The following is a 56,140-nucleotide window of genomic DNA, read 5'->3' as shown; positions in this document are numbered from 1 at the left end:
AAACCGCCAATGGGGGATTTTTTATCTTTATCATGTGAATCATAGATATTCTCAACATTTAAATAGTCTCGACCGCGTCTTACATTAGGCAATCTTAGATAATATTTAGTCATCAATTTCCACCTTCTCAAAAGCTTCAAATGGCAAGCCAGTGCCTTCTAGTAGTTTTTTGAACTCTGATTCTGTCATGATGTTATCTGCAAATGGCCGCTTGAAGAAAGTGATTTTTGCATATCTGCTGCTAATATATCGCGCGTAAATTTTTTTACTTTTAAATCGCCAGTTATATTTAGTTGCGATCCAATCGATTTCATCGGCACTATGGATTCGCTCAATAACCTTAATGCCGTCGCGGCGTGCCAATCTCCCAAACCATTCTTGAGCTAATCCAGTTACTAAAATGGGGAACGCCTTTATAAAAGCATCGTGATAAGGGTTATCTTCTTCCCGAATCTCATCCACAAGTTTTTTATATTTCTCATCTAAAGTTAGCTTAATTGTCATCTTGCCCACCGTCCTTATAAATTAATAAAGCTGTATTAAAAGCCCTACAATCTGTGATTGCCGTTTGGAATTTAATGTCAATGACTTCGACGTTGTTAGCATCTAAAAAATCATTAACCTCATGGATATTGAGTACTGAAACCTGACAACCACACACACATAAATTTAGGTAACTTCACTTTTTCACTCATCACTTAACCTCCCCGATATAATCAACGATCGCTGGGTGTTCACCGAATTTTGGAACTATCTTATTCCGCGCGTCCTCAATTGATTTATTAATTTTCGCGCTATTCTTTTCGAGCAACGGGATAATCGTGTCGTTAATAATGGCACTGACCAATCTTAAGTAGTCCTGTTCAGTCGATGCGTTCACAACTTCATCAGGTCTGAGGATGCTGCATTTGATTCCTGATCCAGACGATAATTCAGTGAAAAAAATTACAGGATAACCTTTACGCATCGCCGGGTGTACTCCAATTTCAATGTTTTTAACATTAGCAACGTTACCAACCGCCGATAACCATCCTTTTTCTTCATCTGCTAACCAGAATCTTTTTAACTGCCTGTCAATTGTTATGATTTCCATCACTTAATCCTCCTAATAATCATTGGTTCAGGCGTAAACTTCGCCCTCCGTAATCGCTACTAATTCTGACTCGTAGCAGAAATAGCACTGACCGATTGCATCTCTGACGCATACGCCATCAGGCAGCACCTCTGAAATGCGGCCGCACACGTTGTAGTTTTTTAATCTCACATACATCCCTTTAGTCATTGTTGTTATCCTTTCCGCGCTAGATAAAGTAAGTCTTGTCCTCTACGCGCCATTCCCAAAACTTGGGATTAATTGACTTAATCTGTTTCTCGGTTAGCGACAACGAATGGGAGTTATCCATTTTGACCCATGTATAGCCGTCGTTAAAACCTAAATACCGACCGCTCTTTGGATGGCGAACCCACCACCTACGTTTAGTCATTTACTCGTACACCTACTTTTATCAACTCTAGGAGCTTGCCCTTCAAAGTCACTCCATCATGATTAATATTGTTTTCATCAAGATATTCTTTAATTTCCTCGATTGTGCTATATGCATCTGGCACACTGGGATCATCACTTTTCTTAAACATTTCAGAATACCCATCCGTTTGCACATTTCTCGATTTGTATGCTCGGTTGGCTCGATAGTAAAAACCATGATCATCTGGCGTACCATAAGTCTTATTAGCGGGAGAGCAGAATAATTTTTCATTACAATCTGGGCATTTCACATAACTATTTCCCCAGTAAGTTATCGTTGTCTGGGCGTAGCCACAGAACGGACATTGCATGTCAACTTTTACTTTTTGCGGGCGATCATAACTCGTCCGCTTACTTTCAGGTTTAGCGGCCTTAATATCTGGCACGCCTTGTTTCTCCGGCTCATCAACGCCTGTGCCCACTTCCAAGGTATCATCTCGACCAGTCGCTAATTGATAAGCCATGAACAACTGTTTAAACTCCAATTCGGCGTCTGTTGTTAGTTTTAATTCAAGTCCGTTATTCTCAATCTGTAATTGCATAATTACCCTCCGCTATGTTTAATTTAAGCCAATTCAACAAATCTATCTACCGGTGTTTTAACTGGTTTATTAACTTCAATCATTTAACTGGTTCCTCTCTACCTTCTTGAATTCTTGCCAGCAACTCGTTAATCTTGGCCTGTTGATCATCCACGACCGCTTTTGACTCAGTGGGCGCCACATAATCCGGCTTAGCCCACTTAGGCTCAACTTCTTGTTTACTAGTAGCGTTCTTATTCGAACGTCTTGAATAGTTTTGCTGTTGCTTCTCGGCCATAAAGTGACGAGTTTCTTCGCGGGCCTGCTCAATAGTCGTTACGTTCTTAGTTTTCCAATCTTCAAGAATCGAAGTAACGTAGCCAAGCGCACCGCTCTTACTTACTCCGTTTTGACCTGCGCGTTTGATTGCCGCATCCGTTAACTCATCCCCGTATGTGTCAATTAGCTCAAACAAAGACTCTCGTTGAACTACGTTTGGGAAGTTCCAAAGTGATTCCCAAGTCGTTAAAGAATTTTCAGGTTTAGAATTTGAACCTACGCTCGGTTCATTAACAGCGGGTACGCTCCCCGTTGCATCTTCATCATCATAATTCTTTAGTTCTTCAGTTCTTAAGTTCTTGTTAGTTGTTAGCTGACTGTTAGGTGATTGTTGGTTGTCTGTTAACTGACTGTTAGTATCATTGTTAGCTTTAACGGACGAACCTTGGTAAAGGCCCCAATTAACAATAGTTATCAACCTATTAACCTTTGTTGATTCGTTTGTTAGAAAATGATACTTTTCTTCAAAACGTTTCAACGCAGTGCGAACGTTCTGCACGGTTATTCCTTTACCGCATGCTTCACATATTGATTTAATTGAAGTGATAAACTGCCCTGGTTTAGTTCTATAAGGCTCCCCCTGCCACTCCCATTCAGATTCTTTGTTATTGGCCATTAATAAGAGAGTGATTAGGATAACCTTTTGTTCAGCAGATGATTGGTTCCAGATTGGTTTATCCAATAACTGCCGATATATTTTTACCCAGCCATTATTCACTGCTGAACCTCCTTATTAATTTAGAATGGTAAATCATCATCAGAAATATCAATCGCCTGTCCAGTATTTGCAAACGGGTCAGATTGATTATTTTGTTGCGGTTTGTTTTGCGTATGGTTTGCTGATTGCTTACCAGACGCCTCACCAGACGCTTTTGAATCAAGCAGGCTAAAGTTATCAACGACAACCTCAGTCACATAGACGCGTTGGCCCTCTTTATTCTCGTAGTTTCTAGTTTGGAGTCGGCCATCAATCCCGATTAACGAACCTTTATGAGTAAAGTTCGATAAATTCTCAGCTGATTTACGCCAGATAATACAATTAAGAAAGTCAGCCTCGCGATCACCGTTTGCGTTCGTAAAATTGCGATTAACTGCTATGTTGAATTGACCAACCGCATTGCCTGATTGCGTGTAACGTAAATCGACGTCTCGCGTGAGACGGCCGACAAGTACGACTCTATTTATCATTTGTGTAATCCCCTTGTATGTTTAAGTTTTTTAGTGTTTCTAAATCCAGCTTCACACCGTCAACCGGCACATGATACTTGTTAGCGAATGCTGGTCGCCCTATCTGTTCAATTTCAACGTGATGTACGCGACACAGCGCCATGAAGTGATGTTTTAAATGTTTTGACTTAGTTCTATTGCTTCCCATGCCTAAAGCGTCTACGTGATGAATATCGGCCTTACAACCACACTCCATACACTTACGATTCTTACAACAGTAGTAACCCCAGTAAGCTTCATCTTTAGGCAATAGATAGAAAGCATCATTTATCGGCACATCATTTCGTAGAATGAACTCGACAACAATTTGAAGCATTACAGTAGCTTCACTCATTGTTGTTGTCGAATTATTATTAAAGCTGATCAATCCACCATTCGTTTTAGTCCTATATTCCTCATAAAAATAATTTTTTAACACCTCAGTGCTATTACCTGACCATTTAAAAATGTCTTCAAGGATTGCAAAGAATAACTTACGTTGTTTGGATGAAAATCGACGTGGATCAATAAACTCAATATCAGCGACAACCTTCGATAGGTTGCCGCCGTATAATACCTTTAATCGCTCCAAATTTGGTAATTCATCAAACTTAAAAGTTACTTCATCACCTTGAATCCTTACCATTCTTGGTAGCACTTAATCACCCCTGTGCAAATACATTGCCTTCCTCATCTTGGATAGTCTCTTTTGCAGAATCGCTATCAGGTAACTTTTCGAGTTCTGAAACCATCGTTACTAAATAGCTATATGGCCATTCATTAAGTGGCGACTTATGGAGTGCTCCGTATACGCCCTTGAATTTAGCGGTTCGAAGCTCAGTCGTCTTTGTTAATTCTTCAATGCGTAAAATTAATTCATTTCGTTTTTTGTTCATATCAATTCCTTGGCTAGACCATTCATAAATTCGATGACCAGTTTCCTCATTAATTAATCCAGAGTCATTAAACATATTCGTGTTGTCCTTAATCGCTTCGGCCGAATGGTCTTGATTAATATTGAAGTTAATAGCAAATTCATATTCCCAACCATCTCGAATCTCTGGTTTTAAACCAACTTTCACCGGGAAGACCTTACCAGCTTCATTTTTTTCCATATCATAGCCGGCCTTACTACGCGCCGTGCAAATCATAAAAACTGAACTATCAGTAATTAATTTGAATAACTTTTCAATCTCTGGTTTAACCTTGCCCCATGCAAGCATGCTATTTTTAGAACTGTGTTTATTAAGGTTATCAACCTGATTCTGTATCCCACCATCGCCGGACCACATATGTGTTAACGAGTCTAGGATAATCACCTCGACTCCTTTTTCTTTTAGTTGACCAATACCAATAGATAACTCATTGGCGTTGTATGGCGGCTTAAAGTCAGCGTGCAAGAACTCACCAACCTGACTTCCGCCAATCTCTGAATCAGCATAGTACTTAGCGCGATTATGTTCAGTGTCAATAACCGCAATTTTCAACCATTGATCATCTACAGGTAAGTCGGGATACATTTTCTCAACAATCCCTTTAGCGATAAGCAGTGAACTAACAGTTTTACCTGACCCACTTGCGCCTGTTACAAGAATCGGAATTTTCATTTTTTCACGTTTAGCAATCGTTACTTCCATGACTAGGCCTCCTTAACTTCATAATCAATGTTGTTATCTTCAAGAAAGTCTTTTAACATCCTAGTTTGTGGCCCCGTGATATTATTTAGCTTTAACAGCACATTGTATGTTTGTGGCGTTGTTACATAAGTCCGCAATTTTACTGGATTCTTTTGTGTTTCAGATTTAATAATCTCGCCAGTATCTGGATCAACATCACGACCTGCAACTTCAACAGTATTTTCTTTTGCCTTATCTTCGGCTAGTTTTGCCATCGCAGCATCATATTCAGCTTGTTTCTTTTGTCGTTCGATTTCAGCAGCAGCTTCACGCTTGGCTTGTTCTCTCGATTGATCCATAAGCTTGATGATTTCAGCAGCGGACTTTCCGTCATCAGCCATCGTTAGCCAGCCTTGCGCGTCCATAGAAACGGCCTTAGCGTAGTTACGAACTAACTCCCGGTTTTCATCTCGACGCTTGATATCATCAAGCATCTTGCTGATTTGGGCATTAACTTCGTCGGTGACATCTTTATCAGTCGCTGTCTTATTGAGCCACTTATCATTGAATTGAATTGAATCAATAAATATTTTATTTTGATTAGCCAAATCGGTTATTAATTCATTTACATGCTGCCTTTTTTTGTCTTTAACAGCTTGGTCATAGAACTTGATTCCTTTATCAATTGGATCAATTACGTTATCAAGGATTGTTGTTAATTCTTTGACTTTATTTTCAAACTCATCAAGCGGTTTATTAACTTCGTGCTTAATAGAAATTCGTCGTTCATCAATTTTCTTCTTTAAGGCACGCATTTGAGCTCGCACTTTCTTGTCATCTTTAAAGGTTTGCTCAGTGATAACAACGTCTTTGTAAGTTGCAGCGTAGTCGATCAGTTGTTTTTTCATCCCGTCAAAATTATCAATGGTTATTTCAGCTGGCTTTAAGTTAACAGGAAACTCAAGGTCCTGTGTTTGAAGTTCGGTACTAGTTATTGTTGTCATTTTTTTTGCCTCCTAACACCCGATCAGATAATTTCATTAAAAAGGCGAATTTCTCAATCGGATTCATCTTACTTAAAACTTCCTCGCAGATATGAGTTAGTAGATGCACTACTTCTGGACCGCTACCCTTAACGTAGATTGTTGTATTCCTTTCCTCATCACTACCATCAACCGGTGCAATACTACTAATAATTGTGCCGCTATTTTCTAAATCGTCCGCGTTCAATACGCTATTCAAAACTTTTTTTAATTGCACTTGCATGATATTTCTCCGTTTCATTTTTTATGATATAATTACCGTATTAATATTTTATCGAACTACTTTATTCGCCGTTGATGTGCCAGCATCAGCGGCTTTTTTGTTGCGCTCATTGCGCCTTTCTATCAGGTCGTACGTACCGGCGACCATCAAACTTAATAACGTTACTATTAGACTTGTCATCATCGAACCCCCATAGATTTTTAAATCCGATTTTGCCAGCTCCATAACAAAGACCGCCAACTGTGATGAATGCTAGTAATAAGATAAAACCGTCAATCTTAATCATTTACTTATCCCCTAACCGACTTCTTGCATTTTTTTAGTTTTTTTATCTAATCGTAATTGCTCTAACTTTGCCTCAATATCAATGCCAGCTGCTGCAGTCTCAACAGCAAACCTTTTTAGTTCATAAATTGATATCTTAGGACGTTTAAATCTCAATGGTTTAATCAGTCCTGCTTCTACTAACAACGGAATAGAGTCTGCTGATATCCTCATACTTTTTGCTGCTTGGGAATAAGTTAGCGTGATGCGTTCAAACTGTTGATTGTCCATTTAATCGGCTCCTTTCACAATTCCCTTCATAATCCACCGTTTAACTCTCTGCTTTAGCATGTCCTGCATCGAAAATCCAAATGACTTACATACATAGGCGATGAGGTTCATTAGATATAAAACAGCATCAAAACATTCATTAACAAGTTTCTCGGGGTCTTTGAAATTCTCTTCTTTACGTTGATCACTTGGAATTGTCATTTCATCCATTGATTCTTGGATACTTGCCATCGCCTGTGACAACTCTGGCATAGTCTTGACTGCCATAGCTAAAGGCTCTTTCATTATCTTGTCGCCATCAATAACCGGCGTTGTGATACCGACCATTTGATTAGCAACTTGCATTGCTAGAAATTGATTTTGCTTTCCAGTTGCCTTCATCAACGCTTCAATATTTTCAAATTGAAGTGGCATATCCCCCTTTTTCAAATGAGCAATTGCACTTGGTGTAACATGCATCCGTTTAGCAATTTCTTTTTGAACTAACTTTCCTTCTTTAATCGTTGTCCCTAAGACACGACTAACGTCAATCTTTCGATTAAACTTGGCCTGATTCATAATTATCAATTTCCCTTCTTAATAGTGAATGATGATTGTCATATGATTTAGACATAAATAACTATGCTAATTCAAAACAAGCTTCATTCAACTCACGCGCAATCATCATTTGGTTAATAAAAATCATTTGATCAAGAGCAACGTCGGATAACGTATTTAGCAACTCTTCACTGCGATCGGGTTCAGCGTTAAGAATTGCTTTAATTTTTTCCTTACGTGACATGTAATCACCTCCTTGTCGAAATACTACATTTTGTAGCTAAAAAGATTAAAAAAAATCTCTTCTTTTGCTACTCCGAATACATCTTCCAATTTCTGCAACTCTCTTGGCTTAGGATTTCTCCGACCGACTTCCCATGCGCTCACTGTTTTCTGTGATACACCAATGATTGAAGCTAGTTGACTTTGAGATATTTCTCTATTCTCTCGTAATTTTTTTAATTTATTCAAACTATCACCTCCGACTACGTTATGTAGCTTACATAAATTATAATATACTACAATACGTAGCATGTCAACATTATTTTCTACTTTTTGTAGTTTAATCCCTAAATAACTACTTTTTGTAGTATTATCACATTAAGATATAGAAATGAGGTTACGTTATGTTTCCAAATAGATTAAAGACTTTGCGAAATGAACACAGTTGGACGCAAGCCGACCTTGCCCAAAGAATCAACGTTTCGCCTAAAACAATAGGTACGTGGGAACGAGGAACTCGCGAACCCCCTATTGAAACAATTACTAAATTATCCGATATCTTTGAAGTTTCATCTGATTATTTACTAGGAAAAACTGAAAATAAAAGTATATCAAAAACCAAAGAAGCAGAAATAACTGATGAACATACAATCATGACTTTTGAAGGTAAACCGATTCAACCTGAGGATTTGGACTTAATAAAACGTCTACTTCGGGGGAAAGAATAATGGAACATATAATTACAAACCTAATCAACTATGCACTCGATAATAATATAGGCGTAACTGCTTTACGTGTGTTATCTCCATATACAGCTTCAGCGGTCGATACAGAAACTAGACACATAGTCTTCAATTTAAATTGGCATAATCAGAATCAGTTAGCTTTTAGCTTGGCGCATGAAATAAGTCACGTATTAAATGGCGATGAATCATTAACGCCGCTTTATTTCACACCAAGTAAATCGAAGTTTGAATTGGAAGCTAATATCGGCGCTGTCAAAATGCTACTGCCCTACTATGTGGCAGACAAAGAAGTTGACCAGCTTAATAGTTACGACTTTATGAAGTGTTTCGGAATACCTTCTCATTTGGAAGATATTATCATAGAAGAAATTAAGAATTATTAAACTACTGTCCAAATGCTGACGACTTTAAAAGCTGTACATATTTTGGAGGAGTAATTTAATGTATAAATTATTTGCTTACTTATTTTATATTTCACTAATAGCGGTTGTGGGGACTGCTATTACAACTTTTATTTTAAAAAAAAGTACAAAAAAGTACCTATGGATTTCACTAGGAGTTTTAGTTTTTAGTTTCTTTATCTCTCAATTTTTTGATGAACCGGCAGACTCCATCAAAGATATTATCAAAATTACTTCAAAAAAATCAGATACTGGCGGTTTTGATACCGACGAAAAAGGCAATTATGTATTGAAAGGTAAAGCACTTCGCAACACAACGGTAACCATTAAAGATGACTTAGACGATAACTACCCTGTGAAAACTAAGAAATTACGTAAAAATCAAAACTTTAAATATAAATTTCACGTTACCCCTAAAGAAGGTAGCCTCGATATCAATTTACACGCTACGGATGGGAAACGAAGTTTTAAACGTGATCTAGATTTCTATAACAATACAGACACGGATGACGGTGAGACAGTGAATGCTCCCTATTACAACACAACAGAGGGACACGTACTTCTATCATCTGACGTTGACAAATTAAACGACGACCAAGAAAATAATTTCTATGAATTTGCCCGTGCCATCGTACAAAAAGAAAATCCTAAGATAAAAATGTCTAATCTTAAAAATTCAACTTTGTATGTCGAAAAATTAAAAAAGAAAAAATCTTATAAACTTATCTATGAATGCATAGATAAAAAAACAAAAAAATCATTTAAATCGTCAATGACCCTGATACCAGATGACAAAGAGATCTCTGGAGACGCCACATTTGAATACAAAGACTATTCATCTGATCTGTCCGAATACAAGCAAACAAACGGTGGGTTAGTGCTGAAAACTGCTGAGTCTTCAAGTGTTACTTCACAGACTGAAAACTCTAGCTCAGCAACAGAACAAAAAGCCCCTGCTGATAACACGACTAAATTGCGTAAGATTAGTAAAAATATTAAAAGCGATACATTCAGTGGGGCAAATATTCAAAATAGTGTATTAACATTTATTATTAAAGATGATGAAGCATACACCGGTATCGGTGGTTTTAAATTAGAACAAAAGCAACTATTAAGAGAAATTGAACAGACAATTCAAAAATATAGAGATAATCCGTTAGCATCAAACGGAATGATTTTTACTGGTGCAAGATATGAACTAGACGACGGTGCTAAATCACCAGCCATTACTTTTTATTTTGATAGTGCTGCTCTTTCATCAATGCCAGACTTTGGAATGAAATCCGCTGATTATTCTAAAGAATATGATGATCCAACCAGATTATTAGACTATGCAACTAACCATTATATTGATGGTATGTTCCTAAAAAATGTTATAAAAAGTAAGGGTATCTACGAAGGAAAGGGATTAATCAAAAACGGTGATGAAACTCCGGACTGGTTAATTGATGTTGAAACTGGAGATACTCTTCCAAAACCATTAAAATAACTTCTCCCCCACTCTGGTGAGACAGCCGCGTTCGATTCGTGGCTGGGGTGTTTTGGACCTTTAGCTCAGTTGGTCAGAGCAGACGGCTCATAACCGCCCGGTCGTAGGTTCGAGTCCTACAAGGTCCATAAATTCAATTTAAAAGGTAGGTGAGCGTTATGTTATATTTTATCGGTACTGTCGCCATCATAATAGCGGAAGTTGTCTACACTATCGAACGCGATAATGACGACGTTCCCTCGCCACTGTCTTTTGTAATTTAACAAAAAAGCACATCCCCTCCCGCCAAGAAGTTGGATGTGCTGTCTCATATAGCACGCTAGTCGATCGACAACAAAGAGGAGGCATTTTATGCAAATAATAATGTTCATTGGAATTATTTTATCATCTATAGGACTAATCTTATTAGCCGCTACTACCCGCTGGGTCAACGGTTGGCTAACAAACTATAAAACTACAAATAGACCCGTATCTTTATTTGGTTGGTTTTTGCTAATCGTTGGTCTTGCAATTATAATTGCTGCTGCTTACGCTAACGGTCAGTTAGGTTAATCCCACTCTGGAGAGTTCAGCTGCGTTCGATTCGTGGCTGGGGATTTAATTAAATAAAGGAGTGTTCACATGAATAAGCAAGAACTGTTAGACTATCTAGAACAAAACTCAAGTGCAATTGACACTTTCCGTGAAAAAGGACTTGAATACCAAAATATGAAAAATCAAAAACGCCAGCCGGCCAAACGTTGGAATGAAACTAAAGTTGATCGTGCCGTCGATAAGATGGTTCAAGAATTTATTGAAAGTATCCACCAAAAAATGATTTTCAATATTAAAAGCGACTCCTACGAATCTTGGCAACAATTCATTGAACAAAATGAAGTTGTTGAAGGTTTAGAAGAATCAGTAAATGAAATGGAATTTGAATAATAGCCTATCAAGTAATATAGATAGGCTATTATTTAACACATCAAAAGAACGTACGTTTGCACACACTGTATTCAATTTCAATAATTAAAAATGATAGGAGTAGATAATTATGGCTGAAGGTAACGTCAGAAAACGCGGTGATAAATGGTACTATTCATTTGAGGCCGCTCAAGTTGATGGGAAACGAAAACGCATTGAACGTGTCGGCGGATATAGCGAGAAAGAAGCTAGAAAAGCTCTTCGAAAAGCTATTGATGAATATGAGAATGGCAACGTCCAAATTAAACTGGATAAAATGAGCGTTGCCGATTACTTTAATTACTGGTTGGTTAACTATGTAGAACGTAATTTAAAATACAATACCGTTAAAAATTACAGGAATATTCTAAAAAAATATATTATTCCAAAGCTAGGCAAGTATAGAGTACGGACTTTATCGCCTGAAATGCTACAAGAATTCATAGATGATATCGCTGATAACGCAACAACGAAACAAGGAAATCCGCTTGCACAGCACACTGTAGCAATTATCTTTACTGTCACAAAAGAAGCACTGAGAAAAGCTGTATTCCCCTATCGAATCATAAAAGATAACCCTATGGCTTATGTAGACATGCCAAAATACGAACCACAGCCAAAGAAAACAAAGCAAGATTTAAAAATTATTACACTTGATCAATACCGAGAACTTCTAAATTACTTCCCGGTAGCAGACTCATTTCATATGCCGCTTGTAATAGCATTTAACACTGGCATGCGTCGTGGTGAAATCTGCGCCCTGACTTGGGACAAAATAGACTTAGTTAATAATACTATTACCGTTGATAGTAACATGATTCAGCACGGCAAAGGCACTTATGAGTTAGCAAGTCCTAAAACAAAAGCCAGTTACCGTACTATTGATATCGGTCAGACTCTAGTTAATGAATTAAAAGGAAAACGTAAATCTCAAATGGAAAATCAAATGAGGTATGGCCACCTTTACGATAAAAGTAATTTTGTTTGCACCGAAGAAAATGGATCACCAGTGCTTCCTAACACGATTAAATATAAAGCACGACTAGTTCAAGATAAATTGCATATGAATTTTAATTTCCATTCACTACGTCACACTCACGCTACTATGCTGCTAGAAGCCGGAGAAAAAATGAAAGTCGTTAGTGAACGACTTGGCCACTCTCGAATCAGTACAACAATGGACACATACTCACACGTTACTCATAAAATGCGCAAAAATACAGTTAGTCTGATCGAACAAATTCAAAATGAATAATGTTGGCAAGCGCACTATCTTGAATAGTTTGAAACACATAAAAAATAGCAGTTTTGCCAACCAACGAAAATTGACGTTGGCAAAATGTTGGCAAAACTGCTATTTTATCACTATTAAATTTCCAAAAATCCTTATTTACCGGCTTTGTCTTCATCGTTCATCTTAAGAATGGACATGAAGGCTTCCTGCGGTACTTCCACCGACCCCACGGATTTCATTCTTTTCTTCCCAGCCTTTTGCTTTTCTAACAGTTTCCGTTTCCGGGTGATGTCGCCACCGTAACACTTGGCAAGCACGTTTTTCCGGAAAGCTTTAACAGTTGAACGGGCAATAATCTTATTCCCGATAGCGGCTTGGATTGGCACTTCGAATTGTTGACGCGGAATCGTTTCTTTCAACTTACCAACAATCACACGGCTCCGTTCAAAGGCAAAGTCGCGATGCACGATGAAACTCAAGGCATCAACCGCTTCGCCGTTCAAGAGGATATCAATCTTAACCAGGTCGCTGGCCCGATAGCCCGTCACTTCGTAATCAAACGATGCGTAACCCTTGGTGTTTGATTTCAAATCATCAAAGAAATCAAAAATGATTTCAGAAAGTGGCATATTGTAGATCACATTTACCCGGTACGTGTCTAAATAATCCATCGTCACGAATTCGCCCCGTTTACGTTGGGCTAATTCCATAACGGCCCCAACATAATCGTTAGGGACCATGATTGACGCTTTGACGTATGGTTCTTTAACTTCTGAAATATTCGATGTTTCTGGCATTTCTGATGGGTTATCAATCACTTCTTCAGTCCCATCAGTCAAGGCAACGTGGTAATCAACCGATGGTGCCGTCATAATCAAGTCTAAATTAAATTCACGTTCCAATCGTTCTTGAACAACATCCATGTGTAACAGACCCAAGAAACCACACCGGAACCCAAAGCCTAAAGCTTGCGATGATTCTGGTTCGAACTCTAAAGCTGCATCGTTTAATTGTAATTTCTCAAGTGCTTCACGTAAATCATTAAACTTCGCATTATCAACGGGATACATCCCTGAATAAACCATTGGTTGGATATGACGATAACCATCAAGTGGTGCATCAGCTGGATTATCAGCTAAAGTGACCGTATCCCCAACGCGTGTATCTTGAATTGTTTTGATGCTAGCTGTGATATAACCAACATCACCGACCATTAAGAAATCACGTTTAACCGCTTTGGGTGACATCACACCAACTTCTGTGACTTCAAATTCTTTACCGCTGTTCATTAAACGAATCTTGTCGCCGACTTTAACCGTTCCATCGACCACTCGAATATTTAAAACAACCCCGCGGTAACTATCGTAATTTGAATCAAAAATTAAGGCTTTAAGTGGAGCTTCTAAATCACCAGTTGGGGCTGGTACATCCGTCACTAGTTTTTCAAGAATTTCTTCAATCCCAATCCCACTTTTGGCACTGGCAAGAACGGCTTCTGACGCATCTAACCCAATCATTTCTTCAATTTCAGCCTTAACAACATCGGGTTGCGCTGATGGGAGGTCAATTTTATTAATAACCGGTACGATTTCAAGATCATCGTCGACTGCTAAATAAACGTTGGCCAATGTTTGGGCTTCAACGCCTTGCGCTGCATCAACAACTAATAAGGCCCCTTCGCAGGCTGCCAAACTTCGTGACACTTCATATGAAAAATCGACGTGCCCTGGCGTATCGATTAAATGGAAAATATAAGTTTCGCCATCTTTAGCATGGTAGTGCAATTCCACCGCATTCAACTTGATGGTAATCCCACGTTCACGTTCTAATTCCATGTCATCTAAGACTTGCGCTTGCATATCGCGCTTGGCAATAGTATCCGTCATCTCAAGAATTCGATCAGCTAATGTTGATTTACCATGATCAATATGCGCGATGATCGAAAAGTTACGAATGTGTTTTTGCCGGTCTAACATTTCTGCGTAATCCATTTATTGTACCTACTTCCTCTGACTATCCCTTAAATTATACCAAGCATGCCACTTAAAAGCGAACAGTATTCATTAAAATGACATCACTAAAAAAGACGACCACTTAAAATTAATTTAGTGAGCGTCTTTAGCAACTATTTTTCCGGATTCGTTTTAGCTTTTTGTTTATCTTTTTTGGCTTCTTCTTGCGATTTATCGTGGGTCACTTCTTCGACGACCTTCTTAACTGTGCCTTCAATCTGATTTTTAAGACTATCTAAACGTTCTTCATTTGCCATCGTTTCTTTCCCCTTTCACTATTCTAACTTTATTTTACGAGTCTTCAGTAGATAATGTCAAAAAGAAGGCCTTTTTTCGTAATCATGGTATACTTAGATTGGATTCATTTTGATTTTTAATTTAAGAATTGGAGTGTGGTACCATGACATTTTTAATGACTTTTTCAAATAACGAGACCGTTACTTTACCGGAAACAGCACGTTTCCACGCTTGGAAAAACGATACAAGTTATCTAAGCGTTGATGAAGACCAAGCCTTCTATTTAGAAGCAATTTTCTCAGGAAGCTATCAAGAAGCTTTGGAATCTGCTAAAGCCAATCAACAAACTGATAGCCAACCCGTTAATGTCCTCGCCGGATTATTAGCCAGCGCTGACTGGTTAACGCTCGACGAACATCCAGATAAATACTACCGTACTAGCACAATTGTTTCATTAGAAGTGCAATCAAATTAAAACACAAGCCTTAGTCTGATGACTGAGGCTTTTTTAGTGGTTGATTGCGTTCAAATCAAGCCCGTAATACAATTAACTAAATCATTTGCTTTGGAGGCTAATTAATGACAATCTTATTGACGATTCTTTTAATCATCAGTATCATCACCAGCGTTTATTATTTCACGAAACACCCTTATCATCGTCGCTTCTGGTTGAGCCTGGTATTTTTGCTTGTGGCAATCATTGGCCTAGGCACCACTAATACACTTATTAACTCGGCGAGTGCTTCAAAAACAAAGGTTCAGCACGTTTCGAAAAAAGAAGGACAACGTGCCAAAAAAGAAGCACTCGCCAACTCAACCTCACTTAAAAAACAACTAGCGGCCAAAAAATCAGAGGCTAGTAGTCTATCAATTGCGGTTTCTGAACAAGAAGCGGCTACTGAAAGTAATGTGCAATCGACCGCCACAGTCGATACAACCCAAACAACCGCTAATCAAGCTGAAGAAATGGTGACAGTGGCACCCAACGCCGGTAAAAAATACCATCTCGATGCAAACTGTCGCGGCCTAAAACGCGCCACGAGTACAACAACGATGACTCTGGCCGAAGCACAAGCGCAAGGCTATACGCTTTGTGGCTGGGAGGATTAATATGTCAAAATTAAAAGCAACCACCACTCTCATTATCGGGTTACTCCTTGCAAGCAGCCCCCTCATCACGCCGAAGCCGATCCAAGCAGCTTCAGGGACTGCGGATTATCAACAAGCGCAAAAAATTAACCAAAAGAATAAAAAGACTAGCAAGAAAATCAGCAAATTGCAACGACAGATCAACAAGCTCAATAAGCAACTCGCTAAACTGGCAACTGAAACCAATACCCCCATCGCTAATACAACAAATCACGCCGCTTCTGAGCTGGCAACATTAGATTATCAAGGCGATAACGAAATTATCGTCAACAACAACCAGCCTACCTTTACCGCAGCTGATCTGGCCACTACAAAGGGCCCTTGGCAGACTTTTAGTAACCTCGATCAATTAAATCGGGCTGGTACCGCCAATGCGCTCTTAAACAAAAGCATGATGCCAACCGCTAAACGAGAAGGACTTACTTGGAACCCGACTGGTTGGCGTAATAAGCGGGTAAAATCCGGTTGGCTCTATAATCGTAGCCATTTAATCGGTTATCAACTGACCGGTGAAAACAACAACCCTAAAAACCTCATCACCGGTACCCGCCAATTGAATGCGCCCGAAATGTTGGCTCATGAATCAGATATTGCGACCTACCTCAAAAAACACCCCTCAAGCTACGTGCGTTACCGTGTGACACCCATTTTTAGAGGGAATGAATTATTAGCGCGTGGCGTCCAAATGGAAGGTCAATCAATTGGCGACAATAGCATTCAATTCAACACTTACATCTTTAACGTTGCAGATGGTGTTACCTTAAATTACGCAGATGGTTCGAGTAAAACTGCCAAATAAACACATTAAGCAAAGTCTTTTAGGACTTTGTTTTTTTGTTATCTAACAGAATTGTCACTCAGGATTTAATACTTATCATCAAACTTAAAACATGAGATAATATAGCCATTAAATCTTTTAGGGGAGTTACTTTATGCAAGTCAAATCACATCAGATTATGAACAATTTCGATATTAAGATTTTAGGGATCTTGCTCATGTTCGTTGACCATATCCATCAAATGTTCGCCGGCGCGGGAGTCCCTGACTGGGTCGATTGGTTCGGTAGACCAGTTGCTACGATTTTCTTCTTCATGGCAGTTGAAGGTTTTACGCACACTCGCAATCAAAAGCGCTACCTACTCCAACTACTTATCGGCTTTTGGGTAATGAGTTTTGGGGATCGTCTCATTCAACAATTCTTCACGGTCGGTGATATCGCCCTATCGAACAATATTTTCACGGACTTATTCATCGCCGTACTAGCGATGTACGGTATTCAGGAAATTACAGCAGGTATACGCGCTCATCGTGCCAAGCAAATCACAATCGGGATTTTAGCAATCATCGTCCCCATTCTCATGTCACTACTAGTGATTTTACTAATTGTTAATCCTAAAACAGCAATGTTAGCGGCTAATATTGGGATGGTTATCCCAACCATCACACTTGCCGAAAATTCTATTTTTCTTTATATCGGTGTCTTCTTTTACCTTTTCCGCAATAATCGGTTACTGCAATGCCTGACAATTATTGTTTTTGCCGTTATTAACGCAGGTGCCAACTCAGGTTTTGCTTTCACTGGACTATTGACGACCAATACCCAATGGATGATGATTTTTGCAATCATTCCAATCGTGTTATACAACGGCCAAAAAGGGCGTAGTATGAAGTCATTTTTCTACTTCTTCTACCCAATACACATTTGGTTATTGTACATTCTCGCTTCATTTATCATTTAGTGCCATTTAACAAGCTAAAAACTGTCAATCAGTAAACGCAATATGCCATAATATTATTAACAGCAAAGCGTTTTTCTTATCGTTTAAAAATGCTAAGAGCTGATTAATGGAAAGGGGTTTTTATCATGGTAAAATCATATCAAAGATATTGGGCACGCATTCTTGATTTCACGGGGACCTCAAATCGTCCCGATTTTTGGTGGCCAATTATTATTAACTATATTTTAGGTGGCATTATTATTGGGATTATTCAGGCAATGACCGGGCATCCAATCTCAGAAATTTATAACATTGGTGATTTAGGCATTTCGATGGGCCGTAATATCGTAGTTTTCATTGTATGGATCGCAACTTTATCCGTTAAAATCCGTCGTCTTCACGATACAGACCGCTCAGGCTGGTGGGTCCTTATTGAGTTCGTACCACTTATCGGGACAATCTGGTTCTACATCTTAATGCTCTTACCAACAAAATCAAATCGTTGGGCATAAGCAATTTATGTAACAGTCACGCTTGTGGCTGTTATTTTTTTACAACAAAAAAGGCATTTAACACCGTTACGGTAGTGTTAAATGCCTTTTATTAAGCTAATTAATTAGCTTAACCCTTGTTTTATCCAATGGAGCCGGCGGGGGTTGAACCCGCGTCCATGCGCATTGCCACGTCAATCTCTACACTCATAGTCGAACTATTTAGAAATTCGCTAGCCCAAAACGCCGTTCAACAGAGGCTCGGATGGACTAACTAGTTTGCAAATCTCTTTTAAACACTTCAAACGGCGGCATTTAACGTAACCCAATTAATTTGAGACCCGGATCTAACCCTTGGGTGAAGTCAGGCGGATCACGCTATGCTGGTGTTTAGGCAGCTACAGCGTAAGAATTGTTATTGTTTGCAGTTATAATTAACTGTAACGTTGTTAACGCAGACGTAACCTACGAAGTGCAATTCACGCTCACCTACACATGTCGAATCCGTAACGGCCCCGATATGCATAGCATATTCTATCATAAATCCGCGTAATATAAAAGGATTACGCCGATTTAACCACCAATCGTTTCTCAGGAAACCGTTCTTTGAGAAAATTCGCTAGTGTTTGACTCTCTAATTTAAATTTTAACGTCGTAATTTGAATTTGACCACTAAACACTTGAACGACTGTTTCAGCTTCTTTGGTACTTAACTCAATCTTAGAAATTGCGGCAAATTGACGAACCGTATTTAAATTAGCAATCAGCATGGTCTTGGTGAAACCTTTGGGCCAAAACGCGAACACTAATAAAATGATGACCGATGCAATACCGGTCAGTTTATCATCTACCGATCCCGTGACAACAACACTAGCAATCAGTAACCCAATTGCAATTACCGTTAAAATGGTCCGCATCACGCGACTACTCTTAGCGCGATATACCATATGAAACTGCACGACTAGCCAAATGACTAATAAAGCTATTGCTAGAATGCTATAAAAAATTGTAAAACTCGACATTGCCTTGAACCTCCAATAAAAAAGGACCAGCAATACGCTGATCACTTTTTAAACTTATTTAATTTGACCAACTGACATAACGTCTCTGGCAATCATGACTTCTTCATTTGTAGGTACTAAGAGCACCTTAACTTTTGAATCATCAGTACTAATAATCCGTTCTTGTGCCATCACATTATTCCGTTCTGGATCAACTTCGACACCGAAATAGCTAAGACGATCGCCAATTCGTTGACGCATTAAAATATCGCCTTCACCCATCCCAGCTGTAATCACTAAGACATCTAAGCCACCCATAATCGCAACGTATGAACCAACATACTTGATTAAACGGTTAACAAAAATATCGATTGCTAATTGTGATTCTGGGCGTTCTTCTCTTGTCTTTTCAAGATCACGCATATCAGGTGATAAACCTGAAATACCATAAATCCCTGATTTCTTATTCAAGATATCAATCATCTCTTCTGGATCCTTGATATCTAATTTCTTCATTAAGAAAGCGACTAATGACGCATCGATATCGCCAGAACGAGTACTCATTGTAACACCAGCAAGCGGTGTGAAGCCCATTGAAGTATCTAATGATTTACCATCTTTGATAGCAGTCATTGAAACGCCACTACCAAGATGCATAGTAATCATTTTCAAATCTTCTAATGGTTTTCCTAACATTTCAGCAGCACGATGTGAGACATAACGGTGACTAGTCCCATGAGCACCGTATTTACGAGCCCCATATTTACGATAATAATCTAATGGTAGACTGTAAAGATAGTTTTCTTCGGGCATTGTCGTGTGGAAAGAGGTATCAAAGACTGCCACTTGTGGCACATTAGGCAAAATATTACGGAAAGCACGAATCACACCAGCTTCAGCAGGATTATGCAATGGTGCATATTCGGCTAATTCTTCGATGCGTTTTAATGATGCTTCAGTAATCAAGGCTGATGTTTTAAAATCTTCGCCCCCGGCAACAACCCGGTGGCCAATCCCACTAATTTCAGAATATTCAGCAATAATCTTAAATTCGATTAACTTCTTAAGTAATAAATCAACCGCAACATCTTGAGTTTCAATATCTTGCGTGATTTCATATTTTTGACCATCACCATATTTAACAGTGAAGACAGAATCGGATAAGCCGAGACGATCAACCATCCCTTTGGCAATCACCTTTTCTTCAGGCATTACAAATAATTTCCATTTTAAAGTTGAACTGCCGGCATTAATTGCTAAAATTTTTGACATCTAATCACCTTTTCTATTCGATTAATTAATATTTTCTTTATGCCAAGTCCGAATCTGTTGTAAATACGCAGCGAACGCTTTTTGATCGTTTGAATTTGGAAATTCACCTAATAGAATTTGCTTAGCTTGTTGGGCACCAGCACCTTGTTTTTGTAAAACTAAGATGGCTTTTTGACCCTCTTTAGTCTTAAACAAGTTAACTGGTAAGCTCAATAAACCTTGCAGGTAGACATGTTTAGTAATCCATTTTACCAGTTGTTTAGCTTCATCTGTTTCCAAAATAACGTTGGGCACAAGGAAGAAACCAAAACCGCCGTCTTTGACATAGTGCATCGTTTGTTCAATGAGTAAATGATGCGCATACGAATGACCGCTGGCAGCATGTGTTTCAAAATCCGCTGCCCGTTCATCAATTGGATAAAAGCCAATTGGTAAATCAGCAACCGCGATATCAACTGGCTTAATCATTAACGGTTCAATCGCATCTTGATGGAATAAAGTGGTGTCTAACCCTTGTAACTCGCTACTGATACCGGCTAATTCTAGCAAACTATCATCATTATCAACCCCAAAACCTTGGAGATTGTTACCCGTTAGATTTTGAATATGATTCATAACAGTTGCTAATAAATTGCCTGTACCAATCACTGGGTCTAACACTGTCTTAATTTGATCAGCGCCACCAAATACTTCCGCCAAATAGGCGACTAAATAACCGATTGCGTCTGGTGTCATTTGTTTATTAGGCTCCACTTTAACTTGTCGAAGTCCTTTTAAGGTTGCCAGTTGTAAGGCTTGACGAATAGTCTCCGCATCAAACTGGTTCAGTTTAACTGTTGCGTAAATTGGTTCAAGTTGTGCGACCGTTTGCGCATCTGGTAAATTATCTTCAACCTTCACACGACCACCATCAGCAATATTGGCAATTGATTCAGTCAATGCATCTAAATAGGTTGTTTCTAAATTCTGTTCAATCAACGTTGTTGTTTGATCAATTAAGTCAAACAACGTTTCTACAGCACTCTTAGGCAAAATAGCCACCTCTATTCATTGGATTCTGTTATATTCTAGCGGTAATCCAACATCAACGCAAGTAATACAGATGGTTACATTACAAATTATAAGCCATAGTAAGCGCTTTATCAAATGGAATTTTTATTTTTTGCCTGTTATATTTTTTATTTCAAACTGTTTCTGATAGCCATTCTTAAGAATAACCTTGATTTGATGCTGTTTCATTAGAATTTGGCTCTCACCTGTCGTCGCTTTGATTCCCTTTAACCCGGCCTTAGACTGACTGGCTAAGGTCAATTCATACAGCGTTTTAGCCTGATAGTAATTCAATAAATACCGGTAACTCTGTTGCTGCTGTTGATAGCTATGTGTCACGCCAACTAATACGACACTGATTAACGTCAGCATTAATATCGCGTTAAGTAACGCAACCGCCGTATGTTTAATTGGTGTCGACCTTCTTTTTCTTAGCTTGTTCATCTTGTTCCTCCAAGAAAACGTCGTGTTGGTAGCGCCTCTGATCCGTAAAAGTCGCATCGATTTGAACAAACGGTCGCTGATAATCAAGTTGGAGTTGCTTGAGGTTGCCTAATAATGGCATGTACCCATCTAATTGGCTGACAACGATCATTTCATTTTTCATCCTTTTTAAATAGTAAACGGTCTCGGCAGCTTCCCCCGACTGATTAGTATCAGGTTTTCGAAAAATAATTTTAGGCGCATCTTGAGACTGGTAATTTGTAAAATACGCATCTGCTAAAAATTCATCTAGTTGAATGGTGCTGATATGCCAATCGATTGTATTTTGCTGTTGTTGGGTCACTTTAATTGCCTTTTGTAAAACACCCACCGTTGCCACCAGTAACTGACTCGTCAGGATTAGAATCGCCATTGAAATCACCATTTCAATTAACGTGAATGCTGCGTGTTTAATCGGTCTTCCAATTAATCGCAATCGACTCACCTGCCTTTGTGGTCACTTTTAGTCTCTGATGATTAGCCGCCACTGTATAAATCGTGTCACCCATTTGCCACCGTTTTTTCACTGTCTGGTGTGCTCTCAACTGCTCAGCGGCCATCGCCAGAACCGCCTGTTGTGCAACTTGCTGTTGTTTAAGCATTTGTTGTTGCTTAAAGTGTAGTAGACTTACCGTTAATAGCCAGCAAGCCCCTAGTACTAAGGTTAAGGCAATGATATTTTCAACAAGCAAAAAGGCCGGTCTACTTCTGAACATGTAATACCCCCCACATCATCTGGATTTTATACTGATATTCACGATTATTAAGCGTTGATTTTAACTTTAAGGTGCGCGGTTTGATACCCTTATTATGAGTAATATTAATTAAATGCCATTCGGCTGGATTACTCACTGTTAAAGTTTCTGGTAATACGAGTTGATGATTTCTAAACGACTCACCAGCACCTTTAAATGTGATTGCATGTGTTGGTGCATCCCACATCACCCGGACAGCACGCGGTTCAATTGCCACATATTGACGAGCTGCATCCCAACTCGTTTCAAATTGATGTAGAAACAACTGCTCAGCCTGTTGCGCACGATATTGCTTAATCTGATAAATCGGCAACCAACTTAATAAGCTCACAATCGCTAAGACCACGCACATTTCAATCAACGTAAAACCTTCATTTTTGCTTAACCGTGCCGCCTTCAATTGTAATCCCCTTCTCCTTTGCGTGCTTTAATTGGTCTTTTGAAATATACTTATCCGTTAATTCATCTAGACTCTTAATTTGATGACCTTGTTCATCGGCAGCCAATTCAACTTGCGTTTGTAAAGTCGTCACTAAAGCTTGATCGGTTTTCTTCTCCGCGCGCTGTTTTTGAGCCACCAAATTTGGTGAGATTAATAAAATTAATAACGCCACAATTGCTAGAACAATTACCATTTCGATTAGTGTAAAAGCATTTCTTTTTTTCTTCATGAAATTCCCTCCATTGTTTGATACAGCGGTAATAAAATACTGAGATACGTACAAATAATAATGAGCCCAATTAAGATAAATAAAATAGGTTGTAACCAGCTCACTTTCCGCTGTAATTGCTTCTGTAGTTCCGTATACTGCAGGTTAGCTAGCATGGTGATTTCAGCGGTTGTCTGTTGCGTGAGGTTATGCTTAGCTAATACCAATCGTAATGACTGTGGAAAAAATGCAGAGCGACTAAGATAAGCATCCAATGATTGCCCTGAAGCGAGTACGACTTCCAATTGTGCTACCAAGGTCACCAGCCATGTATTTTGTTGCAGTTGCTTCTGTAAAGCACAAATTTCTGTTAACTTGAGCCCGTTTTGCAGACAAGTGCTCAAATCAAATAATAAACAATAATGATAATACTGCTGAATATCACGCCCAATGATTGGCCACTTGAACGCTTTTTGTAATCGAACTAAAACCGGTAACCGGCGGTAAACCATAAAAAGACCGCTTCCCATTATCAAAAGGACTAGTACTAATAAAAAGCCCCACAATATAATTCGATTAAGCGGCGAGCCTGTCTGGTTTGACTCGGGCGTCATCTGGGCAATCTCCGGTAATAAATAATGGCGCAATAAACCGATTAAGCCTCCTAAAAAGACTAAAAGAAATAACGGATAAGCTAGCACACCCCGTATTTCTCGGTGGCGTTTTTGGCGGATACTTTGAATCTGTCCTAAATGCCACAAACACTGACCAAGATTACCTTGTAATTCAGTTAATTCGATTTGACCAACATAATCAGCCGGAAAATGAACATGCGCTAAACTGACTGCCAGACTGTCACCTTTTTCAAGGGCTTGATTCACCTGATTTAACCACTGTCGTTGTTTTGGAAAGACAATCGGTAAGAAAGCAAAAGCTTGTTGTAATGAAAAGCCGTTCTCTAATAGTCGCCCCAATAACTGCAAGAAATCGGCATAAAATTGCGCTTGTTGTCGTGACTTATACATCGCATCCACCTTCTTTTGCCGAGAAATAATCTGAACCAGTTAATAACTCATAATGGGCTTGCACAATGTCGTCTTTTGTCACCAATGATTGATAGGCAATCCCCGTTAGACAGGCTCGTAATTGCAGATTAGAAATACCAAGATCCAATAAACGCGCGACCACGCCCCGTGTACTTCGAGCATGGATTGTGCTCAATACCAGGTGGCCACTTAAAGCCGCGGAAACGGCATATTGGGCCGTCTCTAAATCGCGAATCTCACCGATAATCAGCGTATCTGGACGCAATCGCAAACTAATTTTTAATAGCTCGGCATAGCTCAATCCTGCATTATCATTGACTTGCAATTGCAAAAACTCAGGCGCAACAATTTCAATCGGATCTTCAATCGCGACCACCATCTTGGCACTCATCGATTGTTGTGCGAGCTGATAAAGGCTGGTCGTTTTGCCAGAACCGGTCGGTCCGGCGAAAAGAATCAGCCCTGCCTGTTGACTCATCTGCGTTAATTGCGCCAAAATCTGTTGATCATCACAATGATGGATGGCGCCAATTGGGTAGATAAAACGAATCACCAAACTTTCGCGGTTTAAAAAATCTCCGACTGTCGCTAGGCGTAAATAAATGGTCTGGTCAGCTAGCTGTAATGCCGAGCGACCAGTTTGCGCACGCCGAGTCTCACTGATGTCCATCCCAGCCATATATTTCAGCCGATTTAAATAACGCGTTCCGGTCGACTTATCCAACTCTCGATTGGTGACCAAATCGTTCTGACGGCGTTCCGTCAAGCGCCAGCCATCGATTATCGGTGTAAAATAGAGATCTTGAACACGTTGTTTAGCACAATGCTTTAATAATGTTGTTAGCGTTTCTTCAGTTGACATGCCATCACCTTTCTTTTAAGTCGTTACTTAAGATTACGCTAGGCACGGCCCTATTTTTTTGCAAAAAAATAACCTTAAACCAACAATATTGGTTTAAGGTTATTTAGTATTATATTATTCTTCTGGTAGTTCGCCTGCTGTATAAACATCTTGAACGTCATCGTTGTCTTCTAAGGCATCGATTAAACGTTGGAATTGTTCAACTTTTTCAGGATCAACTGGTGTTGTGTTTTGTGGAATCATTGTTAATTCAGCATTTGCCAATGTGTATTTCTTTTCAAGAATATCACGGACATTAGCCAATTCCTTAGGATCTGTGTAAATTTCAAACACATCTTCTTCGGTTTGTAAATCATCCGCACCTGCTTCAAGAATGTCTTCAAACATTTGGTCTTCATCAACATCTAAGCCTTCACGGGCAATTGCGATGTAACCGCGACGATCAAACATGTAAGCCACTGAACCAGCAGCGCCCATTGTCCCACCGTTACGTGTGAAGGCAACACGAACATCTGAACTTGTCCGGTTTTTGTTATCTGTTAAAGCATGTACTAAAACAGCCACACCACCTGGTGCATAACCTTCATAAGTAATTTCATCATAATTAGCACCGTCGCTACCTTCGGCTTTATCAAGCGCACGCTTAATGTTGTCCTTAGGCATATTTGCTGAACGAGCCTTATCCATAATTAAACGTAATGCAGCGTTAGAACTTGGGTCAGGACCGCCACTTCTCGCAGCCATGAAAAGCTCACGGGATAGTTTTTGGAAAATCTTGCCGCGTTTTGCATCTTGTGCATTTTTACGACCCTGAATATTATGCCATTTTGAATGTCCTGACATATCTAACTCCTCTTTTCGATTATAGAATTCTGGTACTAAGTCGTTATCTATGATAGCAAATTATCAACTCAAAAGCAATGGTAGTCAGGTTTATCGTCGTTTTTTACGACCTGTAAAGTATAAAATAACACTCATAATGACAATCCCCGATAAAGCGCCCACACTATCGAGCATGACATCTTGAAAAAGCGGTGTCCGATCACCCGTTAACATTTGGTGAAATTCGTCGGTTGCCGCATACCCAGTCGCTGCCAACCAACTGAAGATCCCCGCTAAGAAAGCACCTTCGATTCGGGGGCGTAATCCTAAATAACTAAATAACGCTAATAAGAAATATGTGCCGAAGTGGGCACCCTTACGCACGAAGAATTCGACAAACTTAAAATAACCACTTGCCTTAACACTTTGTTCGCTGCCTGCATAATGGAAGGAAAATTGACTCAACCACTGCTTTAGTGGTTCATTTTTCAAGACGCGTTCCAAAAGTGGGACGGATGTTTGCTCATGATACGTCATTGATGAGCTATAAAACAAAATTGCCATCATGACAAGTGCTAATACCAAAAACCAATCGCTCTTTTTCTTAAACATGCTTAATCCTCCGCTAATTAATCTCAGATTACAGTATACCAAAGTTGTTCCAAGCATTAAAATCAGATATACTACCATTTGAAAGAAGGTTTTAAAATGCCCGAGCAAGATCGTTTTTACCAACCTCAAAACGCCAAAGACGCCATGCGTTTTGTTCAAAAACTATTCAACCAATACAACCAAGCACCACTAACAGAAGAATTAGTCGCATACCACCAAAAATTACTCGCTTACCTCACTAACGATGTCACCGCGGAAGTCCAAAAACAAGGCAACTCGGAACAGGCTGCCAAATTAAAGGGCATGATTGTCACCATGCAAGACTGGCTAAAAATCCGTGTCAGCGGAAAACCTTATGCCGGTAAAATGCAACATTTCAAATTTATGCCTGATCAACAACAAACGACATTTAAGCAACGGACAATTAAAGGCAGCAAACCCAACAACCTCCGGACATCGCCTCGTCGTTAAAGACGCTTGCTATTTTAGCTAAAAGTGCTAAAATATTTTTTGTAAGCGTTTGGGCCCGTAGCTCAGTTGGGAGAGCGCCTGCTTCGCATGTAGGAGGTCGCCAGTTCGAATCTGGTCGGGTCCATAAACAGTCTATAAACGTTGATATAACAGTATTATCAAAAGACATCAAAACGATTTTGATGTCTTTTTTGGTACAATTGACATCAAAATCTAACATCTTTTCTAACTTGGACATCACTTCTCTCTCTCGTTCATCCAGTCTCATAATCTTGTTCTCATCTTCATCTACCCCCATCAACATCAACTTCCATCAAGTGGACATCTTCGACATCAAAACACAACATCATCCTTACTATATCAGCTATCCCAAGCCTTTATACGTAAGTTAAAAGCGTGTATCTAGTCATTTTAGATACACGCTTTTCTACTATATTAAGATAATTTGCAACTAACTTTTATCTTCCTTTGGTTCCGCCTCATCAATTACCTCAATTGATGTTTGTGTTTCAGCGAATAGCGGTAATTCATAAATTCTTGTATTCAACTGGTTAATGATTTGCTTAATTTCAGTTAGGTTATTACCATCATCTTCAGTCAATTTAAGTCGCAAAATCGGCTTCAATAATCGGTTCATTTCCGTATTGTACTGTTTTGTTAACTTCTTTATTAAGGCTAAATCAGACGTACTATAGTATATCCGCTTATCACTAGCGTTGTAATACAGGTTAGGCAATTTATGCATCTTTATACGATTGATGAGTCCCTGTAGTAAACCAACGCGGGGCTTGTTCTCTTCGTTGTACATAACCTTTTTTAGACCACTGTCGGACTCTTCCAGTAAAGTCCATAGTTCGCTGAACGTGTATCCTTTTTTACTTTTACGCATAATTTCGTTTGCTTTTTCCAACATTAGCGATGTATCTGACATAATAAAAACCACCCTTTATTTATTTGGTGGTCTGATGATAACTCTATAGCTATTGATACTCAATAAGATAAATTGTATAATGACGCTACATAACATCGAGCTGTATTAGCGTGAATTATTATAATTAGCTATTATAAGTGCGCAATCACCAGCTCTAAAATGGCGTTATCATCTACTTGATGCTTTCTCCAGAGGGACATTAGATTTTTAAATCTAGTGTCCCTTATTTTTATTAGTAAGATAATTTAAATTGTGATACTAGCTCGTTAGCATTACCAAAAACTGTTCGGTCTCGAGTGTAATAATAAAATTTCTTATTGTAATCCTCTTGCGAAAATCCCCACTCAATAAACCCTCTATCTTTGCCTGATTCTTTATCTTTTTCAAGTAAATACCTCAATACTAATTCTTTTACTTTACCACTAGTTTTAATCTTTACTTCGCCATTAGATTTGTGGTTAGGTTTAGGCTCATTCTTTTTAGAAAAGTAGTTTTTAGAATCGGTTAATTTTTTTGTAATTGCTTTTTTTATTTTATCATCTAAAAAGTTACAATTTACAAACAGAATCACCCACCAGGCACTATCACTTTTAAATATATCTTTATCTTCATTAGACACCTTGGCTATATTCTTTTTTACATTTTTTTTATAAATCTCTTTCTCTTCCACATAACCCATCTTATTTACATATATTATCCATCCAGCATATAAATATGCGTTTTCTTCATCTTCAATACGTTTCTTAATATCTTCGTATAATTCAACATCTAATTCAATTCCTAAATTTCCCGTTAACAGCAATAGTTCAATCCAGTCAGTAGGGTATTCTTTAAATAAATCATTTTGAAAGCGTTCAAGTAAAGAACTTATAACCTTCTTTAACTTTTGAGAATCAATCTTTTCAAAAATATTTAATATTCTAATCAATTTTCTGCACTGTACAAAAGATGGATACTCGGAATATAAGTGAAAAGCTATATATACTGTATTTTCAAGAATTTCTACTTTTGCTTCCCTTTCTGTCAGTGTCACAAGTGTGCTTAATAAATATGAGAGTTCCCGAAATACATCACTTCTTTCAGAAGAATCAAATAGTTCATCAACTTTCATCCTATAGTCTTTATACCCCCAACGCCCTCCATCTTTACACAGTTCGGCCATACTATCACTAATCTTTTTTGTTTTTGATAGCCACGCTACCGGCGATTTATACTTATCATAGATTTTAACTTTTTTAGTTCCAATTTTTAACTGAAATTGTGAAAGACACTCTTTATATATTTCAGTAATTTTACTAATTACAGTATCTTCATTTGAAAAAATATATATATCATCTATTATTCTCACTACTTCATAATCTCTTCTACCAATAGATTCTGCTAGTAACTTCTCTCTTACAAGGGCATCAATATGAGAAAGTAAAAACTCTGATATTAGCCTACTAAATTCAGGACCAACTACTATACCATTTGTTTTCTTTTCATTAATCCTTTCTAAAAATAAATCAATTTCATTATATACCGAAGGTATATTTTTAAATTTCATTCTTTCAACATAGTTTCTTGATATTAGCCATGAAAAAGAATGCGTATAAATAGAATTGAAATAATTCTCTATATCAATTGATTGCATCTTTGTAAACCTATCACGTAATCTCAAATAAAATGTCGAGTCTGTAAACGCTGGTAAAGACTTTACAGGTAAATGTTGATAGAACCTTCCACTAGATTCTAAAGAGAATAATAATTGCTGCTTTTCTTGGCTATCCGAGTACGTAACGACCTGATTCTCAGAGTTTTTATATCTTAAAGCCGACGTTTTATAAGGAATTCTCGCTCCAAATCCTCTGTTTTCTTTAATAATAGATAACATTTCGTTACCAAAGGCCGCATTAAAAAACATAGCATCAATTGCAGATACTGGGCTTATAATAGAAATAATTCGGAATCCATCTCTTAACCTTGTTTTCACTTGCATTGGACTCGTAACCCAAATATTTCCAAGCTTCTCATTAGTTTTTAATACATTAATTTCTTCTTGATATTCTCTACCATATTGCGCAATTAAACTTTTATTATCTGCATCTGTTAAAAATGAATATAACCCGCTAAATGTGAAGTACCCTGCCTTCTCTAAGGGTAATGTTTCGGTTAATAAGTAGTCCATCGGTTGCCTAGTAAATTTAGTTACCAATTTATTCTTCCTCTCCGTATATACTCATATATATACTCTTTGATATTTCGTCATAACTCATAAATGTACTGACATTCAGACCTAACTTATCAGCAACTCCATAAATAGAACCATAAGGGAGCCCTATCATTCTATTAGCAATAAATGCCTTATTTTTTTTACATGAAAACTTATATCTATTAAAACTAATTGCTCGTTTTAATTTATTTGGAATATCTATTCCAAATTCCCTAAATATATTTCGTATGTCTTCACCATTTAATAAACTAGCAACCGACTCATCCAAAATAACATACTTAGTATCATCTGAAACAACGAATTTTTGTATCAGCTTATAATGCGATAAAAATCCTCTCGATTGCCACACCGGTTTATTCTGATTTGATTTACTTGGTGCAAAAAAAACATATCTTTTAAAGAAAATATCAAGTTTTATAAGTAATGCATCTTCTGAGTCCTGTCCTTCACAAAACAATTGGATTACTCTTTTCAGCTTTTTCTTTATTACATCAAGTTTTTTAGGACTTATTCCTATTACAACATGACTCTTATTACCACTACCTATGCATTTAAAACTATATCCCAAATAATCTAACGTATTTTCCTTTGTGCCTTGAGTTATTTGTTCATACTTATCATTAACAACTGCTCCCTCACCTATATTTGTTTTTAGAATTTCATTAATTTTACTAATAATATAATTCTTATCGATATTATCATTTTTGCACACTAAAATAATGTCGTCTACATACCGGTTATAGTATAAAATTTCTTTATCCTTGAACGTGCGCTTAATTTCACTATCGACTCTCTCACCCAACAATTCAGATATAACATTTATTAACGATATCCCCGTATGTATTTCATTTCTCTTAAAAAAAGTTGTAATATACTCTCTTTCAGCTCTTGATAATCCTGGTTGCTCTTTAATCACACTCTTTACTGTTTTCGCATTAATATTATCAAAAAAGTTCTCTATATCTATTCTGATAATCGAAAACTTCTCTAAATTGTAGAACATTAATAACTTTTGAAAAAAATTATCCATTATTGTATTACGATTAGCAAAATTAAGTCTATTTACTTGTTTTAATCGATTTGAAATGTAATCTACTGCTTCTATAGTTGTACTAGTGGCGGTTTCCTTATCCAAAATAATTCTTTTTTTACCATTTTTAGTTATTTCTCTTTTTTTAAACAGAGGTTCTTCTTTTTCTGAAATCCCTATTGGCATAATTTTTCCATGTGTATACATTTTTTCTCCTACCTATCCCTAATCCTCTTAACCGTATTTCTACTTATCCCAAGACATTCCGCAATCCCTTTTATAGGTTCTCTTTTCTCCAATCTTCTTATTACTTCACTATATATGTACCTATTTTTCTTAATTGGGCTATTCTGTCGATATTTTGGAACGGTCCCTTTATATTTTCCTGCTAGTTTGGCCCTCTTAATACCTTCTTTTTGGCGTCGCAACATATCTTTTCTTTCTTGTTCTGCTTTATAGCGTGTTACGACGTTAATAACGTCCCAAACCATCTTCAATACTCCCTCTGTTGGAACTTCATTTAGTCCCAACATATCAAATAGGTCTAAGGGTACAACAGTAACCCCTTTTAGACTCAACTCTGCTGAAATTACTTCTTGGTCTGTCTGGTTTCTTGCTAGTCTATCAAGTGCAACTACGTAAACAAAATCTCCCTCACGTACATATGAAAGTAAATCATCTAGTCCTATTCTACCATTTAAACTTTTCCCACTCACTGCATCATCTATAAAATATTTATATATATTATATTTCTCCAGAACCTGTCTTTGATTTTCTATACTCAAATCACTACTACTAACTCTCATATAAGCTATATTACTCATTCTTATACCTCCAAATTTCATTATTCTCAATTGACCACTCTGAATGACCATCCACTCCCCTATCTAAATTGGCTATTTATCTGCATCGTTCACTGCACTATTAGCCCCCCATCTGATTGACCACCTAGCACAAAATTAAAGCGAGAATAGTCTCTCGCTTTTTGCATACTATTTATTGCAGTCTCAAACCTGCTGCTAATTCATGACTGCAGTAATAGAACTTATTCTGCAGTTGTACATTAAAATAAAAAGGCTAAATTTTAATTAGCCTTCCCTATGTATAGGTTATTCAATTGTGTTACTCCACAAGAATTCACCTAAATCAACCTCATGATGATGCTTCAAGTCGTTATCGATATCATTTGAAAGTTGAATTATGAACAACCCTCGAGTTTTAGCATACAAATAATTGATTGCATCTTCCACACTGACTTCAATAACATCATCGTAAATTCGTATAAGAATTACACCGTCTTTTTCTAAATAGTCTTGTAATTCAAAAATCATTTCTTCATTCCAATCCATTTCACTTAATTCTTTCAAAGATAAAACTCGAACGTTATCATCAGGCATGTTCTCATAGATAATCATCCCATCCGTAACAATCAATACACTTTTATCTTCTTTTTGTGCTAACTTTTGGACGTAGTCCCTCAGCGCTATATCCCCATTAAATAGTGGTGTATTAAAGTACATCGTTTTATTTTTTACTTTTGTAATATTATTCAAATTAATCACTTCCTAATTGTATTTTTCTAACCTTCTTTCTTGTTGTAAATTTCTTTAAATCGTAGCTTTCTAAAATTTCATCGACTAATACTTTTTTATCGTGCTGCACTTTTTCAAATTCATCAAGTTGAGCCAAAGCATATAATGGTTCCGTTTTTCCCAAGTAATTCATTACATGCAGACTCACGTCTTGTTTACCAGCAACTACACATATTGATTCCCCGAAAAGTAAGCCTTCTGCTTGTACCTTCTCAAAAAATGAAATATCCGTAAATACATACAACGGTACAAACCTCTTACGCACTTTTACACCCTTCAATTCTGTGTAATTTTTAGAATTAACAACCACAGTTTCTAAGGGCATTACTGTATCTCCCCGTATAGCTAAGTTAATTCCCCACTCCCCCTTATTCAGCATTAGGGGTTGAGCTATTTTAAAGCCGCTTTGTCTTAACGCATGTGTAGCTAGAGCTCTATAGTGATTAGCTATTACGCAACTATAGGTCGCTCTATCTGCGAAGTAAACCTTTACTGGGCGTGTAGCTACCCCCGCCATCTTTCGCCACTTAAACGTTTTTGTTGCCTCGATGGTCTTTAATGGCTTTACCATTTTTGAACTAGTCGCAAGAATCAAATCCTTCCTAGCTATACCATCTGTGTTACCAATTATCTGTGCAATTTCTTGCGTTGTTATTAACTGTCTATACTTAAAATCATTTATACTAACCGTCATACTCCCCTCCTGACAGTTAACTGTCATCTATTTTTTACTCTTTATAGCTACCACTACTTTACCTACCAGTGACCCTTAACTAGCCCTTTATTCTAATTCCTAGCTTGGCGATTATATATCTGGTTATTTTTTTGAAGAGTATATCTACACCCCCCATTTCATATAGCTTATTATTAGAATCTGCAAATTAAGCATCACTCACTCCTCTTATGTTTCTTATTTAATGCCGCTTGTCTAACTTGTCGTTCTATTATCATTTCCTCTGTTGGTGGTAAGAGTGAGCTACCTGGTAAAAAACCATGCGCTAACATTAGAGCCTTTTCCGTTTCTTTCGATACATTACCTTTGCATCTCTTCCTTTGTCTAAAAATATTAAACATTTCACACCTCCTACATCTTGATACGGCTCCTATGTCAAGAATCCGGACACAAAAGTACGAACAAATTTGACTTTCAATCTAAATTACTTAATTTAATTTTCTGAGTTAGAGATTTTAATCTAAATCAACCTTTAAAACCGCTTTAGGGTGCTTTAAATAGCCCCCAACATTCGTACGTTTTGAGCGCGCTGATTAAAAATTCAATTGTCTGTAGCTACGCTACAAGTGAAATACGATCACTGTTATACCAACGAATATAGTTATCAATTCCGGCGGTTGCTTCATGAATTGTCTTAAAATCTTGGAAATTAACGTATTCACGTTTCAAAATTGAATGAAAACTTTCAATTCGCGCGTTATCGCCGGGTTGACCCTTACGGGAGTAAGAATGCTTGATACCACACTTCGATAAAACGCTCTCAAATAAGTCACTTGTGTATTGGCTTCCCATATCACTATGAATAATTTGTGGTTTAACTGCTTGCGCCATGACTTGGGTAATAACGTTAGTCGCTAGTTCTTTAGTCATCTGCGTATTAAGTTGGTAAGCAATAACCCGTCGGGTTACTGGATTATAGACACTAGCTAGGTAACACCAAGTATGGTTAAGGGGAATGTACGTAATATCAGTCAATAAAACACCAGATTGATCAGTTAACTGCTTAATCAAGTTTGGTCGCTGATCATAATCAGTCTGAGTGGTTGGCTTATTGATTCGTTTAACCATTCTAGATCTAATCCCTAATTCACACATTTGTTGATAGACCAGACGCTGACTAACGTGAATATCAGACTGTTGATTTAGTAAGATCGTTAATCGTGGATAGCCATACATTGGATATCTTAACCAAACCGCTAACACTTTTTGCTTAAGTAAATGCCGTCGGCATTCAGTTCTACTTGGCTGCCAATGTAGATAATCATAGTAGGTTGAGCGCGGGATTTTGAGTACTGATAAGATACGAGTAATGCGGTGCCCAGCACGTAAATTAGCGTTGACGATTTCTAACACGAGGGTACGCCCCTTAATAATTAGCTTTTTGCCATGAGCACCGCCGCTCGTTTTAAAATATCAAGTTCTTCTTTTAACCGTTTATTTTCTTTAATCAAAGCACGTTCATTTGATGATAGCACTTTAGTGTTGTTAGGATCAGCTTGTTTAATCCACTTAGTAACCGTTGAAACACTGACGTTGTATTCTTTAGCCAGTGAGTTGGCCGAACGGCCAGTCTGACTTAAGCTAACAATCGACTCTTTAAATTCATTTGAATATTTAATTGCCATAATAAAAGGCTCCTTTATGATGTATTATATCGAACATTTTGTCCGTAATTCCATCATAGGAGCCTACATTATTAATATAATTTTCACTCATCACTCTACTTTCACAATTTTCGAGACAATCATTCAGCGACTACTTGCACATTTATTTATTTTATTAGTTACCTTGCGGTGCCTGTTTTTATAAGCGCTATAGTTAACTCATAATATAAAAATGACACCCCTGTTAGGAGTGCCATCTTCTTATTAGTCTTCGATTACTTAATCCGTCCGCCACCGCTCCAGAATAATAGGGAGTATGCTATTTTTGTAGCCTTGCTACATTAACTATTTATTACTTATTTTAACGCCAGTAAATTGTGTAACAAACTGGTGTTAATCCGTCACCCATGACTTGATTTACGGCATAGCCGTTGAAGATTGGATTTGGTTCAAGCATTGTACTATCTAAATAGTTTTCAGCGAAATCTGTTGCTGATTGCATACTTGAGAAGATTAAGTTAGATTTTGTTTGTCCTGCAGGTGCTGTTTGCTTGTCCATGTAGAACCAGATGTTATGCGTGTTCCCCGCTGGAGTTGTGTTGCCGTCTAGCAAGCCCGCTGTACCTGCAGGAGCATTTACTGGTGTACTGTGGTCGCCTGTTACAGGTGCGTCTGCCTTATAGGTAAACGTTACCGAGCTACCGCCCTTTGTAAATACTCCGTTTTGAGTTGCTTGGCTTACTAATTTGTAGCCCGCGATTGTCTTAGCAGTGAATGAGAATGCGTCACCTACGTTGCCTGACTTTGTATCTTGTGGCGCAATTGCGCGCCCTTTTTCGTCTACATAGGTTTCCGCTATCCGCTGTAAACAGCTTTGACTGCTTCTACAAATAAGTTTTATTTTTGTCGCATCTATTTTGTACATCAACTTTCTACGGTATAATCCTTTTAGGTTATCTAACAGTTTCTCTAAACTGACTATGGACATGGAGTTAAAATGAATATAAAACAAAGCTCTATAACTTATTAAGAGCATTATGAAACACAAATCAGATTTTTATTTCAAAGCTATAACTGTAATTACAGGAATCTTTGCAGTTTACCTACAATTTGTTACGCTTCAACATACGATTAACAATGATAACGATAATCGTACAAGTAATAATGTACCCCAAACGTGTGAAACATATACTGAAGATACGGGTCAAACACATAGGAGCCACACACGATGCTCTATAAATTCTTCAAATCCTACGACTGGTACCCCCATAGTATTCCTGAGTCATAAAGGAGATGATATTTAATGTAGCCCTAATCTACAATATACGTATAAATGCAATTGCTTAATTAAGCAATAATAGTCGGAAACCAACGAATTGTTTATGCATTTTATAATTCTAGATAACTTATATAGATTAACCGTGGAACGTTAATACACCTATAGATTTGGCAGTGTAAGACTTAATGCACTGCCTTTTTTATTGCTCTGGTTCTTGTTACTTAATCCGTCCACCACCGCTCCAGTTAGGGAGTATGCTATTTTGTATCTTTGCTACACATTAGTTTAAATATTACAACTATTTCAGAAATTGTAACAATATTTTCTGGGATTCTTGGTAGCTATTCTTTCTGGGAAACGCATCATTATATCCCACGCCATTAAAAGAAAAAATAGATGCCAAACGAACCACAATTAATCTCTAAGAACACATCCAAATTGTATTCTTAGTCTTGAATATTTACTGCCTGATAATAGCTTCGCTACTTATAGACCTCACCGAGTTATTCATTAGCATATATCAAAGTACCAAATAAGTTAGCACTATTGTTGGTTTATATTTAAGAATAACGGACTCCACGTATTAGCAAGCCCTATATTTAAACCTATACCAGTATTTTTAACTATATCGATACTTGGAATAACCTGATTTGACAAGATATTGTTACTATCTTGTCTTTTTTATTGTCTTAATTCTTAGTTCTTTAATCCGCCCACCACCGCTCCAGTTATAGGGAGTATGCTATTTCTTTTGTACATATATAATGTTAATATTACTATGCACGTTATGATTCATGAACCTATTTTTACCACATTTCTGTGGGAGTGCAAGGATTTTGTATTATGTCTAAATTTTTGTATTGGGTATCTCATGGTATTAAACCTATACTATCTTCTTAAAACTTTACCCATCATCTTACTGGATGGTTACTTTTAAAGGGAAAGGAGTAGAGAATGATAGAAGATACCCAGTAAGTTATTCAGGCAAGCCCGATGATTCTTTATGGTCAAAGGGCTTTTTTGTTGCTTATTCCGTCCACCACCGCTCCAGTTAGGGAGTATGCTATTTTGTAGCTTTGCTACATTATTTACTTGTTAATCTTAACGCCAGTAGATTGTATAACCTACCGCTGTTGTACCATCACCAAAAACCTGATTTACGGCATAGCCGTTGAAAAGTTGGTTTGGTTCTAACATGGTGCTATCTAAATAGTTTTCCGCAAAGTTCGTTGCGTCTTGCATCGTTGCAAAGATTAAGTTAGATTTTGTTTGTCCTGCAGGGGCTGTTTGCTTGTCCATGTAGAACCATAGATTATGCGTGTTCCCCGCTGGAGTTGTGTTTCCGTCTAACAAGCCTGCTGTACCTGCAGGAGCATTTACTGGAGTGCTGTGGTCACCTGTTACAGGCGCATCCGCTTTATAAGTGAATGTTACTGAACTGCCACCTTTTGTAAATGTACCATTTTGTGTTGCTTGGCTTACTAATTTGTATCCTGCAATTGTCTTAGCTGTAAAGCTGAATGCGTCACCTACGTTGCCTGACTTTGTATCTTGGCTGGCAATTGCTTTGCCTGATTCGTCTACGTAGTTAGCTGTTGCTGTGGCTGTTTCAACTGGTGCTGTTTCACCTGCACCATCACCAACATATTGAGAGATATAAACTTTATTTGTATCTGTGATATTTAGAGCTACACCAGTATCAACACCCATTTCATCCATCATTGTACCGTAATGCATATTGCTTGCTTTGAAATTATCAAAAATACGTTGTGCCATTTTTTCATTTGTATCACCAATAGCCACAAAGTTTTGAGCAATATTTTCACCTGCATCACCACTAGCATACCCGTTATCAATTAATAATTGATAATCATCAATATGGTTAAAATCATTTTCGATTTGTTTTGCACGAATACTTGCAACGGTATTTAAAGCACTATTTTCTTTTAATGGTGCTAAACCTTTACTTACACGTTCTTGATTTACTAAGTTGTTAAACAAACTTGCAACAACTGTTGCATCAATGTTTGATTCTTCAGCATTCTTTGTATATGTGAATGTTAGGTGGTTGTTGTCTTTTGCTAATGTTAGGCTTTGTGTTGCGTTACCTTTGATTGTGTAACCTTCAATTGTTGGTGCTGTTTCGGTTACTGATGCGCCTACCGTTTGGTCGTTGACTACTTTGTCCGCTTGGAGTTTTGTGCCGTCTTCTGATTGGTAGGTTACAGTGTAAGAAGTCTTTTCTACTGGTGCTTCTGCTTTGGCGTAGGTAAATGTGATTACGTTGTTATCCTTGGCTACCTTGATAGTCTTCGTTGCTGAATCCTTCAATGTGTAACCGTTGATTGCTTTAGCAGTTGCTGTGTAGTTCTTGCCCACTTCTTGTTGGGCGATTGTGTCTGTTGCTAGGACGTTGCCTTGTTCGTCTACTGATTTAACAATGATGTCGGCTTTAACAATTGGGTCAGCATTCTTTGTGTATGTGAATGTGATGTGGTTGTTGTCCTTAGCTAATGTCATCGTTTGGGTTGCGTTTCCTTTTAATGTGTAACCTGAAATTGATGGTGCTGTTTCTGATACACTGGCACCGACTGCTTGGTCTGTGACCGTCTTGTCTGCTTTAAGTTTTGTGCCGTCTTCTGCTTGATAGCTTACAGTGTAAGTTGTCTTCGCAACTGGGGCTTCTTCCTTAGCATACGTAAATGTGATGTGGTTACCTGATTTAGCTAACGTCATCGTTTGTGTTGCTTGGCTCGTTAACTTGTAACCCTTGATTGTGTGAGCTGTTTCAGTTACTTGTTTGCCTACTTCTTGGTCGTTGACTACTTTATCAGCTTGCAACTTCGTGCCGTCTGCTGTTTGATAGCTGACCGTGTAGCTTGTCTTTTCAACTGGTGCTGTATTTTTTGTGTAATGGAATGTGATGTCGTTTCCAGTCTTGCTCAACTTGATTGATTGAGTTGCATCTCCATCTAGGGTATAGCCATCAATGTTTTCAGCACTTGCTGTGAAGATATCCCCCACATTACCCTCAACCTTTTTGTCTTCTGCAATAGACTTCCCATCTTGATCAACAGAATGAATGTTGACTGATGTCTTTTCTACTGGTGCAGAATTCTTAGAATATACAAAAGTTAGGACTTGGTTCTCTTCACTCATCACTGCGTTGATTACATTTGAATTTTTCACTGAATAACCGTCGATAACTGGAGCATATTCAACGATGTCCGACATCATTTTTACGTTATCAACCTTTTTTGATTTGGCAATAGGCTTGCCTGATTCATCCACATAGTTAACCACGTATGATGAAGACTCTGGTAATGTATTTGGTCGATAACCAACTGTAATCACATTCTTATTAGCATCCTTATTCAAGGTAATCGTCTTGTTAATTTCCGCAGAGCCACTTAATACATATTTTTTCCCATCTATAGTAATCTCGATGTCCGATGTGTATTTAACGGTCTCGCCAATCTTGCCTTTAAGTTCGATTGACTTCAGTATCTTATTACCATTTGTGTAATCAACAAACTTGATTGTATAGCCTACTTCATTTTCATTTGGCGTTGTAGGTATTGTTGGGTCTGTTGTCCCGTTACCATTGTTATTATTGTTGTTTGAATTGCCATTATTATTCGAGCTGTTGTTATTTTCGTTTGAACCATTATTTGAATTATTGTTATTAGAATTGTTACCGTTGTTTGTGTTCCCTGAACCATTATTTACATTTGAACCATTATTTACATTTGAACCATTGTTTGAACTACTTGAATTATTACTATTTGAGTTGCCACTACCGTTGTTAGTTGTTGCACCATTCCCGTGTGATTGTGCTCCCCCATTAGTGGTATCAATTGCCGTCCCATTTCCGTTGTTGCCCGTTTGAATTGGTCTATTTGGGCTCAGGTTATAAGTATGGCTAACGCCATTCTTATCTTCTACCGTTACTGTACCATTAGTTCCTGAACCATTGAACCACAATTTATTCCCAGCAATAATCAAATCAATATTAGCTATCTTATTGATTTGTGCCAAACGATTCACTGATGTTTCAATGCCATTTTTGTTCGCTGCATCGGCGATTGTACTCAGCGTATCACCATAGTTAATCAAGTATGGTTCAGTGCCCTCGGATTTCAAGCTAGCCTGAATTTCTGTTGTTGAACGAGCTGTCCAAGCCGTTGCTGCATGAGCGCTTGTTGTGCTCATTGCTGCTACTCCGATGGCCAAACTAAAAGCTGTAATTCCCGCTGTCACCCATTGTTTTTTAGCCTTATACATCTTCACTCTATGGATTTCCTGTTGTTGTGCTTTCTGGAATTCTTGATATTGGCGTCTTGTCATATGTTTTACCCCTTATCTCCTTTTATTTTCAGATGCCAAAATCGAACGATAAAGACACCGATAATTTAGAATAAAAAAAGTGCTAAACCATCTTCAAAAATGGCTTAACACTGGGATTATGTAAATTCTTATTTTAGAAATTATGTTACTGCCAATATCGTTCGTTATTGGCATCTGTGGTTCATAGTTTGTTTAACACCTTAATAATAACATGACATTTTTATTATGGGAAGTCTCTTTTCACCGCCTACTTAAGTTGCGAGACTTAGCTATCCGATAAACTGTACGAATACTAATATTACATCGGTCTGCAATATCTTTTGTACTTAAGCTAGGATTCATATAAAGCTCAGATACCCTTTTTTGTATTTTCGTATCAATCTTTGGTCTGCCAAGTTTCTTATCGGTCATCGCCAATGCATCCTTTGTCCGTTTGCTAATCATCTCAGCTTCCATTTGTGCTAGGCCGCTCATTATCGTAAAAAGGAACCTTCCATTAGTCGTTGAGGTATCTAGTCCGTCGCTGATTGATAGCAATTGAATCCCATTATCGTTCAATTCAGCCATCAGGTTCACTAATTGCTTTGTTGAACGACTGAGTCGGTCCAACTTATAAATTAGCAAGCAATCTCCTCGTTTCAGCATCTTCAATACTTGGTTGAGACCTTCACGCTCCTCTTTTCTACCCGATATCTGCTCCTTTATTATCTGATTAGGTTGATACTGTTCAAAGGCTTTCAATTGTACATCTAGACCTAAATCCTGTTTTCTCGTTGATGTCCTTGCATAGGCTATCGTTTTACTTTTATCTTTTATTTGTTCCATATTCTATCATCTCCTGCTATCTTTAATAACAAGAATCTACATGATAATTATGTATTATTTCATAACTTTTACATTTCAAAACACTAAAAAAGCACACACTGTTCAATCAATGTATGCTTCGTCTCTTCTATTGTCTTCACATTATTCTATGTATTGTGTATGTTCATCATCTATTTATCTCTAACTTATGAATCCTATGTTTCCCCATGTCGCACAAGTTCTCTTAAAGTGTTTAATTCTTGTAGTTCAATTGTAGCTCAAATTTTTTAACTATTCAAGTCCCTGTTATCACGTTTTATCATTCATGTTTTTCTTCCAGTCTTCTTCAATCTATTGCAACTAAAAAGACATAACACCTCATCATCATGTCATGTCTCTTCTTTATTCATTTATCTTATTCTGTTATTCATCTATTTGCGTACAGTGTTCCCAATACAGACCTAGGTTCACCCCTGTCCTTTTGGGATTGTATATTATTCTTAAGTACAGTATACCTCAAATTTTTTTATTATGTCAGTCCATGTTATCACGTTTTGCAATCTACACCGGTATAACCGCAAAAATTCGTTATCAGAAAATTATCAGCGAGATTCAAAAATGCAACTAAGCCCTGTGAGCCCTTGTGTGAGCTTCAACTCAGGTATAACTTAATTATACTATTTCAATTTTAAAGTATTTATATAAGGCTTTGTGAGCCACCTGAGCTAGGAATCTTGATGCGATGAAAGGTCTAATATTTCGTCTAATTCATCGATTTCATTTCTCAATTGCTCAATTGCTTTAACCTTAGAAATCCGCTCATCTCGTATTTTTTGGATATTTAGCTTACCTTTTGTCTTCTTTTTATTCCGTTTTATAAACGCTACTCGTGCATCATATATCCGCCCAGGCTCGTTCAATTTTTGGATATCATATTCAGCATCATCCTCATAATCAATAATTCCCGTAATATCTCCTGATAGCCTATACATATGGATATATTTTAGATAATTCGGGTCGATTTCAAACGCGACACATTTGCGGTAAGTTGTCATACAGGCTTTAATATCCACACCACTGCCCGCAAATGGTACCCATACGTAATCGCCAATGTTAGAATGGCGCATTATTAATTCGATTTCAAGTTGGAGTGGTTTCATGGTTGGATGTTTCTTCAAATTTAGATCCTGGAACAAGACTTTCTTCTCATATTTTGTCATCGAGTCAACAGCGTAATTATATGTTCCAATTTTAAAATTCTCTGTTCCTAAAAGATTGAATGTCAAATCTTCATTATTCGTATTCTTATGTTTAATCACCAATATATATTCTCTGGCTCTTTGCGTAATATACATGCTTTTATCTGGATTATCTGGATTTGGCTTTTGCCAATGTACAGTTCGAACAAGTTCTAAATCATTCTCATCCAAGTAGGCCTTAATTTCCTCCAAAGATTGCGCACGATTATAGACTAGCAATGTGCCATTTACATCTAAATGCTGACTAAAAATTTTAATCATTTCACCAAAATCAAAGGCTTCGTCCCACACATCTTTTTTCTGGTTATAAGGTGGGTCAGCAAGAATCAACGGGAACTTCACTGGACTACCATCATCCGTTTGAATCAAGTAATCAATATTCTGATAATAGTCGTGGATTAGTTGGATAAATTCATCTTCCGTACTAATTGCCGAGTTATGTAACTTATTGTCCTGTGATGATTTACTTGCAAACGTAATTGCATGCAATTTTTCAAATGGATGTTCAGCTTTATTTAAAGCTGCATCATACAGCTTGCGTTGATTAATCATACTTTGAGTTTCGAGTTCGTTCCGTTTAAGCCCAACTTTTTCAAAGGCTTTATCTAAACGTAGTTCGTCTAATTGTTGTAATTCAGCAAATTCCTGATTATTTAATTCGAATAATATATTCTTCATTTCTCTACCTCAAAAAAATTCCACATAAACTCCTTAATATCTTTATCATTCACTTTTTTTCCTGTTGATAGCTCATACAAATTTCTCATCGTTTGATATAAATCATAGGCACATCTATCTTCATCATAAAATAAAACCTGCTCTCGAATGGTCTCAAAACCTACAGACTTAATTTGATTTGGAAATATTAATTTAATCGCTGAATCAAATAAATTAGGACTTTCAAAATAATCATTATATTTTAAGTTCTTCAACGAATCCCATTTAGCGTATTCATATTTTTTATGCTCGCTTAAATATGCCTTTTCTATTTGAAAATAGCTTATATCTTGTTCAGGCGATTGTATTTCTTTGTTAATGGTTCTAAGGTATTTTGCAGACAATCCTAGTTCTTGAGCAACTTGTTTCTGTGTTTTCCCACTACTCATTTCTTGGTCAGCTTTTTCCGTTATTTGTTTTTTTATGGCGTGAGACAAAGTTTTATTGGTCTTTCTATTACCTGCGTTATCATTAAATCGTTTATTTTTCATTGCTTCCGACATCTTTGTATTTGGCGCCAATACTTGAAACTTTTTGAATTCGATTAATTGTAAGATTGGTTTAATGGGTGATTCCATAATAAAATGTAACAAGAACACTTTATCATTCAAACTGATTTTATCTTCCAACATCTTACAATAGACTAACGATGGAATTAACTCTGCAGGAACCCGATTTCGTTGCATAAAAAAAATCATGACTGATAATGCCAAGTCGGTTGCCCTATCATTTGCATCGGTTTTCAGCTGATATTCAGAAACGCTCAACAGCGCGTATGTTCTTTTAAAATCGTTTGATAAACCATTTTTATTAATGTGGTTCTTAATCATCTTATAATAAACCAAGCCTAGTCGCCAAAAACGCTCCTGCATCACGCCAATCTTTTTATCCCTAGGCAATGCTTTAATCATCGTTTGCAAATCATCTTCTAACGGATTCTTGTCCAATGCTACATTGACTTTTTTAGGCAATTTCCCACCCCCATACTTATATTAAGATACCACAAAATTAGGTATGGCTATGAACTTAATTATCGAGTATGCTTTAGTTAGCATAAGGAGTGATTATTAATGGCAAAGAAATCGGGTATTCCCTATGTCGAGTATCCTACTCGATGGGTCTTCCAACATTATTTTTTACTAAAAGATGGTACTACTAAACAAAAATCAAAATCTTATAATAAAAATAAATATACTTTCAAAGAAGCTCAACTAGATGCTCCGCTTTGGGTCAAAAAGGAGCAACAACGGCTTGACTCAATCAACATTTACAATGAGTCAAATCAAACTTTTGGCGAATTTATTGAAAACGTTTGGCGCCTGCATTATCTAAAATTAGAGAACGCTTCAGACGGTGTCGTCAGATATAATACGACCCTGTCCAATCAGCAATTTATGAAATATATCTGGAATACACCATTGGATAAATTAACTCTAGCATTTGCCAAAACATTTTATCGAAAATACGGTAATACTCAACTAACTCATAAAGTCAGAAAAACTAAATACTACCCTTCAAAATCGTCAATGAATAATTTAAAAAGAGCAATCAACCATGCGATTGATTATGCTGTTGAGTTAGAATTGATTAATAATAATAATTTTAAACAAATTACAAACATCAATCAGTACCTCCGCAAGGACATGCAGAAAAAAGCAAAAAATACTGATGATGATAGAAATTCGTTTACAGCAACTGACATAAATACAATTATCAATACGATTAAAATTAAAGAACCTAGTTTTGCGCGAGCCGTAGCATTGATGGTTCAAACTGGATTACGAACGGAAGAACTAGCCTCGTTGACTATTAATGAAAGTATAAATCTTCGTAATAATTCTCTGCGTATAGATTCTGCTGCGGGCTATAATCAGGTCAAAGGATTATATATTAAGCCCACAACCAAAACTGGTAAGCCACGTAATGTATACTTTAACGCGAACGTGTTCGAGTTAATCGTTGCTCAAATTAACTTCATTTTAGGGAATCAACAAACATTGGACTTAGAAAAACATCAAATTTTCTTGTTCCCTAAAGATGCGACATCAAACTTGATGTGGGCTCCTAAAGATATTAGCGTACATTTTTCATCCTTAATTAAGGTTATTCCTAACGTTCACCATTATAATATGTACTCACTCCGACACACATATGCTACCCAGATGGTATCGGCGGGAATGCAGTATCCCGCGATTGCTCAACAACTAGGGCACAAAGTAAAAACGTTCCTTGAATTTTATGTGCATGCTCTTCAAGATGATGTAGTAAAAGTCGGTCACTACGACTTCTTACGGGATAACAAAAATAATTCCTCTAACTAAAATCATTCTTGCTAGCTAAAGAACATCGGATAATATTTTTACAACATCAACGACATCAAATCAAGACATCTATTGGACCCTATCAGGTTCATTTAATAGCAAACTACACTTATATATAGGCATTCTCAAAGAACATCAAAATTTTTTATATGGAATCTGGTCGGGTCCATTAATTTAATCTTGTAATAAAAGAACCACCAACAATAATTGTTGGTGGTTCTTTTATTACATTTATCGGTTTCATATACTGATGAAACCCATTCCCTAAATCACAATCAAATATAACTAGCGATTGCACAACTTAATTGTTGCCAAATCCTCGCGAAAACGTTATAGTTATGCTAATATCTAGGGGGTTTTTATAATGACTGATAAAATTTTTACAAAAGAAACACTCGCACAATATAACGGTCAAGATGGCCAACCAAGTTACGTTGCTGTTGAAGGCATCGTCTATGATTTATCCGCAATGGGACCTTGGGAAGGTGGCAAACATTTTAAAGGGTTGAGAGCTGGACAAGACTTAACAGAAGCCTTCGCAAACTCACACCACACACCTAAACGACTTCAAGATCTCCCTCAAATGGGCCGCTACGAAGGTTAACAATGACCTTCATCAAAAAACACCATCAATTCTGGGCAATCCGCCCACATTGATGGTGTTTTTTTAGAATAAGATCGTAATTAATAAAATAGCAGCAGCAACTTGGAACACGACTAAACCGCCAGCATAAAATAGTAATTGTTTACCTTGATTAAATAGTGTTTTTAAATTTAAACGTAAGCCGATTGCGGCTAAGGCGGTCATTTCACACCAAGTACTCAAGAAATGGCAAATTGTTCCGAATTGACCGGGGAACAGATGTAGGCTATTGATTACACAAAAGATTAAAAAGCCTAAAACGTACCAAGGGACAAGACTACTTTTCTTCGCCAATAGTTGTTGACTTAACTTCGTATCAGTTGCTTGGCTTTGTTTCTTCTGATGTAAATAACCAAAACCAGTTACTACAAAGACTAAACAGATAATCCGCAAGATTTTAAATAAGGTTGCTGTGACGACAGTGCCTTGATTAATCATTGTCGCACTGGCGACCACTTGGCCCACAGATTGCACCGTACCACCAATTAAAATCCCTCGAGCAAGATTATCATGGCCCCATAACAGTGTCCCTAAAACTGGCAGTGCCAACATCAAGATTGTCCCCATGAGATTGACCATTGTGATGGCAATCCCAGTATCTTCATTATCCGCATCAATCACGGGCGCAATCGCCCCGATTGCTGAAGAACCGCAGACCGCATTCCCACCGGCCATCAATAAGTACGTGCCTTCGCTAAAGCGCAAGCGCCGGCCCAACCAGATGGCAAACCCAATTGTTAAGCTCATCTGCAAGACCGTTAGAACAACCCCTTGCCAGCCAATTTTTTGGATACTTTGGAACGTGATCGTCGCGCCTAATAACATCACCGAATATTCCAAGAGCCGTTTTTCAGAAAATTTCGTGCCTGCGGCTAAGCCCGGTTGTTTTAACCAGGTATTGCCTAAAATAATGCCAACAAATAACGCAATGGTTGCGCCACCCAACATTGGTAACCATAACTGTGCAATATAGTAGCTTCCAATCGCGATGACCAATGATACAATAAAGCCAGGTAATTTCTTAATCAATGATTGCATTTTACTCGCTTCCTCTCAAATCAATAAGTTAACTATACCGAAACTCTTTCAATTAATAAAATAAATCTTTATAATAGTTGTTATTAAGAATTTTAATGGAAGTGATATGATGTTTAAAACGCTCGAAATTTTCAAGACGGTTTATGAAACTAAAAATTTTACGACTGCGGCCCAACTCCTTTTCCTGTCGCAACCAACCGTTTCAGTGCAAATCAAACAACTTGAAGAGTCGCTTGATGTTGTTTTATTTGAACGCAATGGTCGCCAACAAATCGTGCCCACCAAACAGGCGGATTTATTCTACGAGCAATGCCAGCAATTACTGGATTTATGGCACCAAGATCTCCATCAACTACAACATCAAGAAAGGCAGGCTAAAATCCCCTGCCGGATTGCTGCTTCACACACCACGGCGGCCTACTTCTTACCGGCGTTACTTAGTCGCCACCGTGCTGCTTTAGATGCTTTAGAGATTGAAATCTGCACGTTAAATTCCTCGCAGATTATCGAACAGTTATCGCAACACAAATTGGACTTTGGCTTTATCGAAAAACCATTAACGGAAAAAGATATCGTTCGCACGCCGCTACAAACGGATCAATTAGTTTTAGCCGGTCAACCAACCGAACCGTGGCTCTTACGTGAAAATGGTTCTGGCGTCTATCATTACACGATGAATTATTTAAAGGAAAATAATTTAACGCTCGATAACGTGATGACAGTTAAAAGTAATGCCATTATCGTCCAATTATTACGACAAGGATTAGGCCAATCATTGATTTCAAGTGCCGCATTACTTGATTATCCAGAGATTCCCTACCGACCGCTTTCCAAACAGTACCAACGCCAATTTTACCTGGTTAATCGCAAGGGTTTACCCCAACCAATCCAGGATTTCGTCGCGACATTACTGGCGACCCCACTACCAATTGAATAGGAGTGTTCCACTTTGACAAACTCACCACAGATTAAAAAAGAACTGACTGGTTACATCATTCGTGATGTTTTCAGTTCACTCGGCCTTTCCATCTATATTTTGGCTGATACCTACTTCATCGCTTACGCGGTTGGCCCAATTGGCTTGGCCGCGCTCAATATCGATTTACCACTTTTTAACCTTTTTAACGGCTTAGGATTGATGCTCGGTATTGGTGGCGCAACAATTTTCTCGATTAATAAGGTTAACCATCCCGAAAAGAGTCAGGCGATTTTCACTGAAGTCCTCTCCTTCGGAATTTTATTGGGGCTAATCATCATGAGCCTTGGTTTGATTTTTATTCATCCGCTCCTCTATCTACTGGGTGCTAATCATGAAACGCTCGGGCCTAGCTTGGCTTACCTACGCGTTATTTTAATTGGGAGTCCACTCTTTATTCTCAATAACTTGGTTCTCAGTTTCGTGCGAAATGATAGCAATCCACATCTAACCATGATTGCGACCCTTTCACAAAGTTTATTCGTGATCATTTTTGACTACTTATTGATGTTCCCACTACACATGGGCATGATGGGGGCGGCTCTTGCAACGATTTGTTCACCGCTCGTCAGCCTTTTGATTTTAACGCGACACCGTCATCACCCAGACCGTTTACTCACCCTCAAAAAACTGACATTAAACTTCAAACCAACGTTTAAAGCTGTTCAACTGGGCTTTCCTTCTTTCTTAACCGAAATGAGTACCGGCGTTAGCATTTTCGTCTTCAACATCGTTATTTTGCATTTAGCCGATAACTACGCCGTCGCAGCTTACGGCATTATTGCTAATATCTTACTTGTCGGTTTATCGTTATTTAACGGTGTTGCCGTTGGGGTCCAACCAATCGTCAGCCGTGAATTTGGTAAACGAAACTGGCATAACGTTAAAACTAGTTTAAGAATCGGTTTGTTATCAGCACTCGGGATTGCAACTGGTCTGTATCTAGTCCTGCTCGGGTTTAAAGAACCAATCATCGCCATTTTCAATCATGATCACAATCAATTACTCGTTCATTACGCGGCCGCCGGTATTCCGTTGATTTTCATCAGCTTTTTCTTCTCAAGTATGAATATCGTCAACAACCTATTTATGACGGCCATTGCCCAACCACGACTATCATTTTTCGTCGCGATTATGCGCGGTTACGTACTTTTGATTGGCAGTGTCTTATTATTATCGGCCTTGTTTGGCCTAACGGGTGTCTGGCTCAGTGTGCCGCTCACCGAATTAGTGGTCTTAATCGGCGGCTTCTTCATCACTCACAGTTTATTGAACACGCTTGGTGAATAATCTAAAAAGGGTAAGGACAAAAGTTATTTTTGTCCCTACCCTTTTTCAATATTCTATTTTAATTTTGCCCCTAGGGGTTTTTGCGGATCGACTGGTTGTTGCACAATCAGTTCTTCAATTAAGTAAACAATCGTTTCATTTTCTGGCAAACTCGTGTGTTTAGCGTCATTGCCACTGACAAACATCGACATGTAATGGGCGATTTGATTTTGGAAGACTTCCCGACCTGCCGCAACGCTAGAAGCTGGGACAATGCCATCATCCCCACCAGTGGTTGTCCCACCAACGGAATAGACGACCATCTTCTTAGAAAGCTGTGCTTTTTGAGATTTTAAGTCTGCCAACATAGGGCTCTCATCTTTGATGCTGGCATTTAAGCCATTATAGGGCGTCCCAATCGTCAATAACCGGCCTAATTGCGCCTCTTTAGGATAGCGTTCCGCATAACGCGTTAAGACTAACCCGCCGTTAGAATAGCCGACGCCGTTGAATTTCTTAAAATGGTATTGCTTTGTCAAATGTTGCATTGCCTTTTCAAACCATTCGGTCTGTTTAAAGACGTTCTCGTCCCCATCGTTGTTATTTTCAAAACTGACCACAATTAGAGGGACCTTATCACGCCAGACAATCTGACCTTTCGTTTTAATTTGACCGTCCGTCATCACCTCCACCTTAAGAATACTGTGTTGGCGATAATGTTGGTTAACTGTTTTAAACAGTTGATCAAACCGATCATCAGTCCCACCACTGCCGGGGACAAAAACCACTGGTTGCCGGTCCACTTTTTGTGGGTTAACAAGCCCCTGAACCGCAACTCTAGTAGTCCCGAGGGTCCCAATCACACCACCAATGATTAAACAAAAAACACAAATCAATACTATTCTTAATTTTCGCATCCTAAAACTTCTTTCTTACAGCTTGTTATTAATTTTAGTTGGTAAAATAGCTTGAATGTCCGCCGGAATCGGCGCTGTAAACTGTCTCTTCTGTTGACTAAACGGATCATTAAAAGTTAATTGGTACGCATGCAATGCTTGGCGGTTAATTCCCCAAGCAAGTGGCCCCTCATAAAGCTGATCGCCGACCAACGGGTGATTTATATCACTCAAATGAACCCGAATTTGGTGTGTTCGGCCGGTATGAATCTGGACTTTTAAAACGGTTAAACGTTCATCTTGCGCTAAGCGCCAATAATCGGTCCAAGCACTTTGTCCGTCAGCAATGACCCGTCGACGTGGTTCAACCCCAACACGGCCGATCGGCGCTTTAATCGTCCCCAATTCCGGGAGTCCAGTCCCCGCAACAACCGCTAGATAAAACTTTTGTAGTTGATGTTGTTCAATTTGCGGTTGAAGCAAACTTTGGGCCACTTGGTGTTTAGCCGCTAACACAATCCCACTTGTATCAAAATCAAGGCGCGTAATAATATGCGGCACTAAATCAGTGAGCCCATTTTGTTGCCAATAACCTTTAACCCTGTTCAATAACGTATCTGTCGTATTAGTTGGTCCAGGAATTGTTGCCAGGCCAGCTGGTTTGTTCGCGACTAACCAGTAGTCATCCTCATAGAGGACTTCAATTGGTATTTGACTAACCGCGACCGTTTCATCGGCTGGTTCTGCAGGTAATGTCAGACTGACCTGGTCACCTTTTTGCACTTGATCAGCCGGACCGCTTACCCGCTGATTTAACCGAATCGGTAGCCCCTGCGCCTTAATTTTGGCGTATAGGCGTTGGCTAATCCCATTTTTTAGAAGGAACTGTTTTATTGTTTGTGATTGTTGCGTGGCGACTTGCCATTTAATTTCCATCACTTGTTAACCTGCTTTCAAAAACTCTTACGCTTATTATACTTGTAATACCCATTTAAATTCAATCCACTAACCCTTTTAGTTGCCAAAATGTGGCGGAATTCGCTATGCTAGAAGTGTAGTCAATTCAATATTGGAGGTTACACCTATGACAAAAAATGTAGCAGTTTTAATTGGTAGTTTACGTCAGGATTCATTTAGTAAGGCAATTGCCAAACAATTGATGCCGTTATTCCCAGAAGACATGCATTTAGAGGTAATTGAAATCGGTAATCTGCCACTTTACAATCAAGACTATGATGATCTTGATCAGGTTCCTGAAGCCTATACAACTTTCAGAAATAAAATGCAACAGATGGACGCTGTATTGTTCGTGACACCCGAATACAACCGTTCCGTACCAGCCGTCTTAAAAAATGCTTTAGACGTTGGTTCACGTCCTTATGGTGCGAGTGTCTGGGATAACAAACCTGCCGAAATCGTCAGCGTTTCACCAGGTGCCATTAGCGGTTTTGGCGCTAACCATCATTTACGCCAATCACTCGTTTTCCTAAACATGCCAACAGTTCAACAACCCGAAGCTTACATCGGTAATGTAATGAATCTATTAGACGACAATGGCCAAGTTGCTAATCCAGATACAATCGCCTTCTTCCAAGTGATTGTTGATGCATTTGTTACATTGATTAACCGTTATATTGACTAAATCCTAATTAATTCAGCCGTTGATCAGTGATCGACGGTTTTTTTGTCCATCCAAAATAAATTTAATTTTAAGTCAAACGATTCGTATGCTATAATAACAAATGTACTTATGTCTATTTAGATATATTTTTATAATTTTTATATCCAAATAGACATAAATACTAATCTACTTATTTTGGGGGAAATTTTTATTATGGCAAAGAAACAATATTCATTAACGTTAATCGGCCTTGGCTTAGCGGTATTAGGTTTTCTTTTTTCACTTCCAGCAGATTCTGGATGGGGGCTTATTATACCATCACTACTTGAAATTGCAGGATTCGTCCTATCAATTATTGGAACAGTTAAAAAGGATCACAAAAAATTAGCGATTACCGGTATCGTAGTGACTAGTTTATTACTTCTAATCTTCATACTAGGATCCGCTGCTAATAATGAAATTGAAAAAGAACAATATCAACAAGAACATCCCATTTCATCTTTAATGCAACAATAAATAACCAATCAAAAAGCCCTTCTAAAATCAAATTCCGATTTTAGAAAGGCTTTTTCCAATCATTACCACTTAGTCGCATTCCAGATACGGCCGTCCAGTTCACCCTGACGTTGTTCAATCCGAGTTGCTAATGCTCGATTGAGTTCTGCGAGCGCTTCATAGAAGGCTTGATCCTCATACGTGGTTGCTTGTTGTTTGAGCATTTGAATTTGTTGGTTTAACCATTCTTCGTTTGTCATTAACCTTCGCCTTCTTCCTGGCGAATCAGTTGCACTTGCCAACCTAAATCGGTTAACAATTCACCTTGTTCTGTCAACTGATCAGCTAATAACGCAAGCTGTTGCTGCTGATCTGAATCAGTCGCAGCCGATTGGCGTTGTCGCAACTGCTGTTCAAACCACGCCACCTTTTGTTCAAAGTTAAAAGTCGTTTGCGTTAAATACCGCTGGTAATCAACTAATAATAATTGGCGGGCTGTTTCGGTTAAATAACTAAATTGATGAATCGCAAGCGGCGGTAAATAGGTCATCCCTAATTTCCGTGCGACTAATTCATATGGCCGTAAAATTTCGGAAAGCGTTGCTTGCTCGCTGCCACCAGCTTGAAAATGTTTACCAGCAATCCCTGTCGAGACAACAACCCCCAACGATTTCCCTTGTAGCGGCATTCGCCCGCTAAATGCAAATTCACCAGTTAAAACAGTATCTAACCACGTTTTGAGACTGGCTGGTGCAGCATACCAATAGAGCGGAAATTGGAAAATGATCCGCTCATGGTTGCGCAATAAGGCTTGTTCCGCGGCGATATCCAGCTGTTGAATGGTTGCTAAATCGTGCCAAGTCACTTCATCTTGAAACGGTGTCGCACTCGCCTTCAGAAAATTCTGAACAAGCGAGTTGGCCATTTCAGGATGACTGACAATCACTAATGTTTTCATACACTGCCAACTTTCTATTTCTAAAAGTTCATTGTACAAAAATTAGCTTTAAATTGCGACTAATAGAGTTCCAAATATTGCTCGCGTTCCCATTCAGAAACTTGTTGACGATAGGCTGCCCATTCCAATGACTTAGAATCCATGAAACTTTGATAGAGATAAGTGCCCATTGAATCTTTAATAATATCATCTTTAGCTAGTTCTTTAAGCGCATTGTGTAAGGTTGATGGTAAATCAGTAATATGATTTTCCTTCCGTTCTGTTTCATCCATGCTGTAGATGTTGCGATCAACACCTGCTTCTGGTGAAAGGCCTTGTTCTAACCCTGATAAACCAGCTGCTAAGATTGAACTGATCGCAAGATATGGGTTTGCACTGGGATCAACACTCCGCAATTCAAGACGCGTTGATAAACCACGTGATTGTGGTACTCGGATTAATGGTGAACGGTTATGGCCTGACCAAGCCACATAAACGGGTGCTTCAAAGCCAGGTACCAAGCGTTTGTATGAGTTAACAGTTGGGTTGTTGATGGCCGTAATCGCACGAGCATGGCGTAATAAGCCTGCTAAGAAGTGATAGGCTGTTTCTGATAATTGTTCTTTACCGTTTTCATCGAAGAAAGCATTTGTGCCATCTTGGTTGAATAATGACATGTTGATGTGCATCCCTGAGCCATTGACACCGTGTAATGGTTTTGGCATGAAGGTTGCATGGAGCCCATGTTTACGGGCAATTGTTTTAACGACTAATTTGAAAGTTTGAATATTATCGGCTGCATCGACTGCATCGGCGTACTTGAAATCAATTTCATGTTGGCCAGGTGCGACTTCATGATGACTGGCTTCAACTTCAAAGCCCATTTTTTCAAGTTCCAAAACAATATCCCGACGGCAATTTTCGCCCAAATCAACAGGGGCAAAATCGAAATAGCCACCTTGATCGTTTAATTTTAAGGTTGGTTTGCCAATTTCATCTAATTTAAAGAGGAAGAATTCTGGTTCAGGCCCGATATTAAAATCTTTGAAGCCTTTATCTTGCATTTCGCGAACCATTTTTTTCAAGTTATTGCGAGGATCACCTAAGAATGGTTCCCCATCGGCAGTATAAACAGAACAGATTAAACGGGCTACTTTGCCATGTTCAGCTTCCCATGGGAAAATCAACCAAGTACTTAAATCAGGACGCAAATACATATCACTTTCTTCAATCCGGACAAAACCGTCGATTGAAGAACCATCAAACATCATTTTGTTACTTAAAACTTTGTCTAATTGACTGATTGGGACTTCCACATTCTTGATAATCCCATTAATATCCGTAAACATTAATCTTAAGAACTTAACGTTTTCTTGATCCACTAATTGCTTGATTGCTTCTGCTGTCAACATTTTTCGTGCCATTAATCTAGTCGCCCCTTAATATAATTTAGATGATTGTGAAATAGATGGTCGTTGTCCTACTAATCCGCCGACCGAAAGCATTTCTTCCGCTAACAATTGACGGGCCTTGGTATCGGTCAGATGCCGCTGTTGCATTTTTTGCGCTTGCTTGCGGTAAATCTGACGAATTTGAACCATCGTGGCACCTTCTGCTAAATAATCCTTAATCTCTAATAAGCGATCAACATCATTCAGCGAAAATAACCGTTGATGCCCCGGCGTACGTTCGGGCAAAACAAGTTCTTGACTCTCATAGTAACGGATTTGACGCGCCGTTTGACCGGTTAACTTCATCACCGTTCCAATCGGTAAAACCGCTAAATTTCGTCTTAATTGCTTTTCAGCCATCTATTTCACCTCACTTGCGTTTTATCTTACCAGTCGACTTCTTACCGGTCAACATTTCATGTTAGGTTTTCTGACATAAATGTCACAAAAAAAGGTAAACCGTTTTGGTTTACCTTTTAAAAGCTATTTTTCATCAATCAGTTGAATTAAACCACCTGCAAGCATAAATAAATGCGTAACGACGGGTCCTACAAATTTAAAATCCCGTTTCTTTAAGTCTTTAGCGAGTCGAGCACTAATCGGCGCCGATTTATCGGAGACCCCAGCCATTTGTGAATCAAGTAATTGGGGTTGATTATCAACAAATGCCCACAAGTAGGCTGAGAAACTACCAAACTCATCCTGCACGTTTTGAATCGCCCGCGCATTCTGGATGGTGGCGCGAATCTTTCTTG

69 protein-coding genes, 2 tRNA genes and 1 other RNA gene (2 of these 72 cut by a window edge) are annotated in these 56,140 nt (G+C 38.2%); 20 read left to right on the top strand and 52 right to left on the bottom strand.

Translation table 11 applies throughout. The features are described 5' to 3' along the window. The 16 genes from ACPBEH_RS11210 to ACPBEH_RS11135 all read right to left on the bottom strand — a co-directional run. Positions 1-113, bottom strand: the 5' portion of a protein-coding gene (locus tag ACPBEH_RS11210; RefSeq protein ID WP_035147703.1) for a hypothetical protein. 139 nt of this gene lie to the left of the window's left edge; the window shows 113 of its 252 coding nt (coding positions 1-113); its start codon is at positions 111-113; the stop codon falls past the left edge of the window. Beyond that, positions 106-504: a hypothetical protein gene (locus ACPBEH_RS11205; RefSeq protein WP_424349236.1), complete on the bottom strand. Its 399-nt coding sequence runs from the start codon at positions 502-504 to the stop codon at positions 106-108. The genes ACPBEH_RS11210 and ACPBEH_RS11205 overlap by 8 nt, the downstream gene beginning before the upstream one ends. A 190-nt stretch (positions 505-694) precedes the next feature. Beyond that, positions 695-1,093, bottom strand: coding sequence for a hypothetical protein (locus ACPBEH_RS11200; protein ID WP_424349235.1), 399 nt, complete (start codon positions 1,091-1,093; stop codon positions 695-697). Positions 1,094-1,301: 208 nt separating this feature from the next. Beyond that, complete coding sequence (locus ACPBEH_RS11195) at positions 1,302-1,484, bottom strand: hypothetical protein (protein WP_424349234.1); 183 nt, start codon at positions 1,482-1,484, stop codon at positions 1,302-1,304. After that, positions 1,477-2,067 (bottom strand): hypothetical protein, encoded by a 591-nt coding sequence (locus ACPBEH_RS11190; RefSeq protein WP_424349233.1) that lies wholly within the window; start codon positions 2,065-2,067, stop codon positions 1,477-1,479. The genes ACPBEH_RS11195 and ACPBEH_RS11190 overlap by 8 nt, the downstream gene beginning before the upstream one ends. A gap of 79 nt (positions 2,068-2,146) precedes the next feature. Next, positions 2,147-3,103, bottom strand: coding sequence for a DnaD domain protein (locus ACPBEH_RS11185; RefSeq protein WP_424349232.1), 957 nt, complete (start codon positions 3,101-3,103; stop codon positions 2,147-2,149). Positions 3,104-3,123: 20 nt separating this feature from the next. Continuing rightward, entirely contained in the window at positions 3,124-3,573 is a 450-nt protein-coding gene (gene ssb / locus ACPBEH_RS11180) for a single-stranded DNA-binding protein (protein ID WP_367387554.1), read from the bottom strand. After that, the gene (locus tag ACPBEH_RS11175) at positions 3,563-4,249 is read right to left on the bottom strand and encodes a putative HNHc nuclease (RefSeq protein ID WP_424349231.1); all 687 of its coding nucleotides are present in this window, start codon (positions 4,247-4,249) and stop codon (positions 3,563-3,565) included. Before ACPBEH_RS11175 ends, ssb begins: the two co-directional genes overlap by 11 nt. Before the next feature lie 4 nt (positions 4,250-4,253). Further along, positions 4,254-5,228: an AAA family ATPase gene (locus ACPBEH_RS11170; RefSeq protein ID WP_424349230.1), complete on the bottom strand. Its 975-nt coding sequence runs from the start codon at positions 5,226-5,228 to the stop codon at positions 4,254-4,256. Between the two features lie 2 nt (positions 5,229-5,230). Next, positions 5,231-6,211, bottom strand: a complete 981-nt coding sequence (locus ACPBEH_RS11165) for a DUF1351 domain-containing protein (RefSeq protein ID WP_424349229.1) — start codon at positions 6,209-6,211, stop codon at positions 5,231-5,233. After that, positions 6,195-6,473 (bottom strand): hypothetical protein, encoded by a 279-nt coding sequence (locus tag ACPBEH_RS11160; RefSeq protein ID WP_424349228.1) that lies wholly within the window; start codon positions 6,471-6,473, stop codon positions 6,195-6,197. Before ACPBEH_RS11160 ends, ACPBEH_RS11165 begins: the two co-directional genes overlap by 17 nt. Before the next feature lie 106 nt (positions 6,474-6,579). Then, a complete protein-coding gene (locus ACPBEH_RS11155) occupies positions 6,580-6,759 on the bottom strand; it encodes a hypothetical protein (protein WP_424349227.1) in 180 nt (59 codons plus the stop codon). A gap of 11 nt (positions 6,760-6,770) precedes the next feature. Next, positions 6,771-7,028: a hypothetical protein gene (locus ACPBEH_RS11150; protein ID WP_424349226.1), complete on the bottom strand. Its 258-nt coding sequence runs from the start codon at positions 7,026-7,028 to the stop codon at positions 6,771-6,773. After that, complete coding sequence (locus ACPBEH_RS11145; RefSeq protein WP_424349225.1) at positions 7,029-7,586, bottom strand: helix-turn-helix domain-containing protein; 558 nt, start codon at positions 7,584-7,586, stop codon at positions 7,029-7,031. It abuts the gene before it with no gap. Between the two features lie 61 nt (positions 7,587-7,647). Then, positions 7,648-7,809: a hypothetical protein gene (locus ACPBEH_RS11140; protein ID WP_424349224.1), complete on the bottom strand. Its 162-nt coding sequence runs from the start codon at positions 7,807-7,809 to the stop codon at positions 7,648-7,650. 23 nt (positions 7,810-7,832) lie between these two features. Beyond that, entirely contained in the window at positions 7,833-8,036 is a 204-nt protein-coding gene (locus ACPBEH_RS11135) for a helix-turn-helix transcriptional regulator (RefSeq protein ID WP_424349223.1), read from the bottom strand. A gap of 155 nt (positions 8,037-8,191) precedes the next feature. Here ACPBEH_RS11135 and ACPBEH_RS11130 point away from each other — a divergent pair, with 155 nt between their 5' ends. From ACPBEH_RS11130 to ACPBEH_RS11100, 7 genes are all read left to right on the top strand, one after another. Beyond that, entirely contained in the window at positions 8,192-8,515 is a 324-nt protein-coding gene (locus ACPBEH_RS11130; protein ID WP_424349222.1) for a helix-turn-helix domain-containing protein, read from the top strand. Continuing rightward, on the top strand, positions 8,515-8,916 hold the full coding sequence (locus tag ACPBEH_RS11125) for an ImmA/IrrE family metallo-endopeptidase (RefSeq protein WP_424349221.1): 402 nt from the start codon (positions 8,515-8,517) through the stop codon (positions 8,914-8,916). Before ACPBEH_RS11130 ends, ACPBEH_RS11125 begins: the two co-directional genes overlap by 1 nt. Positions 8,917-8,974: 58 nt before the next feature. Beyond that, positions 8,975-10,423 (top strand): hypothetical protein, encoded by a 1,449-nt coding sequence (locus ACPBEH_RS11120; RefSeq protein WP_424349220.1) that lies wholly within the window; start codon positions 8,975-8,977, stop codon positions 10,421-10,423. Positions 10,424-10,477: 54 nt separating this feature from the next. Then, a tRNA-Ile gene (locus ACPBEH_RS11115) sits at positions 10,478-10,551 on the top strand. A gap of 223 nt (positions 10,552-10,774) precedes the next feature. Then, on the top strand, positions 10,775-10,975 hold the full coding sequence (locus ACPBEH_RS11110) for a hypothetical protein (RefSeq protein WP_424349219.1): 201 nt from the start codon (positions 10,775-10,777) through the stop codon (positions 10,973-10,975). A 69-nt stretch (positions 10,976-11,044) separates the two neighbouring features. Then, positions 11,045-11,347, top strand: coding sequence for a hypothetical protein (locus tag ACPBEH_RS11105; RefSeq protein ID WP_424349218.1), 303 nt, complete (start codon positions 11,045-11,047; stop codon positions 11,345-11,347). Between the two features lie 109 nt (positions 11,348-11,456). Beyond that, positions 11,457-12,620 carry a tyrosine-type recombinase/integrase gene (locus ACPBEH_RS11100; RefSeq protein WP_424349217.1) on the top strand — a complete coding sequence of 388 codons (1,164 nt, stop codon included), beginning with the start codon at positions 11,457-11,459 and terminating at the stop codon, positions 12,618-12,620. Between the two features lie 131 nt (positions 12,621-12,751). Here the strand turns inward: ACPBEH_RS11100 and lepA are convergent, their stop codons facing one another. Together lepA and ACPBEH_RS11090 are read right to left on the bottom strand one after the other, a co-directional pair. Beyond that, positions 12,752-14,590 carry a translation elongation factor 4 gene (gene lepA / locus ACPBEH_RS11095; protein WP_128522043.1) on the bottom strand — a complete coding sequence of 613 codons (1,839 nt, stop codon included), beginning with the start codon at positions 14,588-14,590 and terminating at the stop codon, positions 12,752-12,754. 134 nt (positions 14,591-14,724) lie between these two features. Beyond that, positions 14,725-14,868 (bottom strand): hypothetical protein, encoded by a 144-nt coding sequence (locus ACPBEH_RS11090; RefSeq protein WP_424349216.1) that lies wholly within the window; start codon positions 14,866-14,868, stop codon positions 14,725-14,727. A gap of 143 nt (positions 14,869-15,011) precedes the next feature. On the opposite strand from ACPBEH_RS11090, the gene ACPBEH_RS11085 reads away from it, so the two are divergent. The 5 genes from ACPBEH_RS11085 (at position 15,012) to ACPBEH_RS11065 (ending at position 18,227) form a co-directional block, all read left to right on the top strand. Beyond that, positions 15,012-15,323, top strand: coding sequence for a hypothetical protein (locus ACPBEH_RS11085; RefSeq protein ID WP_025016394.1), 312 nt, complete (start codon positions 15,012-15,014; stop codon positions 15,321-15,323). Positions 15,324-15,427: 104 nt separating this feature from the next. Continuing rightward, positions 15,428-15,958, top strand: coding sequence for a hypothetical protein (locus ACPBEH_RS11080; RefSeq protein ID WP_424349215.1), 531 nt, complete (start codon positions 15,428-15,430; stop codon positions 15,956-15,958). A 1-nt stretch (position 15,959) separates the two neighbouring features. Beyond that, on the top strand, positions 15,960-16,796 hold the full coding sequence (locus ACPBEH_RS11075) for a DNA/RNA non-specific endonuclease (RefSeq protein ID WP_424349214.1): 837 nt from the start codon (positions 15,960-15,962) through the stop codon (positions 16,794-16,796). Positions 16,797-16,929: 133 nt separating this feature from the next. Beyond that, positions 16,930-17,736, top strand: a complete 807-nt coding sequence (locus tag ACPBEH_RS11070) for a TraX family protein (RefSeq protein ID WP_424349213.1) — start codon at positions 16,930-16,932, stop codon at positions 17,734-17,736. Between the two features lie 125 nt (positions 17,737-17,861). After that, the gene (locus ACPBEH_RS11065; RefSeq protein WP_424349212.1) at positions 17,862-18,227 is read left to right on the top strand and encodes a DUF805 domain-containing protein; all 366 of its coding nucleotides are present in this window, start codon (positions 17,862-17,864) and stop codon (positions 18,225-18,227) included. A gap of 126 nt (positions 18,228-18,353) precedes the next feature. On the opposite strand, the gene ssrA is transcribed toward ACPBEH_RS11065, so the two are convergent. The 13 genes from ssrA to ACPBEH_RS11000 all read right to left on the bottom strand — a co-directional run bounded on the left by ssrA (position 18,354) and on the right by ACPBEH_RS11000 (position 26,759). Then, positions 18,354-18,723, bottom strand: a transfer-messenger RNA (tmRNA) gene (gene ssrA, locus ACPBEH_RS11060). A 46-nt stretch (positions 18,724-18,769) separates the two neighbouring features. Then, entirely contained in the window at positions 18,770-19,228 is a 459-nt protein-coding gene (locus ACPBEH_RS11055; protein WP_424349211.1) for a laaL, read from the bottom strand. Between the two features lie 54 nt (positions 19,229-19,282). Further along, positions 19,283-20,479, bottom strand: a complete 1,197-nt coding sequence (locus tag ACPBEH_RS11050; RefSeq protein ID WP_011374993.1) for an acetate/propionate family kinase — start codon at positions 20,477-20,479, stop codon at positions 19,283-19,285. Between the two features lie 21 nt (positions 20,480-20,500). Continuing rightward, on the bottom strand, positions 20,501-21,520 hold the full coding sequence (locus ACPBEH_RS11045) for a class I SAM-dependent methyltransferase (protein WP_424349210.1): 1,020 nt from the start codon (positions 21,518-21,520) through the stop codon (positions 20,501-20,503). A gap of 114 nt (positions 21,521-21,634) precedes the next feature. Then, positions 21,635-21,973: a hypothetical protein gene (locus tag ACPBEH_RS11040; protein ID WP_424349209.1), complete on the bottom strand. Its 339-nt coding sequence runs from the start codon at positions 21,971-21,973 to the stop codon at positions 21,635-21,637. Next, entirely contained in the window at positions 21,936-22,448 is a 513-nt protein-coding gene (locus ACPBEH_RS11035; protein WP_424349208.1) for a competence type IV pilus minor pilin ComGF, read from the bottom strand. The genes ACPBEH_RS11040 and ACPBEH_RS11035 overlap by 38 nt, the downstream gene beginning before the upstream one ends. After that, entirely contained in the window at positions 22,423-22,728 is a 306-nt protein-coding gene (locus ACPBEH_RS11030; RefSeq protein WP_424349207.1) for a hypothetical protein, read from the bottom strand. Before ACPBEH_RS11030 ends, ACPBEH_RS11035 begins: the two co-directional genes overlap by 26 nt. Further along, the gene (gene comGD / locus ACPBEH_RS11025) at positions 22,715-23,167 is read right to left on the bottom strand and encodes a competence type IV pilus minor pilin ComGD (protein ID WP_424349206.1); all 453 of its coding nucleotides are present in this window, start codon (positions 23,165-23,167) and stop codon (positions 22,715-22,717) included. The genes ACPBEH_RS11030 and comGD overlap by 14 nt, the downstream gene beginning before the upstream one ends. Continuing rightward, complete coding sequence (locus ACPBEH_RS11020) at positions 23,139-23,438, bottom strand: prepilin-type N-terminal cleavage/methylation domain-containing protein (protein ID WP_424349205.1); 300 nt, start codon at positions 23,436-23,438, stop codon at positions 23,139-23,141. Before ACPBEH_RS11020 ends, comGD begins: the two co-directional genes overlap by 29 nt. Further along, a complete protein-coding gene (locus tag ACPBEH_RS11015) occupies positions 23,435-24,442 on the bottom strand; it encodes a type II secretion system F family protein (protein ID WP_424349204.1) in 1,008 nt (335 codons plus the stop codon). Before ACPBEH_RS11015 ends, ACPBEH_RS11020 begins: the two co-directional genes overlap by 4 nt. Then, entirely contained in the window at positions 24,435-25,325 is an 891-nt protein-coding gene (gene comGA / locus ACPBEH_RS11010; RefSeq protein WP_424349203.1) for a competence type IV pilus ATPase ComGA, read from the bottom strand. Before comGA ends, ACPBEH_RS11015 begins: the two co-directional genes overlap by 8 nt. A 114-nt stretch (positions 25,326-25,439) precedes the next feature. After that, complete coding sequence (locus tag ACPBEH_RS11005) at positions 25,440-26,168, bottom strand: YebC/PmpR family DNA-binding transcriptional regulator (RefSeq protein ID WP_424349202.1); 729 nt, start codon at positions 26,166-26,168, stop codon at positions 25,440-25,442. Between the two features lie 90 nt (positions 26,169-26,258). Next, a complete protein-coding gene (locus ACPBEH_RS11000; protein WP_076632058.1) occupies positions 26,259-26,759 on the bottom strand; it encodes a VanZ family protein in 501 nt (166 codons plus the stop codon). A 96-nt stretch (positions 26,760-26,855) separates the two neighbouring features. Here ACPBEH_RS11000 and ACPBEH_RS10995 point away from each other — a divergent pair, with 96 nt between their 5' ends. Together ACPBEH_RS10995 and ACPBEH_RS10990 are read left to right on the top strand one after the other, a co-directional pair. Then, on the top strand, positions 26,856-27,230 hold the full coding sequence (locus ACPBEH_RS10995; protein ID WP_424349201.1) for a hypothetical protein: 375 nt from the start codon (positions 26,856-26,858) through the stop codon (positions 27,228-27,230). A gap of 51 nt (positions 27,231-27,281) precedes the next feature. Continuing rightward, positions 27,282-27,354 (top strand) — tRNA-Ala (locus ACPBEH_RS10990). A 327-nt stretch (positions 27,355-27,681) separates the two neighbouring features. Here ACPBEH_RS10990 and ACPBEH_RS10985 read toward each other — a convergent pair. From ACPBEH_RS10985 to ACPBEH_RS10925, 13 genes are all read right to left on the bottom strand, one after another. Then, complete coding sequence (locus tag ACPBEH_RS10985; protein ID WP_424349200.1) at positions 27,682-28,161, bottom strand: hypothetical protein; 480 nt, start codon at positions 28,159-28,161, stop codon at positions 27,682-27,684. Between the two features lie 232 nt (positions 28,162-28,393). Further along, a complete protein-coding gene (locus tag ACPBEH_RS10980; RefSeq protein WP_424349199.1) occupies positions 28,394-30,355 on the bottom strand; it encodes an RNA-directed DNA polymerase in 1,962 nt (653 codons plus the stop codon). Position 30,356: 1 nt separating this feature from the next. Continuing rightward, positions 30,357-31,610 carry a hypothetical protein gene (locus ACPBEH_RS10975; RefSeq protein ID WP_424349198.1) on the bottom strand — a complete coding sequence of 418 codons (1,254 nt, stop codon included), beginning with the start codon at positions 31,608-31,610 and terminating at the stop codon, positions 30,357-30,359. An 8-nt stretch (positions 31,611-31,618) separates the two neighbouring features. Continuing rightward, a complete protein-coding gene (locus ACPBEH_RS10970; protein ID WP_424349197.1) occupies positions 31,619-32,227 on the bottom strand; it encodes a recombinase family protein in 609 nt (202 codons plus the stop codon). Between the two features lie 285 nt (positions 32,228-32,512). After that, positions 32,513-32,956 (bottom strand): hypothetical protein, encoded by a 444-nt coding sequence (locus ACPBEH_RS10965; protein WP_424349196.1) that lies wholly within the window; start codon positions 32,954-32,956, stop codon positions 32,513-32,515. A gap of 1 nt (position 32,957) precedes the next feature. After that, positions 32,958-33,689: a hypothetical protein gene (locus ACPBEH_RS10960; protein ID WP_424349195.1), complete on the bottom strand. Its 732-nt coding sequence runs from the start codon at positions 33,687-33,689 to the stop codon at positions 32,958-32,960. Positions 33,690-33,883: 194 nt separating this feature from the next. Continuing rightward, the gene (locus tag ACPBEH_RS10955; protein WP_424349194.1) at positions 33,884-34,069 is read right to left on the bottom strand and encodes a hypothetical protein; all 186 of its coding nucleotides are present in this window, start codon (positions 34,067-34,069) and stop codon (positions 33,884-33,886) included. A 214-nt stretch (positions 34,070-34,283) separates the two neighbouring features. Beyond that, positions 34,284-35,353 (bottom strand): IS3 family transposase gene (locus ACPBEH_RS10950; protein ID WP_424349193.1). Its coding sequence is split into 2 segments (ribosomal slippage): positions 34,284-35,137 and positions 35,137-35,353, totalling 1,071 coding nucleotides; the frame shifts between segments, so codons are not numbered across the junction. Positions 35,354-35,693: 340 nt separating this feature from the next. Next, complete coding sequence (locus ACPBEH_RS10945; RefSeq protein WP_424349192.1) at positions 35,694-36,257, bottom strand: MucBP domain-containing protein; 564 nt, start codon at positions 36,255-36,257, stop codon at positions 35,694-35,696. 1,455 nt (positions 36,258-37,712) lie between these two features. Continuing rightward, positions 37,713-40,958, bottom strand: coding sequence for a MucBP domain-containing protein (locus tag ACPBEH_RS10940; protein WP_424349191.1), 3,246 nt, complete (start codon positions 40,956-40,958; stop codon positions 37,713-37,715). A gap of 240 nt (positions 40,959-41,198) precedes the next feature. Continuing rightward, positions 41,199-41,783 (bottom strand): recombinase family protein, encoded by a 585-nt coding sequence (locus tag ACPBEH_RS10935; RefSeq protein WP_424349190.1) that lies wholly within the window; start codon positions 41,781-41,783, stop codon positions 41,199-41,201. A 704-nt stretch (positions 41,784-42,487) separates the two neighbouring features. Further along, a complete protein-coding gene (locus ACPBEH_RS10930) occupies positions 42,488-43,699 on the bottom strand; it encodes a DNA methyltransferase (protein WP_424349189.1) in 1,212 nt (403 codons plus the stop codon). Next, positions 43,696-44,709 carry a hypothetical protein gene (locus ACPBEH_RS10925; RefSeq protein ID WP_424349188.1) on the bottom strand — a complete coding sequence of 338 codons (1,014 nt, stop codon included), beginning with the start codon at positions 44,707-44,709 and terminating at the stop codon, positions 43,696-43,698. The genes ACPBEH_RS10930 and ACPBEH_RS10925 overlap by 4 nt, the downstream gene beginning before the upstream one ends. Before the next feature lie 99 nt (positions 44,710-44,808). Between ACPBEH_RS10925 and ACPBEH_RS10920 the strand changes: the two genes are divergently transcribed. Beyond that, positions 44,809-46,059, top strand: coding sequence for a tyrosine-type recombinase/integrase (locus ACPBEH_RS10920; RefSeq protein ID WP_424349187.1), 1,251 nt, complete (start codon positions 44,809-44,811; stop codon positions 46,057-46,059). A 364-nt stretch (positions 46,060-46,423) separates the two neighbouring features. Then, positions 46,424-46,663, top strand: a complete 240-nt coding sequence (locus tag ACPBEH_RS10915; protein WP_112206081.1) for a cytochrome b5 domain-containing protein — start codon at positions 46,424-46,426, stop codon at positions 46,661-46,663. A gap of 63 nt (positions 46,664-46,726) precedes the next feature. On the opposite strand, the gene ACPBEH_RS10910 is transcribed toward ACPBEH_RS10915, so the two are convergent. Beyond that, complete coding sequence (locus ACPBEH_RS10910; RefSeq protein WP_025016377.1) at positions 46,727-47,740, bottom strand: YeiH family protein; 1,014 nt, start codon at positions 47,738-47,740, stop codon at positions 46,727-46,729. Between the two features lie 109 nt (positions 47,741-47,849). Here ACPBEH_RS10910 and ACPBEH_RS10905 point away from each other — a divergent pair, with 109 nt between their 5' ends. Both ACPBEH_RS10905 and ACPBEH_RS10900 read left to right on the top strand, forming a co-directional pair. Continuing rightward, the gene (locus tag ACPBEH_RS10905; protein WP_011375008.1) at positions 47,850-48,677 is read left to right on the top strand and encodes a LysR family transcriptional regulator; all 828 of its coding nucleotides are present in this window, start codon (positions 47,850-47,852) and stop codon (positions 48,675-48,677) included. 12 nt (positions 48,678-48,689) lie between these two features. Next, positions 48,690-50,006 carry an MATE family efflux transporter gene (locus ACPBEH_RS10900; protein ID WP_424349186.1) on the top strand — a complete coding sequence of 439 codons (1,317 nt, stop codon included), beginning with the start codon at positions 48,690-48,692 and terminating at the stop codon, positions 50,004-50,006. Positions 50,007-50,059: 53 nt separating this feature from the next. Here the strand turns inward: ACPBEH_RS10900 and ACPBEH_RS10895 are convergent, their stop codons facing one another. Together ACPBEH_RS10895 and ACPBEH_RS10890 are read right to left on the bottom strand one after the other, a co-directional pair. After that, positions 50,060-50,902, bottom strand: coding sequence for an alpha/beta hydrolase (locus ACPBEH_RS10895; RefSeq protein WP_424349185.1), 843 nt, complete (start codon positions 50,900-50,902; stop codon positions 50,060-50,062). A gap of 15 nt (positions 50,903-50,917) precedes the next feature. Then, positions 50,918-51,817, bottom strand: coding sequence for an RluA family pseudouridine synthase (locus ACPBEH_RS10890; RefSeq protein WP_424350074.1), 900 nt, complete (start codon positions 51,815-51,817; stop codon positions 50,918-50,920). A gap of 148 nt (positions 51,818-51,965) precedes the next feature. Between ACPBEH_RS10890 and ACPBEH_RS10885 the strand changes: the two genes are divergently transcribed. Together ACPBEH_RS10885 and ACPBEH_RS10880 are read left to right on the top strand one after the other, a co-directional pair. After that, a complete protein-coding gene (locus ACPBEH_RS10885; RefSeq protein WP_424349184.1) occupies positions 51,966-52,523 on the top strand; it encodes an NADPH-dependent FMN reductase in 558 nt (185 codons plus the stop codon). Positions 52,524-52,715: 192 nt separating this feature from the next. After that, positions 52,716-53,018, top strand: a complete 303-nt coding sequence (locus ACPBEH_RS10880; protein ID WP_424349183.1) for a hypothetical protein — start codon at positions 52,716-52,718, stop codon at positions 53,016-53,018. Positions 53,019-53,080: 62 nt separating this feature from the next. On the opposite strand, the gene ACPBEH_RS10875 is transcribed toward ACPBEH_RS10880, so the two are convergent. The 5 genes from ACPBEH_RS10875 to ACPBEH_RS10855 form a co-directional block, all read right to left on the bottom strand. Then, on the bottom strand, positions 53,081-53,257 hold the full coding sequence (locus ACPBEH_RS10875) for a hypothetical protein (protein ID WP_162926704.1): 177 nt from the start codon (positions 53,255-53,257) through the stop codon (positions 53,081-53,083). Next, on the bottom strand, positions 53,257-53,955 hold the full coding sequence (locus ACPBEH_RS10870; protein WP_424349182.1) for an NAD(P)H-dependent oxidoreductase: 699 nt from the start codon (positions 53,953-53,955) through the stop codon (positions 53,257-53,259). Before ACPBEH_RS10870 ends, ACPBEH_RS10875 begins: the two co-directional genes overlap by 1 nt. A 59-nt stretch (positions 53,956-54,014) precedes the next feature. After that, on the bottom strand, positions 54,015-55,358 hold the full coding sequence (gene glnA, locus ACPBEH_RS10865; protein WP_016265390.1) for a type I glutamate--ammonia ligase: 1,344 nt from the start codon (positions 55,356-55,358) through the stop codon (positions 54,015-54,017). A gap of 15 nt (positions 55,359-55,373) precedes the next feature. Beyond that, the gene (locus ACPBEH_RS10860; protein WP_011375017.1) at positions 55,374-55,745 is read right to left on the bottom strand and encodes a MerR family transcriptional regulator; all 372 of its coding nucleotides are present in this window, start codon (positions 55,743-55,745) and stop codon (positions 55,374-55,376) included. 123 nt (positions 55,746-55,868) lie between these two features. Beyond that, a protein-coding gene (locus tag ACPBEH_RS10855; protein ID WP_424349181.1) for a DNA-3-methyladenine glycosylase I crosses the window boundary here: on the bottom strand, positions 55,869-56,140 show its final stretch. 274 nt of this gene lie beyond the right edge of the window; 272 of the gene's 546 nt are visible here — the last part of the coding sequence; its start codon lies beyond the right edge, outside the window — the gene reads right to left on this strand; it ends in the stop codon at positions 55,869-55,871.

Source organism: Latilactobacillus parasakei (assembly GCF_049674265.1).
Classification (GTDB): domain Bacteria; phylum Bacillota; class Bacilli; order Lactobacillales; family Lactobacillaceae; genus Latilactobacillus; species Latilactobacillus sakei.
This window is presented reverse-complemented; position numbering and strand designations above follow the sequence as displayed.

What these genes read in the sequence shown, in the direction of transcription:
- ACPBEH_RS11205 (WP_424349236.1), bottom strand. Translation starts at nt 504, where the DNA reads ATGACAATTAAGCTAACTTTAGATGAGAAATATAAAAAACTTGTGGAT.
- ACPBEH_RS11200 (WP_424349235.1), bottom strand. Translation starts at nt 1,093, where the DNA reads ATGGAAATCATAACAATTGACAGGCAGTTAAAAAGATTCTGGTTAGCA.
- ACPBEH_RS11195 (WP_424349234.1), bottom strand. Translation starts at nt 1,484, where the DNA reads ATGACTAAACGTAGGTGGTGGGTTCGCCATCCAAAGAGCGGTCGGTAT.
- ACPBEH_RS11190 (WP_424349233.1), bottom strand. Translation starts at nt 2,067, where the DNA reads ATGCAATTACAGATTGAGAATAACGGACTTGAATTAAAACTAACAACA.
- ssb (WP_367387554.1), bottom strand. Translation starts at nt 3,573, where the DNA reads ATGATAAATAGAGTCGTACTTGTCGGCCGTCTCACGCGAGACGTCGAT.
- ACPBEH_RS11170 (WP_424349230.1), bottom strand. Translation starts at nt 5,228, where the DNA reads ATGGAAGTAACGATTGCTAAACGTGAAAAAATGAAAATTCCGATTCTT.
- ACPBEH_RS11165 (WP_424349229.1), bottom strand. Translation starts at nt 6,211, where the DNA reads ATGACAACAATAACTAGTACCGAACTTCAAACACAGGACCTTGAGTTT.
- ACPBEH_RS11160 (WP_424349228.1), bottom strand. Translation starts at nt 6,473, where the DNA reads ATGCAAGTGCAATTAAAAAAAGTTTTGAATAGCGTATTGAACGCGGAC.
- ACPBEH_RS11155 (WP_424349227.1), bottom strand. Translation starts at nt 6,759, where the DNA reads ATGATTAAGATTGACGGTTTTATCTTATTACTAGCATTCATCACAGTT.
- ACPBEH_RS11150 (WP_424349226.1), bottom strand. Translation starts at nt 7,028, where the DNA reads ATGGACAATCAACAGTTTGAACGCATCACGCTAACTTATTCCCAAGCA.
- ACPBEH_RS11145 (WP_424349225.1), bottom strand. Translation starts at nt 7,586, where the DNA reads ATGAATCAGGCCAAGTTTAATCGAAAGATTGACGTTAGTCGTGTCTTA.
- ACPBEH_RS11140 (WP_424349224.1), bottom strand. Translation starts at nt 7,809, where the DNA reads ATGTCACGTAAGGAAAAAATTAAAGCAATTCTTAACGCTGAACCCGAT.
- ACPBEH_RS11130 (WP_424349222.1), top strand. Translation starts at nt 8,192, where the DNA reads ATGTTTCCAAATAGATTAAAGACTTTGCGAAATGAACACAGTTGGACG.
- ACPBEH_RS11125 (WP_424349221.1), top strand. Translation starts at nt 8,515, where the DNA reads ATGGAACATATAATTACAAACCTAATCAACTATGCACTCGATAATAAT.
- ACPBEH_RS11120 (WP_424349220.1), top strand. Translation starts at nt 8,975, where the DNA reads ATGTATAAATTATTTGCTTACTTATTTTATATTTCACTAATAGCGGTT.
- ACPBEH_RS11110 (WP_424349219.1), top strand. Translation starts at nt 10,775, where the DNA reads ATGCAAATAATAATGTTCATTGGAATTATTTTATCATCTATAGGACTA.
- ACPBEH_RS11105 (WP_424349218.1), top strand. Translation starts at nt 11,045, where the DNA reads ATGAATAAGCAAGAACTGTTAGACTATCTAGAACAAAACTCAAGTGCA.
- ACPBEH_RS11100 (WP_424349217.1), top strand. Translation starts at nt 11,457, where the DNA reads ATGGCTGAAGGTAACGTCAGAAAACGCGGTGATAAATGGTACTATTCA.
- lepA (WP_128522043.1), bottom strand. Translation starts at nt 14,590, where the DNA reads ATGGATTACGCAGAAATGTTAGACCGGCAAAAACACATTCGTAACTTT.
- ACPBEH_RS11090 (WP_424349216.1), bottom strand. Translation starts at nt 14,868, where the DNA reads ATGGCAAATGAAGAACGTTTAGATAGTCTTAAAAATCAGATTGAAGGC.
- ACPBEH_RS11085 (WP_025016394.1), top strand. Translation starts at nt 15,012, where the DNA reads ATGACATTTTTAATGACTTTTTCAAATAACGAGACCGTTACTTTACCG.
- ACPBEH_RS11080 (WP_424349215.1), top strand. Translation starts at nt 15,428, where the DNA reads ATGACAATCTTATTGACGATTCTTTTAATCATCAGTATCATCACCAGC.
- ACPBEH_RS11075 (WP_424349214.1), top strand. Translation starts at nt 15,960, where the DNA reads ATGTCAAAATTAAAAGCAACCACCACTCTCATTATCGGGTTACTCCTT.
- ACPBEH_RS11070 (WP_424349213.1), top strand. Translation starts at nt 16,930, where the DNA reads ATGCAAGTCAAATCACATCAGATTATGAACAATTTCGATATTAAGATT.
- ACPBEH_RS11065 (WP_424349212.1), top strand. Translation starts at nt 17,862, where the DNA reads ATGGTAAAATCATATCAAAGATATTGGGCACGCATTCTTGATTTCACG.
- ACPBEH_RS11055 (WP_424349211.1), bottom strand. Translation starts at nt 19,228, where the DNA reads ATGTCGAGTTTTACAATTTTTTATAGCATTCTAGCAATAGCTTTATTA.
- ACPBEH_RS11050 (WP_011374993.1), bottom strand. Translation starts at nt 20,479, where the DNA reads ATGTCAAAAATTTTAGCAATTAATGCCGGCAGTTCAACTTTAAAATGG.
- ACPBEH_RS11040 (WP_424349209.1), bottom strand. Translation starts at nt 21,973, where the DNA reads ATGAACAAGCTAAGAAAAAGAAGGTCGACACCAATTAAACATACGGCG.
- ACPBEH_RS11030 (WP_424349207.1), bottom strand. Translation starts at nt 22,728, where the DNA reads ATGTTCAGAAGTAGACCGGCCTTTTTGCTTGTTGAAAATATCATTGCC.
- ACPBEH_RS11020 (WP_424349205.1), bottom strand. Translation starts at nt 23,438, where the DNA reads ATGAAGAAAAAAAGAAATGCTTTTACACTAATCGAAATGGTAATTGTT.
- ACPBEH_RS11015 (WP_424349204.1), bottom strand. Translation starts at nt 24,442, where the DNA reads ATGTATAAGTCACGACAACAAGCGCAATTTTATGCCGATTTCTTGCAG.
- comGA (WP_424349203.1), bottom strand. Translation starts at nt 25,325, where the DNA reads ATGTCAACTGAAGAAACGCTAACAACATTATTAAAGCATTGTGCTAAA.
- ACPBEH_RS11005 (WP_424349202.1), bottom strand. Translation starts at nt 26,168, where the DNA reads ATGTCAGGACATTCAAAATGGCATAATATTCAGGGTCGTAAAAATGCA.
- ACPBEH_RS11000 (WP_076632058.1), bottom strand. Translation starts at nt 26,759, where the DNA reads ATGTTTAAGAAAAAGAGCGATTGGTTTTTGGTATTAGCACTTGTCATG.
- ACPBEH_RS10995 (WP_424349201.1), top strand. Translation starts at nt 26,856, where the DNA reads ATGCCCGAGCAAGATCGTTTTTACCAACCTCAAAACGCCAAAGACGCC.
- ACPBEH_RS10985 (WP_424349200.1), bottom strand. Translation starts at nt 28,161, where the DNA reads ATGTCAGATACATCGCTAATGTTGGAAAAAGCAAACGAAATTATGCGT.
- ACPBEH_RS10975 (WP_424349198.1), bottom strand. Translation starts at nt 31,610, where the DNA reads ATGTATACACATGGAAAAATTATGCCAATAGGGATTTCAGAAAAAGAA.
- ACPBEH_RS10970 (WP_424349197.1), bottom strand. Translation starts at nt 32,227, where the DNA reads ATGAGTAATATAGCTTATATGAGAGTTAGTAGTAGTGATTTGAGTATA.
- ACPBEH_RS10960 (WP_424349195.1), bottom strand. Translation starts at nt 33,689, where the DNA reads ATGACGGTTAGTATAAATGATTTTAAGTATAGACAGTTAATAACAACG.
- ACPBEH_RS10955 (WP_424349194.1), bottom strand. Translation starts at nt 34,069, where the DNA reads ATGTTTAATATTTTTAGACAAAGGAAGAGATGCAAAGGTAATGTATCG.
- ACPBEH_RS10945 (WP_424349192.1), bottom strand. Translation starts at nt 36,257, where the DNA reads ATGTACAAAATAGATGCGACAAAAATAAAACTTATTTGTAGAAGCAGT.
- ACPBEH_RS10940 (WP_424349191.1), bottom strand. Translation starts at nt 40,958, where the DNA reads ATGACAAGACGCCAATATCAAGAATTCCAGAAAGCACAACAACAGGAA.
- ACPBEH_RS10935 (WP_424349190.1), bottom strand. Translation starts at nt 41,783, where the DNA reads ATGGAACAAATAAAAGATAAAAGTAAAACGATAGCCTATGCAAGGACA.
- ACPBEH_RS10930 (WP_424349189.1), bottom strand. Translation starts at nt 43,699, where the DNA reads ATGAAGAATATATTATTCGAATTAAATAATCAGGAATTTGCTGAATTA.
- ACPBEH_RS10920 (WP_424349187.1), top strand. Translation starts at nt 44,809, where the DNA reads ATGGCAAAGAAATCGGGTATTCCCTATGTCGAGTATCCTACTCGATGG.
- ACPBEH_RS10915 (WP_112206081.1), top strand. Translation starts at nt 46,424, where the DNA reads ATGACTGATAAAATTTTTACAAAAGAAACACTCGCACAATATAACGGT.
- ACPBEH_RS10910 (WP_025016377.1), bottom strand. Translation starts at nt 47,740, where the DNA reads ATGCAATCATTGATTAAGAAATTACCTGGCTTTATTGTATCATTGGTC.
- ACPBEH_RS10905 (WP_011375008.1), top strand. Translation starts at nt 47,850, where the DNA reads ATGTTTAAAACGCTCGAAATTTTCAAGACGGTTTATGAAACTAAAAAT.
- ACPBEH_RS10895 (WP_424349185.1), bottom strand. Translation starts at nt 50,902, where the DNA reads ATGCGAAAATTAAGAATAGTATTGATTTGTGTTTTTTGTTTAATCATT.
- ACPBEH_RS10890 (WP_424350074.1), bottom strand. Translation starts at nt 51,817, where the DNA reads ATGGAAATTAAATGGCAAGTCGCCACGCAACAATCACAAACAATAAAA.
- ACPBEH_RS10885 (WP_424349184.1), top strand. Translation starts at nt 51,966, where the DNA reads ATGACAAAAAATGTAGCAGTTTTAATTGGTAGTTTACGTCAGGATTCA.
- ACPBEH_RS10880 (WP_424349183.1), top strand. Translation starts at nt 52,716, where the DNA reads ATGGCAAAGAAACAATATTCATTAACGTTAATCGGCCTTGGCTTAGCG.
- ACPBEH_RS10875 (WP_162926704.1), bottom strand. Translation starts at nt 53,257, where the DNA reads ATGACAAACGAAGAATGGTTAAACCAACAAATTCAAATGCTCAAACAA.
- ACPBEH_RS10870 (WP_424349182.1), bottom strand. Translation starts at nt 53,955, where the DNA reads ATGAAAACATTAGTGATTGTCAGTCATCCTGAAATGGCCAACTCGCTT.
- glnA (WP_016265390.1), bottom strand. Translation starts at nt 55,358, where the DNA reads ATGGCACGAAAAATGTTGACAGCAGAAGCAATCAAGCAATTAGTGGAT.
- ACPBEH_RS10860 (WP_011375017.1), bottom strand. Translation starts at nt 55,745, where the DNA reads ATGGCTGAAAAGCAATTAAGACGAAATTTAGCGGTTTTACCGATTGGA.